Source organism: Comamonas aquatilis (genome assembly GCF_965139575.1).
GTDB lineage: Bacteria > Pseudomonadota > Gammaproteobacteria > Burkholderiales > Burkholderiaceae_C > Comamonas > Comamonas aquatilis.
The window spans coordinates 1-57,082 of record NZ_CBCSIW010000023.1; the positions used below are offsets into that span (position 1 = coordinate 1).

The following is a 57,082-nucleotide window of genomic DNA, read 5'->3' on the forward strand; positions in this document are numbered from 1 at the left end:
ATGCCGCCAGCGTTCAATCTGAGCCAGGATCAAACTCTATAGTTCGATCTTGAATTTAAAGTCTTGCGACTCACTCATAAAAACGGAATTGAAGTGAACTTCACTTCTATTTCCATGAGCGTTTGATTTAGTTCTAAAGAACTTGGCTGCTTGCCATCAAACGCCCACGCTTATCGGCTGTATCTTGTTAAGGATCCGAGAACAAAAACCAATCTAAACCGGCTTTCATTTCTTTGCTTGCTGTGATCAGCGAAGCCTTGCATTGTAGCACCATTTTCGCCAACAAGAGGAAGACTTCTCAATCTCTTGGGGACTAGCGAATCTTGCGTTTCGCTCAGTGCAGCCTTGCATTCTACACAGATTCTTCACCATCTGACAACTCGTGAATGAACCAGCACGAGAAAAGCCAAAGCAAGAGAGGGCAGGCTTGCCTGCCCTCTCTTGCTTTCTATAAGACTATGCCTTGGCAGCCTGCTCCAGAGCATCCACAAACAGAGCCGCCACATCGCAGCCCGTCTGATCAAAGATCTCCTGGAAGCACGTGGGACTGGTCACATTGATCTCCGTGACATTGTGACCAATGATGTCCAGACCGATGAGCAGCAGTCCTCGCTTGACCAACAGCTCACCAATATGTTCGGCAATCGCCTTGTCCTGCTCGCCAAGTGCTTGAGCCACGCCTTTGCCGCCTGCTGCCAGATTGCCGCGCACCTCATTGCCTTGAGGGATACGGGCTAGGCAATAGGGAACAGGCTTGCCGCCGATGATGAGCACACGCTTGTCGCCATGCACGATGTCGGGCAGGAATTTCTGCACCATGACACTGGTGGCGCCGCCATGGTTCAGGGTTTCGATGATGCTACCCAGGTTGCGACCATCTTCACCCACGCGGAAGATACCCATGCCACCCATGCCATCCAGAGGCTTGAGAATGACATCCTTGTGCTCCGCATGAAAGGCACGGATGTCCTGGGCATTGCGAGTCACCAGAGTTGGCGAAATGAACTGCGCAAACTCCATGATGGCCAGCTTTTCCGGATGTTCACGCAAGGCGCTGGGTTTGTTGAAAACCTTGGCACCCTCCCGCTCGGCTTGGCCCAGCATATGGGTTGCATAGAAAAACTCCGAATCAAACGGAGGATCCTTGCGCATGATGACGGCATCCAGATCCGCCAGAGCCTTGATCTCGGTCGCCGTCTCCTCGAACCAATGGTTTTTGTCACCTGTGAGCGTGATGAAGCGCATTTTGGCTTGCACCTTGCCGCCGCTTTGCCATGAAATGTCTTCGGGATGGCAGGCCACGATCTGGTGACCGCGTCGCTGCGCTTCGCGCATCATGGCGAAAGTGGAGTCCTTGTAGATCACAAAGGATTCCAGGGGATCGGCGACAAACAGTATTTGCATGGTGATGACTCAATCTGAACAAGAGGCTTGCCAAGCATGATGCCCGGCTTGGCATAACAGCACAAAGCGACGGAAATCAGCTTGCGACACGGCGGCGCGCATGCTGAATGCACAAGGCCACGCTACCGGCGACCACGCCCCAGAAGGCAGAGCCAATGCCCGCAACGACGACACCGCTGAGCGTCACCAAAAAGGTGATGAGAGCCGCCTCGCGGTGTTGTTCTTCCTTGAAAGCCGTGGCCATTCCACCGCCGATGGAGCCCAGCAGGGCCAGGCCGGCAATACAGGCCACCAATTCCTTGGGGAAGGCCGTCAGCAAGCCCGTCACCACGGCTCCAAAAATACCCAACACGATATAGAGCAGGCCGCAGACCGCCGCAGCGGTATAGCGCTTGGATTTGTCCTCATGCGCCTCGGGCCCCATGCAGATGGCCGCCGTGATAGCACTCAGATTGAGAGCGTAGGCACCAAACGGCGCCAGCACCAGGGTGGCAAAACCCGTCATGCTGATGATGCGCGAGACCGGAATGGGGTAACCCGTGGCACGGATCACCGCCACACCCGGCAGATTTTGCGAAGCCATGGTGACCACGAACAGCGGCAGAGCCAGACTGACAAAGGCCGCCAGCGAGAAATGCGGAGCGGTATAGACCGGAACGGCAAAACCTGCGTGCACGGCAGACCATTGCATTTGCCCGCGCAGTGCCGCCCACGCCATACCGGCTGCCAAAGTGATGATGACCGCATAGCGAGGCGCCAGCCTGCGCGAGAACAGATAGGACAACAGCATGACCAGCACCAACGGGAGGTTGGTCTCGGCCGCGGAAAAAGCCTGCATGCCGAATTTGGCGAGCACACCGGCCAACAGGGCAGCTGCGATCTCCATGGGGATACGGTTCATGATGCGCTCGAACCAGCCCGTGAGCCCGGCCAGCATGATCAGCGCTGCGCAGGCGATAAAGGCCCCTACCGCCTCGTGCATGGAAAAACCGCCGGCCAGCCCTGCAGTGGCCAACACAGCGGCTCCGGGCGTGGACCACGCCACCATCACCGGCATGCGCAAAACAAGCGAGGGCACAAGCGAGCACAGCCCCATGCCCAGACCCAGGGCCCAGATCCACGAAGTGATTTGCTCGGGCGTGGCATGGAAAGCCTGAGCCGCCTGAAACACCAGGGCCACCGAGCTGGTAAAGCCCACCAGCACCGCCACAAAGCCCGCAGCCAATGCGGCAGGGCTCAAGTCTTTGAAAAAGCGCATCTGCGCATTCTGGCATCTGACTCGCCAGAAGCTCTACCGCCTGAGCGACCTGGAATCACGAAGACCGCCATTACTCCTGAATCAATAGCTTTTCACACTTGATAAATAAGCCAAAGAGCATGATTTGACTTGAATTTCTAGAGTTCGATCTTGGAACCCAGCTCCACCACGGCATTGCTGGGAAGGTGCAGAAAATCAGAAACCCGACTGGCATTCTTGTGCATCTGGGCAAAAAGCTTCTCGCGCCAGTGCGCCATGGAGTTGTTCATGCGCGGAATGATCAGATCGCGCGAGAGGAAGTAGCTAGTCTCCATGGTCTCGAACTTGCAACCCCGGGTACGCAACAAGGCCAGGGCCGCCGGCACATCAGGCTCATTCTTGAAACCATAGTGAATAATGACCTCCCAACAATCGCCGCCCAGCGCCTCCGCCTCCACCCGCTTGTCCAAACCGACCCAGGGCACTTCGTGGTTGCGCACCGTCACAAAGATGTTTCTCTCATGCAACACCTTGTTGTGCTTGAGGTTGTGCAGCAAGGCATTGGGCACGGTACCCGGCTCTCCAGACAGAAAGACGGCAGTGCCCGGCACGCGTGTGGGCGGATGACGCCAGGCGGACTCCAGGAAATCACGCAGATTCAAGGCATCGGCTTGCAATTTTTTGTGCAGTGCCTCGCGACCACGGCGCCAGGTCATCATCAGGGTGAAGATGGTACCGCCTATGAGCAGCGGGAACCAGCCGCCCTCGAACAGCTTGAGCAGATTGGAAGCAAAGAAAGCCAGGTCCACCACAAAGAAGAAGCCCGTGGCCAACAGACACAGGGCCAGCGGGTACTTCCAGCGGTAACGGATCACGAAGAAGGTCAGCATGGTGGTGATCAGCATGTCCAACGTGACCGCGATACCGTAGGCTGCTGCCAGATTGCCGCTGCTGCGAAACAGCACCACGGCCAGCGCGATCGCCACAAACAGGCCCCAGTTGACCAGTGGCATATAGATCTGCCCGGTCTCCTTGACACTGGTGTGCCGCACCTCAAAACGGGGGAAGTAGCCCAGTTGGATGACTTGGCGCGTCACACTGAAGGCGCCCGTGATCAGCGCCTGCGAAGCGATCACGGTGGCCATGGTGGCCATGATGACCAGCGGCAGCAGCGCCCAGCCCGGTGCCATCATGAAAAACGGGTTCTTGACCGCATCCGGATTGGCCAGCAGCAGCGCGCCCTGACCAAAGTAGTTCAAGGTCAGCGCCGGCATGGCCACGCTGAACCAGGCCAGACGAATCGGCTTTTTGCCAAAGTGCCCCAGGTCGGCATACAGCGCCTCGGCACCTGTCACGCACAACACCACCGAACCCAAAATGATGAAACTGGTGCCTGGGTTGTTCCAGATAAAGGCAACCGCGTAATACGGACTGAGCGCCGCCAGAATTTCGGGGTGACCGACGATCTGATGCACACCCAGCGATGCGATGCAGAAAAACCAGATCAACGTAATCGGGCCAAAGAACTTGCCAATGCCTGCGGTTCCGCGCTTTTGCACCACAAACAGCAGAAACAAAATCACCAGAGTCAGCGGAATCACGGCCTTGGTGAAGTGCGGAGAGATGACCTCCAAACCCTCCACGGCCGAGAGCACGGAGATGGCCGGGGTGATGACGCCATCACCATAAAACAGCGAGGTGCCGAACATGCCCACCAGAAACAAGGCGCTACTCAGGCGCGGCTTGTCTTTCACGGTTTGCGAGGCCAGGGCCAGCATGGCCACCAGTCCGCCTTCGCCGTTGTTGTCGGCCCGCAGCACCAGCGTCACATATTTGAGCGAAACGATGACGGTCAGCGTCCAGAACAGCACCGACAGCACGCCATAGACGTTGGCCGGCGTGAAGGGCACATAGCCCGAGCCGAACACCTCCTTGACCGAGTACAAAACACTGGTGCCTATGTCTCCATAGACAACGCCAATTGCGCCCAGGGTAAGGGCGGGCAGTGAGGATTTCGAATTTTGCACAGGTCAGGGAGCGACTCGTAAGGCAGTCACCAGTTTCAGCGTTTCAGAATTGTGCGCTTGTGGGCGCAAAGCTTCATCAGTCGTAAATTTCGGCGTCAGGATTGGTCGCTTCCAGCTCGTAACTGGCCGCCAGCATGGCCAGACGCGCCACCACGCCATACATGTAAAAGCGATTGGGGGCGCTGGCACCCGGGCGCACACCGGCCTGAGGCAGGTGGTTGCTCTGCTGGAAGGCCAGCGGCACATAACCGGCGCCAGGCGCGTTGAGGTTCTCATCCACATCCCGCTCGGGGTGCATGCGGTAGAAGCCGCCCACCACATAGCGATCCATCATGTAGACCACGGGCTCGGCCACGGCGTTGTGCATGCGCTCCTGGGTCAGCACACCTTCTTGCACGATGACATCGTGCACGGTCTGCCCGTCCTTGATGAGCCCCATCTTGTTGCGGCTTTTGCGCGGCAAATCCGCCAGTTCCTTGGCATCGCGCACCGTCATCACGCCCATGCCATAGGTGCCGTTGTCGGCCTTGACCACGGCAAACGGTTTTTCCTTGATGCCGTATTCCTTGTACTTGCGGCGCACCTTGGAAAGAACGACATCCACCTGCTCTGCCAGGGCATCCATGCCTACGCCGTCGGCAAAGTCGATGTTGTTCACATGACCGAACAAGGGGTTGATCAGCCAAGGGTCGATGCCCAGCAGCTTGCCAAAGCGCTTGCCCACTTCTTCGTAGCTCTGGAAGTGACGGCTCTTGCGACGCACATTCCAGCCCGCGTGCAGGGGCGGCAGCAGGTATTGCTCGTACAACTCCTCGATGATGCCGGGCACGCCGGTGGAAAGGTCGTTGTTGAGCAAGATGGTACAGGGGTCGAAATCCTTGAGACCCAGGCGGCGCTTGCTGCGGATCACCGGCTCCAGCTTGATCTCGTCGCCATGCGGCAGCGTGATGGACAAGGTCTTCTTGATTTCGGGGCTGATGGAGCCAATCCGGACATTCAGGCCCGCCATCGAGAAAATGCGCTTGAGCTGTAGCACGCTGGCCAGATAGTGGGTGTTGCGTGTGTGGTTCTCGGGGATGATGAGCAGATTGCGTGCTTCAGGGCATATCTTTTCGATAGCAGCCATCGCAGCCTGTACGGCCAGCGGCAGCATTTCATCCGTCAGGTTGTTCCAGCCTCCGGGAAAGAGGTTGGTGTCTACCGGCGCCAGCTTGAAACCCGCATTGCGAATATCCACCGAGCAATAGAAGGGCGGCGTGTGCTCCATCCACTCCAGGCGGAACCAGCGCTCAATCGCAGGCATGGAGTCGAGAATGCGCTGCTCAAGCTCATTAATGGGGCCGGTCAGAGCCGTGACAAGATGTGGAACCATAAAGACCCTTAGGAGACGATGGTGGGTGGCTGGTGGGTGGCAATTGTAGGGTTTTGCGCGAGAAGATGGTGTTTACCCTAGGTTTCACGCTAACGACGCCAGAACGCAGGGGACAGCAAAGCCATGAAACTCAATATCTCTAGGCGTCCCAACAACATGCCCAGAGTACATACCCACATCTGAAAATCCGTCAACACCGTGTAGTTGGACACCGGGCCGATCGCACCCAGCCCCGGCCCCAGGCAATGCACACTGGCCAGCGCCGCCGAAAAGGCGGTAACGGGGTCCAGATCGGTCAGCAACAAGATCATGCTCAATACGATGACCGTGCCACCGTAGACCAGCATATAGGCCAGCACCGAGAAAATCATGTGGTTGTCGACGACCGCACTGCCCAGGCGCACAGGCTGCACCGCGCGCGGATGAACTAGGCGGGTCATCTCGCGTCGGGCCTGTTTGACAAGTATCAGCATGCGAACCATTTTGATACCGCCACCGGTGGAACCGGCACTGGTGGCAACCCCCGACAGCAGCAGCAGCAGCACCGGCAGGAACACCGGCCATGCCAGATAGTCGGTAGTGGAATAGCCCGTGGTGGAAGCGACCGACACGGTATGGAACATGCCGTAGCGCAAGGCATCCAGCGGCCCGTAAACGCCTTTGATCCACAACAGCGCGGCAGCGAACAAACCGGCGCCCACCAGCACATAGATGGTGGCCTTGGCCTCGGGGTCGCGCCAGAAGGCATCGAACCGCCCTTTACGCAAGGCCACAAAGTACAGGGCAAAGTTGCAACTGGCCAGCAGCATGAAGATGAGGGCAATGAACTCCAGCAGCGGCGAGTCGAAATAGGCAAAGCTCGCATCATGCGAAGACAGTCCGCCCAGGCTCACCGTGGAGAACATGTGCATCAACGCATCCAGCGGCGTCATGCCTGCAGCCCAGAACGCCAGGGCACAGGCAATGGAGAAGCTGGCATACACGCCCCACAAGCCCTTGGCCGTTTCCGTGATGCGCGGCGTCAGCTTCGTGTCTTTGACGGGGCCGGCAGCTTCAGCCCTGAACAGCTGCGCCCCCCCTACACCCAGCAGCGGCAAAATGGCCACGGCCAGAATCAGAATGCCCATGCCGCCCACCCATTGCAAAAAGGTGCGCCAGATATTGATGGACACCGGTAGCTGGTCCAGGCCGGTCAGAATCGTCGCCCCCGCCGTGGTCAGGCCCGATACCGCTTCGAAATACGCATGGGTAAAGCTGATCTGGATGCCGATATGCATCAGGCCCAGCATCAGCGGCAGCATGGCGCACAGCGGCAAGACCACCCACACCAGGGTGACCAGGATCACACCATGGCGCGGCTGCAAGTCCTGTTTGTGGCGATGCAGACCGCCCCACAGCAGCAGCCCCGCCGCCATGGTGATACCCATGGCCCAGGGGTAGATGCGCCAGATGCCATCCTGGGTGAACCAGGACACGCCAAACGGCAGCAGCATGGACAGGGCGAACATCACCATCAGCATGCCCAGCACGCGCAGAACGGGAAGCAAATCTCGCATCTGGGCAGCCTAGAAGAAAGTTGCGCTCACGCGGAACAGATTTTCCACATTGCGCACCAGCCGCTTGTTGGGCAGGAAAAACACCACGTGATCCCCGCTTTCGATCACGGTATGACTGCGCGGAATGATGACCTCGGTCGTTACTTCACTCTGCTTTTCATCGGAGGACTTGCCTGCAGGAATGCCGCGCACGATGAGGCCTATATGCACATCCTCGGGCAGGCTCAGGTCTTCCACCTTGCGACCTACGACGCGCGAGCTTTTCCGGTCGCCGCGCGCCACGATCTCCAGCGCTTCGGCCACGCCGCGGCGCAAGCTGTGTACGGCCTGTACATCGCCACGGCGCACATAGGCCAGCAACTCGCCCAGCATGGCCTGCGCAGGCGACAGCGCAATATCGATCTGCGTGCCGTGCATCAGATCGGCATAGGCGCGGCGGTTGATGAGCGAGAGCACTCGGCGCGCACCCATGCGCTTGGCCAGCAGGCTGGACATGATGTTGTCCTCATCGTCATCGGTGAGCGCCAGAAACAGATCCACCTCCTCGATGCCCTCTTCTTCCAGCACATCCTCGTCCGTGGCATCGCCTTCCAGCACCAGCACCTCGGCGGGCAGCACCGAAGCCAGAGACATGCATTGCCTCTCGCTGTTTTCCACAATCTTGACGTGAAAGCGCCCCGGAATTTGCGACAGTTTCTGGGCCAGCCGCAAGCTGACCTGACCGCCGCCCGCCATCATGATGCGGTATACGGGGCGCGCCTCACGGCCTTGCGGGCTGTGAATGGCACGCAGCGCCTGCGGCACATGTTCGGTAGCTGCCAGGATAAAGACCTCGTCGCCGGGCTCGATACGCGTGGAGCCGTCGCAGCGCACAAAACGGTCGGGCTCATCCATGAAGCGCCGGTAAATGGCCACGATGCGCATGGCCAGATCCGGCATGCGCTCCCGTACCTGGCCGATCTGCAGACCCACCGCAGGCGCACCGGCGCGGGCACGCACGGAAGCCAGGGCCGCGAGGCCGCCGGCAAAAGCACGCACCTGCATGGCCTCGGGATACTCGATGAGCTTGCGTATGTAGTTGGTGACCGACTCTTCGGGGCAGATGATGCGATCCACGGCAAAGCCGTCCTTGCCCAGCACCGGATCATGCGAGACAAAGCCCGAAGAGCGCACGCGCGCAATCCGGGTGGGAATCTCGAACACGGCCTGGGCGATCTTGCAGCAGACCAGATTGGTCTCGTCCATGGAAGCGCAGGCAATCAGCAGATCGGTGTCCTTGGCCCCGGCCTCGGCCAGCACCCGGGGGTCTATGCCGTTGCCCACCACGCCACGCAAGTCATAACGGGCTTCCAGCTCACGCACGGCACGGGCATCGGTATCGATGACGGTGATGCCGTTTTGCTCGGAAACCAAGCTCTCGGCCACGCTCTGGCCCACACGCCCGGCACCCAAAATAATGATTTTCATGATGTTGTTTTGTTGGATCCAAGCAGTGGCGATCATGTCTGCGACCTGCCGCACAGCCATCGCCTGGCCTGCGCGGCAGCCCGAGGCTAGTTGCGCACCTCGCCGTCGCCCAGCACCACGTATTTGAGCGAGGTCAGCCCCTCGATGCCCACCGGACCGCGCGCATGGAACTTGTCGGTGCTGATGCCGATCTCGGCCCCTAGCCCGTACTCGAAGCCGTCGGCAAAGCGCGTGCTGGCATTGACCATGACGCTGGCCGAGTCCACCTCGCGCAGAAACTTCTGCGCATGCTGGTGATCGGTGGTCAAAATCGCCTCGGTGTGGTGGCTGGAATATTTGTTGATGTGGGCAATCGCCTCATCCACGCCATCGACCAGCTTGATGCTGATGATGGGTGCCAGATATTCCTCGTACCAGTCCTGCTCTACCGCCTCAGCGAGTTTGGCATCCTTGACGCTTTGGAGAATCGCCAGCGCCTGGGGGTCGCAGCGCATTTCCACGCCCTTGGCCGCATAGACGGCACCAATCAGGGGCAGGAATTCAGCCGCCACGCCACGCGCAACCAGCAGGCTCTCGCTGGCATTGCAGGGGCTGTATTTGTGGGTCTTGGCGTTGTCCGCCACCTTCACGGCCATGGCGATGTCGCAAGGCTGGTCCACATAGGTGTGGCAGTTGCCGTCCAGGTGCTTGATGACGGGCACCTTGGCTTCGCGGCTGATGCGCTCGATCAGGCCTTTGCCGCCTCGGGGAATGATCACATCCACATAGTCGGGCATGGCGATCAGCTGGCCCACGGCATCGCGGTCCGTGGTTTCCACCAGTTGCACACCCTGCTCGGGCAGGCCGGCCTCAGCCATGGCCTGGACTACCAGCTTGGCCAGCGCCTTGTTGGAGTCAATGGCTTCGGAGCCGCCGCGCAAGATGCAGGCATTGCCGCTCTTGATGGACAGGCTGGCCGCTTCAATCGTCACATTGGGGCGGCTCTCGTAAATCATGCCGAACACACCCAGAGGTACACGCATCTGGCCCACACGGATACCGGTGGGCTGCTGCTTGAGGCCGACGATCTCGCCAATCACCTCGGGCATGGCCGCCAGTTGCTCGCAACCCAGGGCGCAGGTTTCCAGCACCTTGGGCGTCAGGCGCAGTCTATCCACCATGGGATCCGACAAACCATTGGCCACGGCACGCTCCAGATCCTTGGCGTTATCGATCTGCAGCGGCTCCATGTGCTCGCGCAGCAGACGGGCCAGGGCCTTGAGTGCTTTGTTTTTAGTAGCTGCAGACGCACGAGCCATCAACGCAGAGGCCTGCTTTGCCTGTGCGCCAAGGTGATGCATGTATTCGACGGTGTTGAGCGCGTTCATGGTGCAATTTTCGCCTAGATGGACGGCTTTGCCCAGATAAACCCTGAACAGCCGCTTTTTGCAGCAGAAATCGGACTGGCGGCGGATGCCGGGCTTCTACACTTCAGCCAACTTCGGAGACCTCCATGAACACCATGCAAGCCACCCAGCAGCTGCAGCAACTGCGCTCTGGTTTTGAGCAACTGGCCCTGCAGCAAATGAGCCCGGCCGCCCTGGGCCAGCAGGCCCGCGCCGCGACGGCACTGCTGCAAGCACTGCCCGACCGCTATGCCCAAGTGCTGCTCAACCTGCTGGACAGGCTGGAATCCAGTGCCTTGTTCACCGAAGAAAGCTGCTCCTTCAGCCAGAAGGACTTGCTGGACAACCTCACGCTCTGGGGCGAAAAAGCGCAGGCCCAGCTGGATCGACCGGCGGCCTGAACTCAGGCGGCACGCCCGGCGCTTGCCAGCTGCATGGCCAGTTGCCGCAGGGCCTGCCAGCCATCGCGCGGCCAGTCCTTGCTGGGCAGGCCTTTGACAATGCCGTCCACGATATGCGCCGATTGCAGCAAATGGGCGGCCTGGGCCTCCGAGATTCGCGGCAGCAGGCGCTCGAACAAGCGCTCCTTGGGGCCCCAGATACGGTTTTCGCGCAGCGCCATGGGCAGGGGCTTGCCGGCAGCCATGGCGTCCTTGACGCGCTTGATATTGCGAATATCCTCGGCCAGCGACCAGTGCACCAGCACCTCGGCCTCGCCTTCCGCCTGCAGGCCGTCCAGCATGCGCATGCTGCGCGCCACCTGGCCCGAGAGCACGGCTTCCGACAGCTTGAACACGTCATAGCGTGCCACATTGAGCACGGCTTGCTCGACCGGCTCAAAGCCCAGCTCGTCCTGGGGATGCAACAGCGCCAGCTTCTGGATTTCCTGGTGCGCGGCCAGCAGATTGCCTTCCACCCGGTCGGCAAAGAACTGCAGCGTGCGCTGGCCTTCCTCGCCGGCGGCCACACGCTGGCCCTGGGCAGCCAGACGCTGCGCAATCCAGTTGGGTAGCATGGCCCGCTCTATGGGCTCCACCTGAATGGAGACACCCACGCCATCAAGCGCAGCAAACCAAGCCCCCGTTTTGGTGGCCTTGTCCAGACGCGGCAAGGTGATGAGGGTCAGCGTGCTGTCATTACCCTGGGCACTGCTGGCCAGCTGCTGCAAGGCCGTGCTGCCGTCCTTGCCCGGCTTGCCGCTGGGAATGCGCACTTCCAGAATCTGCTTGTCGGCAAACAGCGACAGCGAACCGCCCGCCGCCAGCACCGCACTCCAGTCAAAGTGGGCGCCGGCCACGGTGTAGCTGCTGCGCTCGGTAAACCCTTGGGCACGCGCCGCAGCGCGAATCGCGTCTGCGGCTTCCTGCTGCTGCAACGGCTCATCCCCATGCAAGACATAGAGCGAACGCAGGCCCTTGGCCAAATGGGCTTGGAGCTGGTTCAAGGCAAGTTGCATGGGTGAATTTCTAGTCAAAAAAGCTATCAGAGACCGCCAATCAAGCGTCTCTAGCTATCAAATCAGATGGGTTCAGGCTTTTAACGGCCGAGAGACGGCGAATCAGCTGCTGCACGATGTCCTTGCGCATATCGTTGGTCAGCATCACTTCTTCCGCCGCCTTGGACGATGCATTGGTCTCGTTATAGGTTACGTCGCGCTGTTGGCGAATCTGGGTGGGCGGGATCAGCTCGTCGCCGCCTGGCGTGCGCAACGAGAAGGTGACGATCAGGCGCAGCTGCACTTCACGCACCTGGCCGGCCACGTTCGAGCCCACGATCACACGCTCTTGCAGCTCGCTGATGATCTGGCAGATCACATCGGCCTGGTCGGGCGAGGCCGGGTCCTTGAGCACGGTGAGTTTGTCGCTGGACGACTCCAGATTGCGCATCAGATCGCGGCCCACGGGCGCACCGCGCCCGGCCTGGATGTAGATCGAGCTGAACACGAAATTGGGCACACCCCGCAGGCGAAAGCCGCAAGCTCCCAGCAGGGGAGACAAGGCCATGGCGGCCAGCAGCGTACGTTTTTGCATCAACTGTCCTTGCTATCAAAATGCCCTGCCGCACCACAGTGTGCCGGCAGGGCATGGCCTCATCAGATCACCACATTCACCAGACGGCCGGGAACGATGATGACCTTCTTGGGTGTGGCACCGTTGACGAACTTCAGATAGTCCTCATTGGCCAGCGCGGCAGCTTCGATGGCGGCCTTGTCGGCGGCGGCAGGCACCAGGATGGCTCCGCGCAGCTTGCCGTTGACCTGCAGCATGAGCTGAATCTCGTCCTGCACCAGTGCCTTGGCATCCACCTCGGGCCAGGCGGCATCCAGCAGCTCGCCCAGCTTGCCGGCATAACCGAGCTCGCTCCACAGCACATGGGACAGGTGGGGGGTGGCGGGGTAGAGCACGCGCAGCAAGATGCCAAAGCCTTCGATCAGCGCCACCTTGGCACCGGCATCGTCCAGGGCTTTGAAGTCTTCCAGCGCATTGATCATCTTCATGGCGCCGGAGACCACGGTGTTGTACTGCATGCGCGAGTAGTCGTACTCGACCTGCTTGAGCACGGTATGGATTTCCAGGCGCAAGGCCTTGGCCGCCTTGCCGAACTCCACATCGTCCAGCGACTTGGCACCGGCTGCGCTGGAGATGGCAGCCGCCATGTCCATGGCCGACAGCTTGGCGCCGAAGTTGTAGACGCGGCGCAGGAAACGGTAGCTGCCTTCCACGGCGGCATCGTTCCACTCCAGCGTCAGCTCGGGCGGCGCGGTGAACATGGTGTACAGGCGGGCGGTATCGGCGCCGTACTTCTCGATCAGCTCCTGCGGATCGATACCGTTGTTCTTGGACTTGGACATGGTGCCCACGCCCTCGTAGTCGATGGTGGTTCCCACGGGCAGCAGGCCGTCGGCACTGTCCACTTCCACCTTGAGCTTGGCAGCAATGATCTTGCCGGTGTCGTCGAACACATGCTCCACATCCTTGGGCCAGAAGTACTCCTTGGCACCCTTGGCCGTGCGACGGCTGTAGATGTGGTTGAGCACCATGCCCTGAGTCAGCAGCTTGGTGAAAGGCTCGTCGATCTTGAGCAGGCCCAGATCGCGCATCACCTTGGTCCAGAAGCGTGCGTACAGCAAGTGCAGGATGGCATGTTCCACGCCGCCGATGTATTGATCCATCGGCATCCAGTAGTCGGCGCCGTCACCCACCATTTGCTCGCTGTTCTTGGCGTCGCAATAGCGCATGAAGTACCAGGAGCTGTCCACGAAGGTGTCCATGGTGTCGGTCTCGCGGCGGGCGCTCTTGCCGCAGCAGGGGCAGACCACGCCGGCGTGGAAGGCTTCGCTCTTGATCAGCGGATTGCCGGAGCCGTCCGGCACCAGATCCTGCGGCAGCACGACCGGCAGATCCTTCTCGGGCACGGGCTGGGCACCGCAGTCTTCGCAGTGGATGATAGGGATGGGCGTGCCCCAGTAGCGCTGACGGCTCACGCCCCAGTCGCGCAGGCGCCAGGTGGTCTTGAGCTCGCCCAGACCCTTGTCGCCCAGAATTTGGGCCACGGCCTGCACGGCATCCTGATAGCTCAGACCGTTGAGCTCGCCGGAGTTGATCAGTACACCGCGTTCCTTGTCGCCATACCAGTCGCTCCACTGCTTGTCGTCATAAGCGGTCTGGCCTTCGACAGCCACCACTTGCTTGATGGGCAGGCTGTACTTGTTGGCAAAGGCAAAGTCGCGTTCGTCGTGGGCGGGCACGCCCATCACGGCGCCATCGCCATAGCTCATCAGCACATAGTTGCCGATCCACACCTCGACTTGCGCGCCGGTGATGGGGTGCGTGACGAACAGGCCCGTGGGCTTGCCTTCCTTTTCCTTGACGGCCAGTTCAGCCTCGGTCGTGCCGCCCTTTTTGCATTCTTCGATGAAGGCAGCCAGCTCGGGCTTGCCTGCCGCAGCGTGCTGGGCCAGCGGATGCTCGGGCGCCACGGCGCAGAAGGTCACGCCCATGATGGTGTCGGCACGGGTGGTGAAGACATACATCTTGCCGTCTTGAATCAAGTTGCCGTCAGCACCCTTGATGTCGTGCGTGAACGCAAAGCGCACGCCGGCGCTCTTGCCGATCCAGTTTTCCTGCATCAGGCGCACCTTGTCGGGCCAGCCGGTCAGCGTGGCCTTGTCGTTGCCCATCTGCACATGGTCGAGCAGCTCTTGCGCATAGTTGGTGATCGCCAGGTAGTAGCCGGGGATCTCGCGCTTTTCCACCAGCGCGCCGGTGCGCCAGCCACGGCCGTCAATCACCTGCTCGTTGGCCAGCACGGTCTGGTCCACCGGGTCCCAGTTCACCACCTGGGTCTTGCGGTAGGCAATGCCCTTGTCCAGCATCTTCAGGAACAGCCACTGGTTCCACTTGTAGTACTCGGGGTCGCAGGTGGCGACTTCGCGGCTCCAGTCGATGGCCAGGCCCATGGCCTGCATCTGCTTTTTCATGTACGCGATGTTGTCGTACGTCCACTGGGCGGGCGGCACCTTGTTCTTGAGCGCCGCGTTTTCAGCGGGCAGGCCGAAGGCATCCCAGCCCATGGGCATCAAGACGTTGAAGCCCTTCATGCGCAACTGGCGCGCGAGCATGTCGTTGATGGTGTAGTTGCGCACATGGCCCATGTGCAGCTTGCCGCTGGGGTAGGGCAGCATGGAGCAGGCGTAGTACTTGGGCTTGCTGTTGTCTTCGGTGACGCGGTAGGCGTCGTTGGCGATCCAGTGGCCCTGCGCTGCGCGCTCGACCTCAATGTGGTTGTACTTTTCTTGCATGGTGCTTAGCGGTGGCCGGTGGCCCCATGGGCACCGACAAGGTGGAAATCCGGAATTAACCGAGGATTTTAGGCCCCCCGCCCGCTTGTGCAGCTTTAGCCCTTCATGACCGCAAAACCCGGTGCGCCTTAGCGCCGGCGTTTAGAACGTGTTTAGTGAGGCAAATCACTGAGAAAAGCGCTCTTGCGTATGCTTTGGACTGAACTTCCCTGCGGGCTCAGGCTCCAACACGGACTCTCGGTTCGCCGCCAGGTCTTTGGCCCGCGACTCCTTCTCCCCTACCCCCTCTCTCTACCCCCAAGGAGCTTTGGTTGCTTTCCTCATGGTTTTCGCTTTCCGATTGGGACCCCGCCATGCAAACCGCCGCCGGCCTGTGCCTGCTGGCCCTGGCGGCCCTGATTGCAGGCTGGCTGTCCCAGTGGCTGGTGCCGCGTGCGTTTCACCATATGCGCGAGACGCTCAACACCGACTGGGCCCAGGTCTTTTTGCACGACAAGGTGCTGCGCCGCCTGGCCAAGGTGATTCCCTCGCTGATCGTGCAGTTCGGCATCCACGGCGTGCCTTTTATGCAGGCCAGCTGGACGAATGTCATCACCAATCTGGCCGGTAGCTTCACCATTTATCACCTGGCCCGGGCGCTGTGCAATCTGCTCAATGCCATGAACGAGGCCCATGACCGCAAGGAGGCCCGTAAGGCCACCTCCACCCACTCCATCAAAAGCTATGTGCAACTGGGCAAGCTGCTGATCTGCAGTTTTGCCGGCGTGCTCATCGTCGCCACCCTGCTCAACCGCTCGCCGCTGCTGCTGCTCTCAGGCCTGGGCGCCATGTCGGCGGTGCTGATGCTGGTATTCAAGGACACCATCCTGTCCTTTGTCGCCGGCGTGCAACTGGGCAGTAACGACATGCTGCGCGTGGGCGACTGGATAGAAATGCCCCAGGTGGGCGCCGATGGCTTTGTGACCGATATCGCGCTCAACACGGTCAAGGTGCAAAACTTCGACAAGACCATCACCACCATTCCCACCTGGCGGCTGATGACGGACAGCTTCAAGAACTGGCGCGGCATGTTCGAGTCGGGCGGGCGCCGTATTCAGCGCTCGCTGTCCATAGACGCCCACAGCATTCATCTGCTCTCTAAAGAGGAGCAACATACGCTCTCCGGCATTGCGCTACTGCGTGATTATTGGAGTGAAAAAGCCGGCTTGCGCGCCGTGGACGATGCCCAGCCCGGCACCATCACGGCCCAAAGCGGCCATTTGATCGCCCCCGACCAGGTCAGCAATCTGGCCGCTTTCAAGGCCTATGCCTACGCCTATCTGCTGGCCCACCCGCGCATTCACCAGGGGCCGGGCATGTTTTTGCTGGCCCGCACGCTGGAGCCATCGCCCCAGGGCGTGCCGCTGCAGCTGTATTGCTATACCAACACCACCATCTGGGTGGAGTACGAAGCCGTGCAAGGCGAAATTTTCGACCACCTGATCGCCATGCTGCCGCAGTTCGGCCTCAAGCTCTACCAACGCTCGTCGGACTACGGCATGCACTATTCCATGCCCACCCCCTGAGGCGCTTCGCGCCTTCCCCCTTTCTCGCTTTGCGGGAGGGGGACGGCAGCCACGCTGCGGGGCGGCCCTTGCTTGCTGCCCCCCGCGCCTCCTCACTGGTGACTTGGCAATGTAGTAGCCCATTAACACCTGCTACGACCCTTGCCTGCCCACAATGGCCAGACCACCTACAAAGGAGACAGACCATGGCAGGTAAGAAGATTTTGATGATTTGCGGCGACTACTGCGAGGACTACGAGACCATGGTGCCGTTCCAGGCCCTGCTGGCCGTGGGCCACACGGTGCACGCCGTCTGCCCCGACAAAAAAGCCGGCGACCAGATCAAGACCGCGATTCACGACTTTGAAGGCGCCCAGACCTATAGCGAAAAGCCCGGCCATAACTTCACGCTCAACGCCACGTTTGCCGAGGTGAAAGTTGCCGATTACGACGCGCTGGTGATTCCCGGCGGCCGCGGCCCCGAATATCTGCGCGGCTATGAAAGCGTGCGTGCTGCCGTGCGCCATTTCTTCGACACCAACAAGCCCGTGGCCGCCGTCTGCCATGGCGCGCAACTGCTGGCCGGCGCCGGCGTGCTCAAGGGCCGCACCTGCTCCGCCTACCCGGCCTGCCGCGCCGAGGTGGAACTGGCCGGCGGAACCTATGCCGACATCCCCGTCGATCAGGCCCATACCGAAGGCAATCTGGTCAGCGCCCCCGCCTGGCCGGCACACCCGGCATGGATTGCGCAGTTCCTGGCCTTGCTGGGAACCAAAATCACCCCCTGAGGCGCTTTGCGCCTTCCCCCTCTCTCGCTACGCGGGAGGGGCACGATGCCCTAAGCGTAAGGGGCGGCCCTTGCTCGGCATCCCTGGCTTGGCGCATGCTTCACGGGAGATAATTTTCTCTTCAAAAAGGCCTTAGTCGCCTACCCATCAAGCACAAGCAACTATCAATTCAAGAGTCTGCCTCTTGACTGCATGCAAACCGGGCCACACCATGGCTCGGTTTTGTTTTGGAGAGCCGCGCCATGTGCCAGGTCTTTATCAGCGCCGACCCACAACTCTGGAGCCACCGGGCCCGCTCCATCCGCCTGCACGGGGTGGCGACCAGCATCCGGCTGGAAAACCTGTTCTGGCAGGTGCTGGAGGAAATCGCCACCCGCGATGGATTCAGCGTGCCGCAGCTATGCACCAGACTCTATGACGAACTGATCGCCGAGCGGGGCGCGGTGGATAACTTCAGCTCTTTTTTGCGCGTGTGCTGCACCCGCTATCTAGCGATGCAGCTGTCGGGGGAGATTCCGCAGGACATGGGCATACCGGTGCGCTCGCTGACCAGCGCCCCCGGACGCGGGGCTACATCCCTTGCACACTGACGCTACACCGCCTCAAAGCGCAGCAGCGCCTGAGCATCGGCATCGGTCAGCACCAGCTGACCCTGCACCGCAAAGCTGCTGACCTTCGCCAGCGTACTGAGAAATGCCTGCTCCCTAAGTCGCCCCTGCACACAGGCCATGCAGGTCGCGCCCATCAAGGCTATAGCGGCCCCGCAGCCGGTTGCATGATGGCGGCCTTGGCTGCCAGTCGGTTCATTGCATTGTCTCCCTATCGTTATGAAAACAGCCTCGTAAGAAGCTTTTTGCTGATTGGTGACATACCCCGTTGGCCCCGGCCAATTTCTGCCGGAATGCACCCAGGCCAAACAGGGGTGGTGCAATGTGGGGCGGCTATGGGCGCGGCTTCTGCGGCTCCAGGGCGTTTTCTGCAGCCCGCTGCACTTGCTCCTGCGCATTTTCTGCCGTCTCTACGGCCGTCTCGGTCTGCTCTTCAGCGGCGCGCTCGCTGGGGCTGATGGCATCAGCCCCGGTTTTCCTGCTCCAGATGGAGCCACTGGGCAAAGGCTCTATGAGCTTGCCCTCGGCATCGGCCAGCCCCACCAGCAAAGCGCGACCGTCGGGCAGCACGCGAAAGTCACCGTATTTGCCGCTTTCAAAATGCGTGCCCTGCCCTTCGGGGAAGAAGTAGGCATCGGTCACCAGCACCCACTGCCCTTTGAGCCGCTTGAGCGGCAAGATCACCTCGCCCGCGCCAGCCTGCTTGCGGTCGGCCACCAGAGCCTTTACCGTGACAATGCCCTGAGCATCGACAGCAGCACGCACATAGGCTGTGGGTGCGACGATATCTTCCAGCCCTTCGTGGACCACGGGCGGCAGATCAAAGCGCAGCGCCATATAGTCGCCCTGCATCAGAGAGCGCGGGTCCACGGGGACTAGCGGCACCAGAATGCGCTGGCCGTGGGCAATGACTTGCTCTTTTCCGCGCACATCCCAATTGACCGCGCCAAACACCAGCACCGCGCCCGCCAGCATCCAGGCCAGCTGCACCTTGTTGCTGCGCGCTTGTAACAGGGGCTGTGGCTGCCCGGCTTGCGCCAGCGCATCGGCGGCAGTGCGCTGGCGCAGCACCAACACGCCTGCCAGAAGCACCGCACCCAGTACGGCCACGCCAACGCCTTTGATGACCAGCGACCAGTGCGACTCGTAATAAAACTGACTCAGCACCACCAGGCCCAGCAGCGCGCACAACAAAGCAATGCGCCAGCGCCCAGCCAGCAGGGCGGCGGCGGCAATCAGGGCAATGACTCCCAGGTCCGCACGAAACCATGCGCACACAGCCAGCAAAGTCCCCACCAGCACCAACAATGCCGACATGCGGGCTTGCAGCAGGCCCCGGCCGCGCCAGATGCGAACCAACAGCGCCGTAGCCAGTAGTACCTCTGCCGCAGACAGCCAGCGCGCGGCAACAAAAGCCCAGCTCCAGATTTTTTCCCAGCCATCGTTCCAGCGTATCTGCGCCTGCACATCCAGCCAGTCATTGCCGTAGCTGCCCTTGGCGATGAACAGCAGCACCCCGACGATTGCGGCATCGGCAAACACCGCCCAGCGAGTCTGTGCCCAGCCTTGCCGAGGCTGGGCCAGTCGGGCGGGTTCGGCCCACAGCCACAGCCCCCACAGTGCCACCAGCAGCAGGCTATCGAGCTGCAGCGGCAACAGCCACGGCAACCAGCTTTGCAGCACCATGAAGAAAACCAGGGTGGCTACCGCCCAGCCCACGCCCATGATGGTCTGAATCCAGCGCGCGGGGGACAGCCAGGCCCCCAGCATCTGCAGGGCAGCCGCCAACACACAAGCCATCAGCAGGTAGGAGCGGGACTCCGGGTGATCGATACCCAGATTGATCAGCAACAGCGCTTCGCCCAGCAGCCATAGCACCAGCCCCGCGCAGCCCGCAAAAGCCTGTGGCCCGCTGCGCAGCAAGGCACCGCCACCGGCCAATGCCAGCAGGCCCAGAACCATGCCGCCATTACCTAAAAATATCTCTTCGCCCAACCCCAAAAACGCAAAGGCAAGCAGTGGGACCATGCAGACCAGCACGCCCAACATGGCCATGACAATGACCAGTACCGAGGGCTCATGGGCATCAGCGGGCGCAGCTTCCCCCTGCACCAACCCTTGCTGCTGCGCGGCAGGCCACCAGTGAGGCTGAGATGAAAAATGCTTCATACCTGCTCCTCCCGCATACGCTGCTGCACGCTCATCAGCCAGCGCACCGAGCCGCCCAGACAAGCCAGCCCCACCAAACCAAAAATCAGCAGCCCCTCAATATCCGCACGAACCAGAACCCGGGCCGCCGCCGACAGCAGCAGCACATTGACTGCCAGCGTGGCCAGGCAGAGCGAGACATAGTCCTGAAAACGCCCGCGCAGCGACAGCACCAGACTGACGACCACCAGGGCCAGCGTGCAGGCCAGCACAGCCTTTGTGCCACGCGCCTCAAAATCAAAAATCTGCGCCACAAACATGCTGCTCCACACAGCCAGCGCACAGGCCAGTGCCGCGCGGTGCGACCACCAGCCCATGCCGCCCTGCACACGCAGCCAAGGCAGCAGCGACACCAGTGTGGGCACGCAAAGCAGCGCCAGCCACAGGCCGATGTTCAGCCAGCTGACAAATTGCGAGCCATTGCCGAGGAACAGCACGTCCCACCAGTCCAGCCGCCCCATCCACATGACAATGCCCAGCGCCACAATCAGCACCCACAGCAGCCACAGCCAGTCGCTGCGCAACATGCCAACCCAGACCAGCGACAGCGCGGCCCACACGGCAAACAGCTGCCAGGCATCGGCCCCGGTCTGATAGGTCTGCCCCACAAAAGCCAGCAAACCGCCCAGCACCAGCGTGGCGCAGAACAGCGCCGCCACCCGCATGCGTGGCCACAGGCAGGCGGTCAGCACAGATGCCGCCAGCGCAGCTTCAATCAGGCTCAGTTTGAACAGGCGGGACTGTTCCTGCCAGTTGGCCGCAATCCAGAAGATCAGACCACAGCCCAGCAGCAGGGCCGCCACCAGCAGCAGGCCGGTACGCACACGCGCTTCCATGGTTTGCAGGTTGCGCGGAGACACCGCCAGTTGATAGAGCCGCGCCACGCGCTCTTGGTTGGGCACCAGTGGCTGGGAGGCTTGGTACAGATTGGGGTCCATCACATGCTTTCTGTTCAATCAGCCCATCATGCATGGCAAGCGCGGACTCTGACAAATCAGTCTTGTGACGTTTCCTCTTGCACAAAGCTGCAAGCTGCCGTATTGGTGCAGCGCCAGACGCCCTGCCCGGCCAGCGGGCCGCGCTGCATCACCAGCTTGCGCAGCGGCCAGGTGCACTGCGGGCATTCGCGCACCTCATTCACACGCTGGACAGCTGCAGGAAGGCGGGCAGATGCTGGTGCGGGTCGCTCGGGCTGGACATTTACCGGCAACGCCACAATCGCAGCAGCCACCGACTCCCGCAAGATATCGACCACATCGGGCGGCGACGGCTTTACGGGCTCTGCCACAGGTTCAGGCTTGGGCCGCGCAGCCGTCTTGGTCTGCACCTTTGACTTGGGTTGCGACTTGGCGGCCTGTAACGCCTTCATATGCGTCACATGCTGCTTATCCGTGGCGCGACCGGATTGCAGACGAATGGCTTCGAGCTTGTCCAGCAGATCCTGCATTTGCTCAGGGCTCCACACCGTCTGAGTAAAGCTCTGGATATGGCTGACAAAGCCGTCGCCACGCGTGACACGGGGCGGCATCACGGTCTTGAACTCGCAGTCGCCCACAAAGGCGATGACCGAATGCACCTGCTCGGCACAAATGCCCAGCAGCTCTTGCAAGGCCTTGGTGTGCTTGTAGTTCTGGCGCAGCGGGTTTTGGAATTTGCTGCGTTTTCTGTAGATCTGCTGTGTCCACAGCGCCTGGTGCTCGCCGCCAAAAATCCAGCCCTGGTAGTTCTTGGTCTCCAGCACAAAGAGGCCGTAAGGCGAAAAAATCAGATGGTCTATCTGCGTGCTGCCATCCGCGGTGGGCAAGGTGATGTTGTGCAAATCCACATAGACCTGCGGATCGAGCTTTTTCCGAATCATGCTCTGCGCTGCCCGTTCGCCCCGCCAGCCCTTGAAGCGCGGCGAGCGCAGCACGCCGGCCAACACCATGAATGCCAGCGCCAGCCCCAGATACAAAAACAGGCCGTTAAAGGCCGTGGAAAGAATCTGATTCATTGATCCCTGCATGTCAAAAACTGGCGCATACAAAAGTCAGGGACGCCGAGCAAGAGCCGCATCGAGGCGAGGCCGCCCAGGCGGAGGCATCCTCCCCCCCGCGTTGAGAGAGGGGGAAGGCGCAAAGCGCCTCAGGGGGAGCCTCAGTTCAAAGCCATGCTCAGGCGGCGGCGGTAGCTGTTGACCATGGCCGTGGCCTCGTCCTGCTCGGCGCTGTTCTTGCCCACCAGCTCGATGCCGCCAGCCGTCTTGCCGGGCACGGCATCCTGCTTTTTGGGCTTGGGCGGCGTCAGCAGCTCGAGAATGGCCACAAACAGCTTGCGAGCGGCCTGACCGTTCCACTCCTTGTCGCGCATGATGATTTCAAGCAGCTCGTCCATGGCCTGCGTCCACTGGCTGTGCGCCAGCAGGCCGCGAGCGCGGTCGAAGCGGGCGTCGAAGTCGCGCTTGTTGGCGGCAATCGCCGCGTCATAGCGGGCGATGTCGGCGTTGTCGCCGGTCATGGCAAATTCCAGCGCCTGCAGCCACTGGTTGAGGGCTTCAAAGCGCAACGGCTGAGGAATGCGCTTGATGGGCTCGGCCAGCAGAGCGCGGGCTTCTTCAAAACCGCCGGTGGCAATCAGCAGGCGTACATAGTCAAAACGGGCATCGTCGTTACCGGGGTCGCTGGCCAGGGCATCGGCCAGCTTTTGCAGTGCGGCAGCGGTGTCGCCAGACTCCAGCAGGGCATGGGCTTCGTCGGTTTCGGCCTCGGCCGCCAGCTCGCCAGCCGAGGGCAGGTGCTTGTCCAGAAACGCGCGCAGCTGGCCTTCGGTCTGGGCACCCATGAAGCCGTCCACGGGCTTGCCGTCGATCATCAGCACGCAGGTGGGAATGGAACGGATGCCGAACATGCCGGCCAGTTGCTGCTCCTGGTCGGAGTCGATCTTGGCCAGCGTGAAGCGGCCTTCGTAATCCGTCTCCAGCTTCTCCAGCACCGGGCCCAGCGTCTTGCAAGGGCCGCACCAGGGCGCCCAGAAGTCCACCAGCACCGGCACTTGCGTGGAGGCGGCAACAACTTCGGCTTCAAAATTCTCTATGGTGACGTCAATCATGTGATTCCCAAGCGATGGCTTGACGTGCAGACGCCGTGGCGGGCTGCACGCCGTGATGATTCTCAAAACCCGGTTCCTAGCCCTGCAGCAAGGCCTTGGAGGCGATGCGCAATTCTCCACGCAAATCCGCAGCCCCAGAGCTTAGGCTGACAGGCTTCAGGTCTTTGCTCTTGAAATGGAAGCTTCCTGCGCAGGATTCAAGAGCAAGTCAGGCTGTTTTCTTTGGAAATCAAGACAGAACAAGCGCTGAAAGCTCATTTTTTGAGAGCTTGAATAGCGCGGCCCGCGCAGGCGCTCCGCTATATTGGCGCTTCATGCATCCCGCCGCCCAAGGAGCACCGTCTTGATTGAAGTGTCACAACTGGTGTTTGAGTACCCGGGCCATCGCGCGCTCGACGGGGTCAGCCTGAAGATAGACGCCGGCAGCGTGACAGCGCTGGTCGGCCCCAATGGCGCGGGCAAATCCACGCTGATGCGCTGCATTGCAGGGCTGGATCAGCCGCTGTCGGGCCAGATCCGGGTCAAAGGCCTGTCGGTGCAGGAGCAGCCGCGCGAGGTGCACCGGCACCTGGGCTATCTGTCCGATTTCTACGGCCTGTACGACCGCCTCAGCGTGACCCGCTGCCTGCAGTACTCGGCCCTGTCCATGGGCGTGGCCGAAAGCCAGGTCGCCGCCCGCGTGCAACAGGTGGCGGCCCAGCTGGGGCTGGCGGACTTGCTGCAGCGCTACCCCACCGAACTTTCGCGCGGGCAGCGCCAGCGGGTGGCGATTGCCCAGGCCATCGTGCACCAGCCCAGCGTGCTGCTGCTGGACGAACCGGCCAGCGGCCTGGACCCGGATGCCCGCGGCCAGCTCTCGCAGCTGTTTCGTCATTTGCAGGCCCAGGGCATGACGCTGGTGGTCTCCAGCCACATACTCAGCGAACTCGATGAGTACTGCAGCCACATCCTGAGCATTCGCAGCGGTCGCATTGAAAGCCATGAGGCACTGCAGGCCGGCCCCACCCTTTCCGCGACGGCGCAAGCGGCAGAACCTTCCGTGCTGTATGCGCTGGAGATTGCCGCGCCGCTTCAGACCGCCGGGTTCGAAGCCTTGCTGCGCCAGGCCCTGCAAGGCGTGACGCTGCAGGATTTCGACGCCAGCGGCAGCCGCCCGATTCAGCTGTGGCTGCCCGCCGCGCGCGCCGCACGCGCCGACTGGCTGGCCGGACTGGTTCAGGCCGGCATTCCCGTCGCCGCCCTGGCCCCGGTGCGCGAGCGCCTGCAGGACCGCTATGCCCGCAACGCCCAAGCGGCACAGAACCAGGAGCAGCCATGATGCGCAACCCCGAATTTCAGCGCCAGCTCTGGCTCAACTGGCGCCCCTCGCTGCTGGCCTGGAGCCTGGGCTTTACTGCTTTGATCCTGCTACTGCCGCTGACGCTGGCCTCAGCCCAGAATCGTGGGGGCGCGCTGGGCACGACCGCCCTGGTCGGCCTGTGGGCCGCGGCAGCGCTGTACGGCAGCGTGCTGGCCGGGCGCAGCCTGAGCGAGGAAGCCAACCAAAACACCTGGGACTGGCAGCGCCTGTCGGCTCTCTCGCCCTGGCAGATGGCCTGGGGCAAGCTGCTGGGCGCGGCCCTGCCCGCCTGGCTGTATACGCTGTGGTTTGCACTGGCCCTGCTGTTCGTCTCCGCCACCTGGGTGCCGGCCCAGTACGCGGGTTGGCACACCGTTGGACTGGCCGTGCTCTGGGGTCTGGCGCTGCAAAGCTGGGCCATGAACTCGGTGCTGATGAGCTGGGGCCAGCACGACATCCCCGTCAACCGCCGCCGGGCGGCGCTGCTGCCCTTGCTGCTGCTGTTTTTCCTGCCCGGACCGTTTCTGGGCCGCTTCTACCAGCAGCTGTTCGACGACAGCGGCGGGCCCGTGCTCTGGTGGGGCCTCAATGTGGGCAGCCTGGGCATGGCCTATCTGTTTGGCGCCCAGGTGCTGGGTCTGGGCCTGCTGGCGCTGTGGCGCCAGCTGTGCACGCGACTGGACATGCGCACCCTGCCCTGGGCCTGGCCTCTGGGCTTGGCCGTGAGCGGCTGGTTTGCCGGCGGCACCTTCAACCTGGGTGTTACGGCCTTCTGGAGCAGCACGGCCTGGCTGGCCATTCTGGGCACGGTCTATATCGCCCTGCAACATATGAACCAGCAACTGCGCGCCTGGCGCCAGGTGCAATGGTCGGCCAGCCGGGGCCGCTGGCGCGAAATGTTCGAAGCCCTGCCGCTGTGGCCCGTCAGCCTGGCCCTGGGCTTTGCGGCTTCCGCGCTGCTGCTGTTCACGCCCGCCCCGCCGGAATTCGCCAAGGACGGCATCCCGGCCGGCTTCACCTTGTTTTTCTGTCTGCAACTGCTGCGCGACTGCCTGCTGCTTACCGGCTTTGCCCTGCTGGCGGGCAAGCTCAAATCCCCCATGGCAGCCTTTGTCATCGCCTGGCTGATCATCAGCATCGCCGCGCCCCTGCTGGCTTACGGCGTGGCCGGCCATGCCGGCGCCATGCTGGTGCAGCCCGTCCTCGCCATGCTCTACGCCAGCACGGACTCCCGCCACCTCGGCGACGGGCTCGGCTGGCTGCCCTGGCTGTCTTTGGGACTGCAGACGCTGCTGGCGCTGGGCTGGGTGATCTATGTCTTCCGCGACCGGGTGCTGGGCTTTGCGCGCGAGAACCGGGCCCACGGAGTCTGAGCACAGCCCCCCAAGCGGCCCTTGGCGGCCGCGCAACTAACCCGCTGCTGCCGCTGCCAATGCTAAAACCGTAAAATCGGGGGTTCCACTAGGCCGGGCGGCAGCGCCCTGAAGAACATGAACCCCATCCAAGTTGGCGTGGTCATGGGTTCCAGCAGCGACTGGGACACCATGCAGCACGCAGTTGCCATCCTCCAGCAATTCGGTATCGCCTTCGAGGCCAAGGTCGTGTCGGCCCACCGCATGCCGGACGACATGTTCCGCTTTGCCGAAGCTGCTGCCGATCGCGGCATCAAGGCCATCATCGCCGGTGCCGGCGGCGCCGCCCACCTGCCCGGCATGATTGCCGCCAAGACCACCGTGCCCGTGCTGGGCGTGCCCGTGGCCAGCCGCCACCTTCAAGGCGTGGATTCGCTGCACTCCATCGTGCAAATGCCCAAGGGCGTGCCCGTGGCCACGTTTGCCATCGGCAATGCCGGTGCCGCCAACGCCGCCCTGTTTGCCGTGGCCCTGCTGGCCAATGAAGACCCGGCCCTGCGCGCCAAGCTCGATGCCTTCCGCGTCGAGCAGACCGAAGCCGCCCGCAATATGACGCTGCCGGTGAACGAATGAACGACAAGCAAGTCATTCTCCCTGGCGCCACGCTGGGCGTGCTGGGCGGCGGCCAGCTGGGTCGCATGTTTGCCCATGCCGCCCAGTCCATGGGCTATTTCACCGCCGTGCTGGACCAGGATGCCACCAGCCCCGCAGGTCTGGTAAGCCACCAGCACATACGCACCGGCTATGAGGACCCGCAAGGCCTGACCGAACTGGCCAGTGTCTGCGCTGCCGTGACCACCGAATTCGAGAACGTGCCTGCCGCAGCGCTCAACCAGCTCGCGGCCAGCCTGCCCGTCTCGCCTGCCGGCTCCGCCGTGGCGATTGCCCAGGACCGCGCAGCCGAAAAAGCCCATTTCGTGAAGTGCGGCGTGCCCTGCGCGCCTTACGCCGTGATCGAGACCCCCGAGCAGCTGGCCGCCGTCAATGACGCGCTGCTGCCCGGCATCCTGAAAACCTCCCGCATGGGCTATGACGGCAAGGGCCAGATCCGCGTCAAGACCCGCGCCGAGCTGATTGCCGGCTGGGACGAGCTGGGCCGCGTGGCCTGCGTGCTGGAGAAGATGCTGCCGCTGGCCCACGAATGTTCGGTCATCGTGGCCCGTGGCCGTGACGGCACCATCGTCAACCTGCCTGTGCAGCGCAATCTGCACCGCGACGGCATTCTGGCCGTGACCGAGGTTTACGCGGGAAATCTGCCTGCAACGCAAGTGGAACAAGCGATTACAGCTGCAAAATCCGTAGCAATCGGCCTGGACTATGTCGGCGTGCTGTGCGTGGAATTCTTTGTGCTGGACAACGAGCAGCTGGTGGTCAACGAAATTGCCCCACGCCCGCACAACAGCGGCCACTACAGCCAGAACGCGCTGGACGTGTCGCAGTTTGAGCTGCAAGTGCGCTGCATGACCAATCTGCCCCTGGTGCAACCGCGCCAGCACAGCGCCACCATCATGCTCAACCTGCTGGGCGACCTGTGGTTCAAGGACGGCGGCGACACGCCCGTGGCTCCGGCCTGGGATCAGATCCTGGCCCTGCCCGGCTGCCATCTGCATCTGTACGGCAAGGTCGATGCCAAGCGTGCCCGCAAGATGGGGCACCTGAACATCACCGCCGCCACACCCGAGCAGGTGCGCGCCACGGCGCTGAAGGCCGCCGAAATCCTCGGCATCCCTGCGTTTTAAGAGGACGACACGTGATTCTGGATGGAAAGCTGGACGCATCGGTACAAGCCGCCGCCGCCGCCCTGCAAAACGGGCAACTGCTGGGCTTGCCCACCGAGACGGTTTACGGTCTGGCCGCCGACAGCGACAACGATGCTGCCGTGGCGCAAATCTTTGCCGCCAAGGGCCGGCCAGCCAACCATCCGCTGATCGTGCATGTGGCCGACGCCGGCGCCATCACCCGCTATGCCAAGCAGGTACCGGTCTTTGCCCAGCAACTGATCGACGCGTTCTGGCCGGGGCCACTTACCTTGATCCTGCCGCGCCTGCCCCAGGCCGCCAAGGCGTCGACCGGCGGTCAGGACAGCGTGGGCCTGCGCTGCCCGTCCCACCCCGTGGCGCACGCCGTGCTCAAAGCCTGCCAGCAGCTCCAGCCCCCGGTCTGGGGTGTCTCCGCCCCCAGCGCCAACAAGTTCGGTCGCGTCAGCCCCACCACGGCCCAACACGTAGCCACCGAGTTTGGCGACGAGTTGCTGGTGCTGGACGGCGGCGCCTGCGAAGTCGGCATTGAATCAACAATAGTGGACTGCACGCGCGGCGTGCCCGTGCTGCTGCGCCCAGGCTCCATCACGCGCGACGACATCCAACGGGCTTGCGGCTTGCGGCCGCTCTCGAAAGATGAGCTTCCAACGCATACTCCACGTGCGTCAGGCACGCTTTTGGCGCATTACGCACCGAATGCCAAAGTGCGGCTCATGGACGCCAAGCAACTGCAATCGGCGCTGGACATTCTGGGCCGCGAAGGCAAGCACATCGCGGTCTATCACCGCAGCCCGCTGAAGTGCGCATCCCCGGCCATCACGCTACGCGCCATGCCCCAGCAGGCCTTGGAAGCGGCCCGCGAGCTGTTCGGCATGTTGCGTGACTTTGACGAAATCGGCGCCCAGCTGATCTGGATCGAAACCCCACCCGACACGCCAGCCTGGGAAGGCGTGCGCGACCGCCTGCAGCGCGCCGCCGCAGCGGGTTGAACCGCCAAAAGCCGGCTCTTTAGCTAAATTCAAAGTAAAGATACAAATTTTTATTCGTTTTCTTTATTAGCAGCTTTCTCTAACCTTTGATGCATCAACTGCAACATCAAAGGTCAGAACCATGGGTACCCGCCGCGACGCGATTGGCAAGCTTCTCTTCATCAGCTCGGCTTCTCTGGGCCTCGCGGCCTGCTCCCGCTCGGACAACTCGGCAAGCAGCTCGCCCTCGGGCAAGCTGGCCCAGAACGGCAGCAAGGTCGTGCCGTTCAACTACCCGGACAACCCGTCTTTCGATCTGATCTATCTGGCCGACCGCCTGGGTTATTTCGAGGGCAGCTCCACCCGTCCCAACTACATAGGCAAGGTCGCCGCGCCGCAGATCATTCCCCTGGTGGGCACGGGCGACATCCACTTTGGCGCCCGCATGGTGCCCCTGGTGATTTCGGCGATTGCCGCCGGCGCCGATATGAAAGTGATTGCCGCCGGCAGCAAGACGCTGCAGGAAGCGCCGCACATGAAGTACTTTGTGCGCAAGGATTCCGCCATCCGCACGCCCAAGGATCTGGAAGGCAAGACCATTGGCTTCAACAGCTTTGGCGCTTGCGCGGAGTTCGTCTCCAAGACCTATTTCCGCGAGCATGGCGCGGATGTGAACAAGATCAATTTTCTGGTCGTTCCCGACAACCAGAACGAGCAGGCCGTGCTCAGCAAGAACGTGGATCTGGCCATCATCCACCCGCCACACTCTGGCGGTGCCGAGGCCAACCCCGAGCTGCTGCGCCTGTGGAGCGATTACGACCTGGACCGGGGCCTTGGCGGCATGTCGCCCTATAGCGTCAACGGCAAGTTCGCCCGCGAGAATCCGCAGGCGGTGCGCGATGTGGTCACGGCCATCGCCAAGGCCGGCAACTGGGTCAACGCCCATACCGACGAAGCGCGCCAGTACACAGCCGAGCGCCTGGGCATGGAGCTCAGGCATGTGGAGCGCTATGCCTATGTGGACGACCAGATCATCACCGAACCGCCCATCCAGTACTACATCGACGTGCTGGAGCGCGAAGGCAAGCTGCAGCCGGGCAAGGTCTCGGTCAAGGACGTGTACACCAACGAATTCAACCCCTTTGCCAAGGGAACGACGGCATGAGCGGGAGCCCTGCCATCAAGATCCAGGCACGCGATGTGCGCATGGACTTCTCCATTGCCGATGATCGAGGGCGCAAGCAGCAGATCTCGGCGCTGCAGGACTTCAATCTCGACATTCGAGAAGGCGAGTTCTTCACCATCCTGGGCCCTTCGGGCTGCGGCAAATCCACGTTTTTGAATGTACTGGCCGGCCTGGCCCGCAAGACGGGCGGCAGCATAGACATAGACGGGCAGGCAGCCAGCGGCATCAACCGCCAGCAAGGCGTGGTGTTTCAGGGCTATGCGCTGTTTCCCTGGCGCAACGTGCTGCAGAACATAGAGATGGGGCTGGAGATTCGCCAGGTGCCGCGACGCGAGCGCCGGCAGACGTCCGAGCATTTTTTGCACCTGGTGGGACTGGACGGTTTTGGCCACCGCTATCCGCATGAGCTGTCCGGCGGCATGCGCCAGCGTGTGGCGATTGCGCGTGCGCTGGCCTACTCGCCCAGCCTGCTGCTGATGGACGAGCCTTTCGCCGCGCTGGATGCACAAACCCGTGAAATTCTGCAATCCGAGCTGCTGCGCATCTGGGAGCAGCACAAGACCACCATCGTCTTCATCACCCACAGCCTGGATGAAGCGATTTACCTGTCGGACCGCATGGCGGTGATGACGCACCGCCCCGGCCGCATCAAGTCCATTCTGGAAGTGCCGCTGGCCCGCCCCCGGCCTGCGGAAATCCGCCACTCGCCGGCTTTTGTGCAACTGCGCGAGCAGGCTTGGGACATTCTGCGCGACGAGGTCGCCTTCGCCAGCGGCCACCGCCAGCAACCTCTGGCACCCATCACGCCCAGCGCCCCCGACTATTCCCTGGCCTTGCGAGGATTTGCCGTATGACCGAGTCGACCGCCCCGGCAAGCCCCCGCGCCGCCCTCACCTTCCGCTCGGGCCTGGATTTGTGGAAATTGAGCGCAAAGTGGTTGGAGCGCCTGACTTGCCTGCTCTTGTTTTTTGCAGTCTGGGAGTTTCTGCCGCGTGCCGACATCGTCAGCTCGGCCTTTCTGAGCCCGCCTTCTGCCGTGTTGGCCGCCATCGCCCAGCTGATAGAAACCGGACAGCTGAACAAGCACATCTTCGCCAGTCTGCAGCGTTCGCTGGCGGGCCTGTCCCTGGCCATTCTGGCCGGCGTGAGTCTGGGCCTGCTGATGGGTGTGATACGCCGCTTTGAAGCCTTCGTCGATCCTCTTCTGCAGCTGTTTCGACAGGTCTCGGCTCTGGCTTTGTTTCCGGTATTTCTGCTGTTCTTCGGCATTGGCGAAGCCTCCAAGATCGCCATCATTTTCTGGGCGGCTTTCTGGCCCGTACTGCTCAATACCATCAGCGGCGTCAAGCAGGTGGAAAAGCTGCTGATTCACTCGGCGCTGTCCATGGGTGCCACACGCGGCTTCATCTTCTTCAAGGTCATCTTGCCGGCCGCTGCGCCTTCCATCTTCACTGGCATTCGCTTGGCCGGGGCCTACTCCATCACCGCCTTGGTGGCGGCTGAGATGATAGGTTCGCATGCGGGTCTGGGCTTTCTGACGCTGAACTCGCAGGAGATCTTCCAGATTCCCAGCATGTATGCCGGCATCGTACTGCTAGCCTTGCTGGGTCTGGCGCTCAACTATGTGCTGGCCTTGCTGGAAAAGCGGCTGACGCGCTGGCGCAACGGGCTGGAGTTTCATGAGTAAGCGCAGCCCCGTCAGCACGGCGGCTGCGGCGCTCTCCTGCACTGCGGCGGTGACGGCCGTGGCTCTGGCTTGTTTCTGGCCCTCGCTGCCCGCACACTCCAGCGCCAGACCCGGTCCGATACTGGCGCAGGCACAGCAGCAAGGCGTGCTCAAGCTGACTTTGCGCAGCTATTCGCGCCCCTCGCTGCCCCATGATCCGCTGCCGCCGGAGCCGGATGTGCTCGATCAGGCCCTGGCCCAGTGGCTGGGCCGGCAGCTGGGCGTGCGCGTACAGCTGACATCCGTGCAACAGGCAGATATCGCGCTGCAAGGCATGCGTTTTGAAAACGCCGCCCCGCAGACCGCAAACAGCTATGCCGAGCCCGGTCTGCAACTGGTGTCGCTCAAGCAGCAAGCGGCGCGCTGGCGCAGCTTTGCACCCGGCTACTGGCAGTTGTTCGAGCCAGCGGCGCGCAAGACCACGGCCGGCCCCAGCGTATGTCTGGGCCAGGGCCTGGCTTCGGCCCAGTCCCTGCTGGCCCGTGGCTTGCAGCCGCAGATAGCACCGTCGTCCATTCACGCCATCAGCGACTTTCTGGTCGGCCGGTGCGATTTGCTGGCCGATACGCCGGCCGTCATCACCCGTTTGTTGACGCAGCCATCCTGGCGCTTTTATGCCCGGCTGGGCCAGCACTTTGCACCCGATACGCAGGCCGACATCACGCTGCGCAGCAAAGATGAGCAGTCGGCCCAATGGCTACAGCAAAGCCTGCGGCAATGGCGCGCCAGCGGCCAGCAGCAGCAGGCGTTCAACAACCGTGTGAGCACGATTGCGCTGGAAGCGTCGTTGCTGGAAGACGGCGCCATCTGCCACTGATGGCAGACCTGGCTTCTTCAGATTCTTGATTGTTTCCCCATGTTCTCTTGCGCCTTCAAAGACGTTCTCTCCACCGTCGAAAAAACCGCGATTGCCCGCGACCGCCAGGGCGGCCACGCAGCACATGAAAAAGCGCTGCTGCGCGATGCCGGCCTGCTGCGTCTGGCCGTGCCGCTTCAGCATGGCGGCGACGAGCGCAGCTGGCCCGATATTTACCACCACATCCGCGCCCTGGCAGCGGTAGACAGTGCGCTGGCCCATGTGCTGGCCTTCCACCAGCTACAGGTCGCCACGGTGCTGATCTATGGGTCGCCACAGCAGCAGCACGGCTGGCTGAGACGCACCACGGATGAAAACGGCTGGTGGGGCAATGCGCTCAATCCGCGCGACACACGGCTGCAAGCTCAACCTCTGGTCCACACGGCCGCAGCGCCAGGCTATGAACTCAATGGCACCAAGGGCTTTTGCTCGGGCACGCGCGGCTCCCACTACCTGACCGTATCGGCCCGTGTAGAAGGTCATTCCCAGCCGGTGCTGGGCTTGCTCGAAACCGCCGCCCCCGGCATTGCCGTCAAGGACGACTGGAACCCCATGGGCCAGCGCCAGACCGATAGCGGCTCCGTGCAGTTCACCCAGGTGTATTTGCCCACCAGCGCCGTAATGCGCGATGAAGCGGCCAGCACCAGCGCGTTCCACACCTTGCGCAACTGCCTGGCCCAGCTGGTGCTGGTCAATCTGTTTGTGGGCGTGGCCCAGGGCGCGCGCCAACAGGCCCGTGACTATGCGCTGCAGCATGCCAAGCCCTGGATGGGATCCACCGTGGAGCGCGCCACGGACGACCCCTATCTGCTGCGCCGCATGGGCGAGATGCAGGCCCAGATCTCGGCCGCCGCGCTGATGGCCGATCACGCGGCCGCACTGCTGCAAAAAGCCTGGCTTCAAGGTGACAGCCTCGGCAGCCAGGAGCAGGCAGCAGTGGCGATTGCCGTGTTTGAAGCCAAGGTCATGGCGCACCGCAGCACGCTGTTCGCCACACAGGAAATGTTTGATGTGGTGGGCTCGCGCGGCACGCATGCCGATCTGGGCTTTGACCGCTTCTGGCGCAATGTGCGCACCCATACCCTGCACGACCCGCTGGACTACAAGCTGCAGGCCCTGGGCCGCTGGGCCGTGTATGGCGAAGAGCCTTCGGCGCTGAATTACAACTGAGCAACCCATCACGCAAAAATCCGGGCACAGCCCGGATTTTTCTGCTTGCTGCCAAGGCGTTTAGAAGCGGTAGCCCACGCCCAACGAAAACACATTCGGGTTGAGCTTGACACTGATGCTTTGACCCGAGGACAGATGGATCCTGGTCTTCAGAAAGCTCTTGGAATAGGAGGCATCCACAAACCAGCGCTCGTTGAAGTTGTAGACAAAGCCCAGCTGCGCCAGCACGCCGAATTTGTCGTCCACCTTGGCCGTGGTCGGGTTGGCCTGGGTGCCGCCGGTCAGGCCGTTGAGCGTGGCCGTGGTCTTTTCACCAAAGAAGTGGGCATAGGTCACGCCCGCTGCCACATAGGGCCTAAAGCTGGCATTGGCCGCGTTGAAGCGGTACTGCAACAACAGCGTGGCAGGAATCGCCTTGGTGCTGCCTAGCTTGCCCACACCGGCAATCGCGCCATCGCCCACCAGATCATGCTTGAAAGGCGTTGCCAGCGGCACATCCAGGGCCAGGTTGTCGGTCAACATATAGGTGATGCCGCCTGACAGCTGGGTGCTGCTCTTGGCATCGACCTTGGTGTTGGGAAACGACGGGGCCGACAGATTGCCGCTGTCCACATCGGGGGCCAGATGGGTGACGCCCACCCGCCCCAGCCAGGAGCCTGCCGTCTGGGCATTGGCCAGGCCACAGGCTGCCAGTGCCGCCACGGCCGTCGCGATCCGCATGGTGTTTTTCATAGATGTCTCTCCTTGTTGTTATTGCGGATCGTGATTACAGCCAGCCCTTTTGGGACAGCGAACGCGCAACCAGCTGGCTTAGCTGCTGGTGGCCGTAAGGCGTGGGGTGGAAGCTGTCGGCAAACACATGGTGCTGCCACCAGTCGGGGCTGGGCTTGCCGGGCGTCGCACTCAGAGCGGCGGCCGTGCAGGTGGGGAAGGTATAGGTGGGCAGACCGCTACCGTCCACGCCGGTGACAGGGCAAACCGGGTCCTTCACATTGTCGAAGTCGTACTGGGCAGGGTTGCTGATCTGGCTCTTGAACTCGGTGTAGAAATCGACCAGGGCCACCTGGGATTGACCGGACAGGCTGGCCGCCAGCTGGGTGTTGAACACCTGCACCAGGGAGTCGAAAGCGGCTTCCTGCTTGGCGGCGGCGGCAGCGCCCGTCTCACCGCCACCGGCGGCCTGGGCAATGCTGGCCAAGACCATCTGAAAGCGTGGCGTCTTGGTGATGGCAGGAACGTTCAACACCGCCACCCGTGTGGCGCCCTTGGCGATCACATTCTGCGCAATGGATCCGGCCAGGGTCTTGGCCAGGGTCTGGAGATAGGCTCCAGCGGCAAGGCCGGCAAACTTGGATGCATCGCCCCCGGCCTGCGTCATCAGCGCCGTGGACGTGCCCGGCGCCTTGGAGTCCAGCCAGGCCACCATGGCATTGAGCGGCTGCGAATTGCCCCTGGCGGCAGCAATCAGTGCGCCGATCACATCCGCAGCATCATTGGCACCGCCATCGATGATGACCAGATCATCGGCGCCGAATCCCGCCTTGGATGCCGCCTGAATCTGCACCAGCACCGACTTCGGCGATGTCGGTGCATCCAGCGGATTCACACGGCCGCCGCCCACCGCATAGTTGGTGCAGCTGGCGACCTCCTGGTATGTCGTCAGATTCTCGTCGCCCGCGCGATAGTGGGCACACAAGCTCTGGCTGAACTGGTCGGCAATGCGCTCGGGCCAGATAGGAGTGGAACCGGCACCGGTGGGAGCCGAGCCCTGCACCGTGAACTTGAAGCCGAAGGTGCCGCTGTCCGCAAGGCTGTCACCCATGACCTTGACCGAAGTCACCTTGGCCTTGGGGGTGGTATCTGCACCGCCACCGCCGCCACAGGCTGCCAGCAGGCCGGCGGTTGCCAGTGCGGCAACCAGGAGTTTGAGTTTGCTTGCCAAGATGAGGTCCTCCATCGTGTTGTTAATAGCACGGTCGTGCTTTTTCGATGTGACGCCATCCTAGCGACTCTCAATGCCAAACACACGTCGGGCAAACACTGAGAGCTGCTTGACGATTTCCCGCGCGGAACCGCAGGAAAAATACAGGGTTGCGCAGGCACCCAAGCCCGGCGCCTGGCAGTCTGATTACTGCGCGGCCGTCCAGTCGATCAGCGCATCCCAGGCCGCTCGCGCGGCGCCGGCATTGGCGTGGTTGGCCATGGCCACCAGCACATAGCGGCGGCCGTTGGCACCATCCACATAGCCAGCCAGTGCGGTGGAGTCGCGCAGCGTGCCGGTCTTGAGGTGGGCCGCGCCGGCGTATTTGCTGTTGCTGCGACGCAAAGTGCCATCGACGCCGACGATGGGCATGGAGGCCATGAATTCCGGCATCACGGGCGAGGCCCAGGCGCTTTGCAGCATCAGACCCAGGCCGTTGGCGGTAATCGCGGCGTTGCGGCTCAGGCCGGCGCCGTTGTCCACGGCAGGCAGATCGGTAGCGCCCCAGCGCGCTTGCCACCACTGGGCCAGGGCCTGGCGCGAAGCCTCGAAGCTGGCCACGCCGGTGCGCTGCATGCCCAGGGTTAGAAACACATGCTGGGCCATGATGTTGTTGCTGTATTTGTTGATGTCGCGCACCACTTCGGACAGCGAGGGCGATTCGCTCTGGAACGCCGGCTGCAGCCCGGCCGGCACCCGGCCGTCGCGCACGCTGCCGGTGAGCTTGCCGCCCAGATCGCGCCACATGCCTTCAATCGCCTTGGCCGCAAAGCGCTCGGGCTGGGCCGGGGCAATCGACCAGCTTTTGTCGCCGCACTGCGCCGGGTAGGCTCCCAGGAAGGCAATGCGCTGCGGATCGTTCATGTCCAGCTGCATCTTGCTGCGCCAATCGCCACAATCAGAATTGGGAGCAGCCAGCGGCACTGTTTCCTGATTGTTCATGCCGAACATGGGTGGGTCGTATTGGATACGGGCAACACCAGCTCCCGAATCAGGAGCAATACTCAAAGCCAAAGCCTTGTAATTGACCAGCAGTGCATCGGGCGAGGCGTTGTAAGGCCGCCAGGGTTCGTTGTCGAAAGTGGCGGCATTGTGGGCATCCAGCTGAAAAGCGCTGCGGTCCAGAATGATGTCGCCCACGATGACCTTCACGCCCAGGCCTTGCAGGCGGCGCAGCATCAGCCACAGACGCTCCAGCACCAGCTTGGGATCGCCCTGGCCCTGAATGTAGAGATTGCCGCGCAGCGCGCCGTTGTCCACAGCACCGCCCAGAAACACCGGCGTGCGCCACACATAGGCCGGGCCCAGCTGATCCAGCGCCGCATAGGTGGTGACCAGCTTCATGACGGAAGCCGGGTTCATGGACTGGTGCGTGCGCCATGCCAGGCGGGGCGCGGATTTGCCGTCCACATCCATGACCAGCAGCGACACGGCATCGCGCGGAATCTTGGCGCGGGCCAGTGCCGCATCCACCGCCGCCGGAATGCGGGTCTCGGGCGTCTGCGCATTCGTCTGCGCATGGGCCAACGGCATCTGCGCAAAAAGCGACAACAGGGGCAGGCTCAGCGCGGCCAGGGTGTGGCGAAGAAGGGACTTGTGGTTCAGCATGGGCCGCAAGTCTACGCCGGGCCTCGACAGGTCGGGCCGCGTCAGGCCGGGCATTGCCCGCGCCCCTGGCAGGCCGGGGGCTGGCATCCGATAATGTCGGGCTAAGCCTGTCTGCACCTGTGCACATGCATTGCGCGATCATTCCGCGCACCGAACCAGCGGCCTCGCCATGAATTTTCTTGCCCTAGACACCAGTACCGATACCCTTTTTGTTGCCGTCCAGCGTGGCGACGCCATCTGGCAGTACAGCGGTCCTGGGGCGCAGCAATCCTCATCCCAGCTGCTGCCCGCGATTCGCCAGCTGATGAGCGAAGCAAGTCTGGCCTTCAAGGAGCTGGATGCCATCGCCTTTGGCCGCGGCCCGGGCTCCTTCACCGGCCTGCGCACGGCCTGCGCCATCACCCAGGGCCTGGCTTTTGCCGCCAAAGTACCGGTGCTGCCCATAGATACGCTGCTGGCCGTGGCCGAGGAAGCGCGCCAGCTGCACGGCTGCAACCAGGTCATGGCGGTGCTCGATGCCCGCATGCACGAGGTCTACCATGCCCCGTTTAGCTATGAAAACGGCGACTGGATCGTCCCCGAAGACTTTGGCCTGTGCGCCCCCGAGGCGCTGCAGGTGCCCGCAGGGCTGACGGTGGCCGGCAATGCCCAGCCTGTCTACCCCGAGCAACTGGCACCGCAGGCTGCGCATGTATACGCCGCTCCCACGGCTACCGCCTTGCTGCGCCTGGCCCCGGCCCTGTTGGCAAAAGGCTGCGCCGTACCGGCCGAGCAGGCCCTGCCCCGCTATATCCGCGATAAAGTGGCCAAAACCACGGCAGAACGCGAAGCGGAAAAACGGGCCGCCCAGCTGGCCGATACACCCGCCACTCCCACACCATGAGCCAAGCCCCCAGTCACATCGATCACGCAGCGCTGCAAGACCAGGCGGCGTCTCTGGTGCATTTCGAGCCGTTGTCGGCGCTATGGCTTGATGTGCTGCTTCCAATCGAGGCGCAAGCCTACTCCCATCCCTGGACACGCGGCAACTTTCAGGATGCCATGGTGGCCGGCTACGAAACCCAGTTGCTGGTGGACGAAAACCACCAGCTGCTGGGCTATTTTGTGGCCATGACGGTGCTCGATGAGGTGCATTTGCTCAACATCACCGTCAACCCGCTCTACCAACGCCAGGGCTGGGCCCGAGTCATGCTCGATGCCTTGTCGCTGTGGGCACGCCAGCAGAATGCGCAGTGGCTGTGGCTGGAAGTGCGGGCCAGCAATACCCGCGCCCGCGCGATTTACGCCTTGCATGGCTTTGCCGAAGTCGGCCAGCGCAAGAACTACTACCCCACCCCCGAGGGCCCGCGCGAACACGCGGTGCTGATGAGTCTGAAGTTATGGCCATGAACCTGGACGCCCGCCAGCGGGCCATGCTGGAAGCCATGGGCATTACCGTCTGGCTGCCCGAGCAGGCGCTGGAAGTCACGGCTGTGGCTGCCCCGGCAGCTGCTGCCTTTGAAAGCCCGGCTGCCGCTTCGGCAGTGGCCGCAGTTGCTCCTGTAGCCCCGCGTACCGAGCCAGCAGCACCAGTCCACAGCCCGGTGCCGCCCATGGCAGAGCAGGCCATGCCTGCTCCGGCCGCAGCGCCGGTGGCCAGACCGGCACCCGCTGCCACCCGCCCCGGCACGCCGATTCAGGGCAGCAGCACGCGTGCGCCGCAACGCTATGTGCAGCAGCCGGCCGCTGGCCCGGCGGGCGAGCCCGGCCTGGGCTGGAAGCTGGGCCAGGCTCAGCTGGTCTACCCCGATGCAGCACAGCCGGCCGCGCAAGGCGGCTGGCTGATCTTGCTGGAGCCGCCTGCCAATCCGTTGCCGCTGACCCCTGATCAAAAGCCCGGCCCCGGCAGTGCGCAGACCGCGCTGCAGGGCGATGCCGCCAAGCTGCTGGACAATATGTTGCGGGCTCTGAATCTGCAGCAGCACCCGCGCGTCTACAGCGCGGCACTGCTCCGCGCCGCGCCCGATGCCGATCTGAGCCAAGCCGAACCCGTGCAACCGGCGCTGCAAGCGCTGCTGCAGCAACTGCGCCCAGACTGCGTGCTGGTGCTGGGTCTGGCCGGCGCCCGTGCCGTGCTGGGCCGCCATGATGCGCTGGGCCGCCTGAGGGCCGAACCCCATCGCATTGCTGGCGTGCCCACCGTCGTCACCTACGACCCCAATTACCTGTTGCGCGCCCCCCAGGCCAAGGCCGGTGCCTGGGCCGATCTGTGTGCAGCCCAGGCTTTGGCGACAAAATGATGACAAAGCCGCTTGGCCTGCATACCCGCTATGCCATGCATGGCAGCAAAGCATGCTGCAGTGCAACGTAGCATAATCAGCCACTTCTGATTGACGAAAGATCTCCGTGGAAGCCTACCCCAGTTGGTAGCTTTCAACTCCCGGTCGGACTGAGGGGTTGAAAGCGCCCCCCAATCCCTGCAAAAACCGCAAACCACACCGGGAGTGAGCTGATGCTCAACATCTTTACGCTGGCCAATGGCCGTCTGGTTCAGGAAGAAATCGAATCCCTGGCCGATCTTGAGCGCTTTCAGCCCATCTGGGTCGACCTGGAATCGCCCACCCTCGAAGAAAAGCGCTGGATCAAGCAGCACTACGAACTGTCCATCCCCGAAGACGCGATGGATGACGACATCGAGGAGTCGGCGCGCTTTTACGAAGAAGACAACGGCGACCTGCACATCCGCAGCGACTTCTTGATCGACGATATCGAAGACCCGCGCTCGGTTCGCGTGGCCTTCATCATCAATCAGCACAACAAAAACCTGCGCAGCTGCGGCGTGCTGTTCTCGATTCACGATGAAGACGTGCCCGTGTTCCGCCTGCTGCGCATGCGGGCACGCCGCGCGCCGGGCCTGATCGACGAGGCCAAGGATGTGCTGCTCAAGCTGTTCGACGCCGATGCCGAATACTCGGCCGATACGCTGGAGCGCATTTACGACGATCTGGAAAAAGCCAGCCAGCAGGTGCTTTCCGGCGATGTGACCGACGATGCCGCCAAGGACGTGCTGGGCGCCATCGCCCGCCAGGAAGACTTGAACGGCCGCATCCGCCGCAATGTGATGGATACGCGCCGCGCCGTGAGCTTCATGATGCGCTCCAAGATGCTCAACGCCGAGCAGTTCGAGGAAGCGCGCCAGATTCTGCGCGACATCGAGTCGCTGGACAGCCACACGGCCTTTCTCTTCGACAAGATCAACTTCTTGATGGATGCCACCGTCGGCTTCATCAACATCAACCAGAACAAGATCATCAAGATCTTCTCCGTGGCCAGCGTGGCCCTGCTGCCGCCCACGCTGATCGCCAGCGTCTACGGCATGAACTTCCAGTTCATGCCGGAGCTGAACTGGGAGTACGGCTACCCATATGTGGTCGCCCTCATGGTGGCCAGCGCCCTGGGGCCCATGCTCTACTTCCGCAAGCGCGGCTGGCTGAAATAAGCCTGCATTCGCATCTACGTCGCTATCAAAGAGCAAGCATCAGGCGCTTGCTCTTTTTTATTTTCAGATCGAATTTCATCTGAAATGCTTTGAACGCGAACGCCATCAGCTTCTCATTCCATAGCAATCAAAGCAGCTCGCACAGCCGGGGAAGAATGCTGCAAGCGTAGTTTCGGGCAATTTTCTGCACAAAGGCCGGGAAGTCCACATGGGCCGTGTCGTCGGCCTTGTCCGAGATGCTGCGCATGGCGGCAAAAGCCAGGCCGTAATCGGCGCAGACCTGGGCGATGGCCGCACCCTCCATCTCCACGGCCAGCGCCCCATGGCCTGCTCCCTGCAGGCTGGCGCGCAGCGCAGCCGACTCTGCTGCCCCGCTGACAAAGCGGTCGCCACTGGCCACCAGCCCCTGGTGCAGCTGCGGCGCTTGCAGCCCCATGGATGCTGCCCAGCCCGCCGCCGGCCCGGCCAGACATTCGGCCGTGGCCTGCGCCAGCAGCTGGCTCAGCGGCGCATCGCAGGCCAGCACCGAGCGGCCGTAGCCTGGCAGCTCAAAGCGCGGAAACAGCGGTGAGGCATCCATATCGTGCTGCACATAGTGACTGGCCACCACCACATCGCCCACCTTCACCGGCTGCGCCAGCGCGCCGGCCACGCCGGTAAACACAATGGCCTGCGCGCCAAAGCGCTCTATCAATGCCGTGGCCGTGGTGGCTGCGGCCACCTTGCCTATGCCGGACAGGGCGCAAACCACGGACTGACCATGCAGTGTTCCGCGCCAGAACACCCGACCGGCATGCGCAATGCGCTCCTGATCTTGGAGCATGTGCACCAGGCCCTCTTGTTCTTCGGGCAGGGCGCTGAGGATGGCCAGAGTGGTTGTCATGGGCGTGAGTTCAAGCCAGCAAAAACGGCCCTATCGGCCGCTTGCTCATGGAAAAAAAAGGAAGCCGCCATTGTGCCTTTAGAACGTGTTTACGATCTCCTCGGCGCCGCGCCAGTACCTTTGCGGGATGGGATGCTAGGCGCGATACCGCAGAGCGCCCGCAAAGGCACTGGCCCAAAGGGTTGAGGCGAAATCGTAAACACGTTCTTAGCCACGCATAAAAAAAGGGCACCGAAGTGCCCTGTGAATAAGCCTTGGAAGACCTAGATGAAAACGGGGAGTTCAGGCGTCGCGCAGCTCTCTGCGCAAAATCTTGCCCACGGGTGTCTTGGGCAGCTCGCTGCGGAACACGATGTGGCGCGGGCGCTTGTAGCCCGTGAGATTGGCCTGGCAGAAATCGCGCACCGCCTGCTCGGTCAGCGATTCGTCTTTCTTGACAATGACCAGCTTGATGGCCTCGCCCGATTTCTCGTCGGGCACGCCGACCACGGCGCATTCCAGCACGCCGGGGCAGTTGGAGACCACGTCTTCCACCTCGTTGGGATAGACGTTGAAGCCGCTGACTATGACCATGTCTTTCTTGCGGTCCACGATCTTCACGTAGCCGCGCGCATCCATGGTGCCTATGTCGCCGGTGAGAAAATAGCCGTCGGCCGTCATGCTCTTGGCGGTTTCATCGGGGCGCTGCCAGTAGCCTGCCATGACTTGCGGGCCCCGCACGCCGATCTCGCCGGGCTGACCGGGCTCGCTCACCTCCTGGCCGTCGCCGCCGAACAGCTTCACATACGTGCTGGGCAGGGGCAGACCTATGGTGCCGGAGAAGGCCTTGGCGTTGACCGGATTGCAGGTCACCGAAGGGCTGGTTTCCGACAGGCCGTAGCCTTCACAGATGGGACAACCGGTTTTCTTGAGCCACAGCTCGGCCACCGCGCTTTGCACCGCCATGCCGCCGCCCACCGAGACCTTGAGATGGCTCCAGTCCACGGTACCGAAATCCGGGTGATTGGCCAGACCGTTGAACAGCGTGTTCACCGCCGGCAGGCTGTGAAAGCGGTGCTTTGACAGCTCCTTGAGCGTGGCCTTGAGATCGCGCGGATTGGGGATCAGCACCGTCTTGCCGCCGGTGCGCATGGACAGCATCATGTTCACCGTGAAAGCGAAGATGTGATAAAGCGGCAGGGCACAGATACTGGTGGGCTGCTCGCCGGCCGGCACCTGTTTCATCACCGGATCATTCCAGGCTTCGGACTGCAGCACGTTGGCAATGATGTTGCTGTGCAGCAGCATCGCGCCCTTGGCCACGCCCGTGGTGCCGCCCGTGTATTGCAGCAGCGCCATATCGCCCGGCTGGATGGAGGGCGCAACGAATGCCGCGCCGCGCCCTTGGGACAAGGCCGTGTTGAAACGCACGGCACCGGGCAGGCTAAAGGCGGGCACCATCTTCTTGACCGAGCGCACCACATAGTTGACCAGGGCGCCCTTGACCAGTCCCAGCTCGTCGCCCATGGCGCAGAGCACGATGTGCTTGATGGCGCTGCCATGCATGCCGTCCTGCAGCGTCTTGGCAAAGTTCTCGATGATGACGATGGCCTTGGCGCCCGAGTCCTTCAGCTGATGCTCCAGCTCGCGCGCCGTGTACAGCGGGTTGACATTGACCACCACAAAGCCGGCCCGCAGCACCGCCGCCACCGCCACCGGGTACTGCGGCATATTGGGCATCATCAGCGCCACGCGATCGCCTTTTTCCAGGCCCAGGCTTTGCAGATAGGCCGCAAAAGCGCGGCTTTGCGCATCGACCTGAGCAAAAGTCAGCTCCTTGCCCATGAAGGAATACGCCACCTTGCCCGCGTGCTTGGCAAAAGCCTCCTCCATCAAGGTCACCAGCGAAGGGTAGTGCGAGGCATCGATGTCTGCAGGAACTCCCTCTGGGTAGGCGGCTAGCCAAGAACGCTCACTCATGCTGCTTGTCTCCTGAATTTTTATGGCTCGATCAAGGCATTCTCATAAAAAGCACGGTCGTTCGATACTGTAGTAACCCTAGGGCAAGTCTCTAGCCCAGGCAACAAAAAACCCGCAGGACATACCTTGCGGGTTTTGAGTGTTTCGAGGCTGCAGCGCCTGATAATCAAGCGCCAGCAGCTATCAAAAACGTAGTCTTACTTGACCAGCTGAGCCAGTTCGCCAGCGGCGTACTTCTTGGCCATCTGCTCCAGGCTGTAACCCTTGATCTTGCCGCCCTGGCCTTCGCAACCGAATTCCATGTAACGGGCCTTGCACACCAGCTTGGCGGCTTCGCGGGCCGGCTTGAGCCATTCGCGGGCGTCGAACTTGTCGGGGTTTTCAAACAGGAACTTGCGCACGGCGCCGGTCATGGCCAGACGGATGTCGGTATCGATGTTGATCTTGCGCACGCCGAACTTGATGGCTTCCTGGATTTCTTCCACGGGCACGCCGTAGGTTTCCTTCATCTTGCCGCCGTACTGGTTGATGATGGCCAGCAGCTCCTGGGGCACGGAGGAGGAGCCGTGCATCACCAGATGGGTGTTGGGGATTCGGGCGTGAATTTCCTTGACGCGGGAAATCGCCAGGATGTCGCCTGTGGGCTTGCGGCTGAACTTGTAGGCGCCGTGGCTGGTGCCGATGGCGATCGCCAGAGCGTCCAGCTGGGTGGCCTTGACGAACACGGCCGCTTCTTCGGGGTCGGTCAGCATCTGGCTGTGGTCCAGCTTGCCTTCGGCGCCCACGCCGTCTTCTTCGCCAGCTTCACCGGTTTCCAGGTTGCCCAGGCAGCCCAGTTCGCCTTCGACGGTGGCGCCGATCTTGTGCGCCATGGCCACGACCTGCTGGGTCACGTCCACGTTGTAGTCGAAGGACGAAGGCGTCTTGCCGTCACCCATCAGCGAGCCGTCCATCATCACCGAGCCGAAGCCCAGGTTCAGCGCGCCCTGGCAGATGTCGGGGGTGGTGCCGTGATCCTGGTGCATCACCAGAGGGATGTGGGGATACATCTCGGCAGCGGCAGAGATCAGGTGCTTGATGAAGGGCTCGCCGGCGTACTTGCGGGCACCGGCGCTGGCTTGCAGGATCACGGGCGCGCCGACTTCGTCAGCCGCCGACATCACGGCCTGGACTTGTTCCAGGTTGTTCACGTTGAAGGCGGGAATGCCATAGCCGTTTTCAGCAGCATGGTCCAGCATTTCGCGCATCGAGATCAAAGGCATGGTGGGTTCCGTTCAAAGTTTTGAGAGGCAACGCCCCTGCCGATGCATGTCTGGCGCCTAGCTGGCACCTGAAGGTGCAAACCTGCGCAGCCGCTGCGGCCTGGGGGGAAAATCGACGGCTACCTTTAGGTAACCGCTTAGTAACCGGCGATTTTAACCGGCTGCCGGAATTTCCATGCGATAGCAGGTGGTGAAGCCGTAAGGAGCCGCAGCCGGCCGCATCGTCCCCCCGTGGGCCTGCATGACACGGGTCACGATTTCATGGCCCAGATGCAGGCTGTCCACGGGCGCTGGCGCGGCCAGGACTCCGGCACGACGGCCGTCGTCGCAGACCTGCAGCCAAACCGTGCCGGTATCTGCATCCACACCGCCCTGGATTTCGATGCGCGTGCCCTCGGGCGTGTGCTTGATGGCGTTTTCCACCAGATTGCGCAATGCCAGCTCCAGCAGCACGGCATTGCCCATGACAGTCAAGGCCTCCGGCGCCTCTATGGCCAGCGTGTCCTGGCGGCTCCAGGCACTCTGGGCCTGGCCGGCCGCCACGTCGCGGGCCACGGCCAGCCAGTCCACGGCCTGGGCCGGTACGTCCTGCATGGTTCGGCCGGCGCGGGCCAGCGCCAGCAGCTGATCGAGCACATGGCCGGCATGCAAAGCGTCCTGGCCTATGCGCTGCAAGGCATTGCGCACGGCCACATCATCCACCGCGCCCTGGGCCGCAGAGCGCAGAGACTGGGCCTGCAGCACGATGGAAGCCAGCGGGGTCCGCAGCTCGTGGGCCACTTCATTGGCCAGATTGCGCTCGCGCTCCAGCGCCGCCTGCTGCCGGTCCAGCAAGGTGTTGATGGAGCTGACCATGGGTGCCAGTTCGCGCAGCACATGGGTATCGGAGATGCGCTGGTCCTGGCTCAGATCCAGCTGCGCCACCTCGTGCGAGAGCGCATTCAGGGGCCGCAAGCCCCGGCGCAAAGCCATTCCCAGCACCAGCACCACCACCGGCAGCAGCCAAATGCCGGGCTCCACCATCTGCATGGCGATGTCGTCGGCCAGAGCGTCGCGCTCGGGCAGGGCAATCATCACCGCGACCTTGGCTTTGCGGTCTGCACTCCACTGGGTGAAGCTGCGCCAGGCCGTATGTCCATCGAGCTTGAGCGTGGCAAAGCCCTCTTCGATATCAAACTCCGGCAACGGTGCCGCGCCGGTGCGCGAAATCAGCAGGCCTTGGGCATTCCACAAGGCCACACTCAGCGACTCCTGATAGTCGTGCGCCTTCAGGCCCGGCGGCAGTTGCACCACCGTGGCCTCACCCGGCGACACATCGCCGTTCACATGCCAGTTCAGCGTCAATGTCGCCACGCTGGCCAGATGGCCGTCGGTCAGCTCATCGGCCTCCTGCACCCCCGTCAGATAGCCCCAGCCCACAAAACTGCCCCAGACCAGGGCCAGCGCGCCCAGCATCCAGGCCAGCAGATGCAGCTGCAGCGAAGGCAGGCGCCTGGCCGGCGGCAGCGGGCGGTTCATGCCGGCTCCTGCGGCAGAAAATAGCCCACGCCGCGCATGGTGACGATGAGCTTGGCCCCCAGCTTTTTGCGCACATGGTGCACATAGACCTCCACGGCATTGCTCTCCACCGCATCGCCCCAGCTGTAGAGATGCTCTTCGATCTGCTGGCGCGACAGCACCCTCCCGCGCGCCTGCAGCAGCGCCCAGAGCACGGCAAATTCGCGCGGGGAAACCTCTACCAGCTGACCTTGCTGACGTATGGTGCGCTGGGCGGGATCTATCTCCAGATCGCCATGGCGGATCACCGGCGAGGCCTGACCCACCACCCGGCGCAGCATGGCGCGCAAACGCGCTTCCAGCTCGTCCATGTCGAAGGGCTTGACCAGATAATCGTCCGCCCCCAGGTTCAGCCCAGCCACACGCTCATGCACCTGATCGCGGGCCGTCAGAATCAGCACCGGCGTTGCCGCATCTGGCAGGGCCGGTGCGCCGGGCCTGGCGGTCTGCGCACGCAGGCGGCTGACAATGGCGCTGCCGTCCCCATCGGGCAGGCCCAGATCCAGCAGCACCGCATCAAAGCGCTCCGTACTCAGCGCATGCCAGGCATCGGCCACGCAGGTACAGACGTCCACGGCATAGCCGCGCTGGCGCAGGTTCAGCTGCAAGCCCGACGCAATGCCTTCGTTGTCTTCGACCACCAGTATTCGCATGCCGGCATTGTCCATGACCGCCACGGCTGCACGCCACTTCAAGACCAGCCGCTCGCTTTCAAACACACTTTGACGGCAGTGTGGATATGAAAAGCTATAGCATGCAGCCCAGTTCCTCTTTTGGCTTCTGGCCGGTGCATGCCCCATGTTCTCCTTTGATCCCGCTCTGTATGCACTGGTCAACGCCAATGCTCAGACCCCGCTGCTGAGCATCGAAGCCGCTCGTTTCATCTCCGGCTGGGTCCCCAATCTCAGTCTCATCGTGGTGGCCCTGGGCTTTGTGCGCGGCTCGCCGGCCTTGCGCCGCAGCCTGGTACTGCTGCTGATGTCCATGGCCATTGCCTGGTGTATTGCCAGGCTGATCCGCTGGGGCTTTCCCACGCCCCGCCCCGCCCAGCTGAACATGGGCACGCAATGGCTGCAGCACGGCGGCCGGGCCAGCTTTCCCAGCATGCATGCCAGCGGCGCTTTTGCACTGGCCATGGCCGTGAGCCTGGGCAGCATGCGCCACCGCACCACTCTGGTCGCCTTTGCCTGGATGGCTGCCCTGGCCATGGCCTGGAGCCGCGTGCATCTGGGCGTGCATTTCCCCTCGGACGTCATGGGCGGTGCACTGGTGGGCATTTGCGGCGCCTATCTGGCCTGGCGGCTGCTGCTTGGCATACGCAGGCAGCGCGGCCTGCGCTGGAGCCGTCTGCGCCTGCAATTTGGCCTGCAGCCGCGCTGACTCCAGTGCCCATCTGCCTCGCTTAAGACGGAGTTAAGCCGGGCTTTCTAAGGTGCGCAGCATGACGCCTGCGCTACCCTCTCCTGTTTCGCCTTCCTCCACCCATTTCTTCTCCTCGCTGCGCTGGACACTGCTGGCCCTGGCCTGTGTGATGGCCTGGGATGCCAGCGGCCTCGATATGCCTGTGGCCCGCTGGTTTGGCAGCAGCCAGGGCTTTGCTCTCCAGTCGAACTGGTTCATGCTCCACATCGCGCATGAAGGTGCCCGCATGCTGGCCTGGGTGTTGGTGCTGGGGCTGGCCCTGTGCATCTGGTGGCCCGTGGGACTGATGCGCCATCTGCCCTATCCGCGCCGGGTACAGCTGGTGGTGTCGATCCTGGTGTCTCTGGTGGTGATGGCGCTGATGAAGCGCTTGAGCGCCACCAGCTGCCCCTGGGATCTGGCCGATTTCGGCGGCGTGGGCCACTATGTCTCGCACTGGGCCTGGGGTACCCACGATGGCGGCGGCGGGCACTGCTTTCCTGCAGGCCATGCCTCGGCTGGCTTTGGCTTCCTGAGCGGGTATTTCGTGCTGCGCCACCATCAGCCACGCGCCGCACGTATCTGGCTGCTGGCGGCACTGGTTGCCGGTTTTTCCCTCGGTTGGGCGCAGCAGATGCGTGGTGCGCACTTCATGAGCCATACCTTGTGGACGGCTTGGCTGTGCTGGACTTCAGCCTGGATCTGCGATCTGGCGAGCACCACAGTCATCAACCGTCGCCAGCATGCCAGCGCAAGCTGGCAACAAGCCGAAATTTGAATAAAACAGGTGCCAGCGCTTATCCATCATGCTCTTTATGCTATGCATCTGGAAGCGCCAAGCACCGACTCTCAGCCTTGGCTGCGCTGGCAGCGAGTCGGCATCACGGCCGCCACATTGACCCCCTGCTGGGCTAGCGTGGGATGCAGCGGTTCGCCCAGCAGCAGGTTGCGGGCCAGCAAGCTGTAGCCTGCGGCGCTTTGAATGCCATAGCCGCCCTGTGCGGCAACCCAGAAAAAGCCGGCCACCGGCGTGGGCGAATCATCCCAGCCGATCACCAGCTCGCCATCGTTCACAAAAGAGCGCAGACCCGCCCAGGTGTGCGTGGGGCGGCGAATCTGCAGCGTGGTGCATTCCTCTATGCGGTAAATGCCGGTGGCAATGTCCAGCTCTTCGGGCACCACGTCGTGGGGCTCCACCGGGTCGGCATTGGCCGGCGAGCCCAGCAGTTGGCCGGCATCGGGCTTGATGTACCAGGCCTCGTCGGCGCTGATGATGGCCGGCCAGTGCGTGGCGTCCATGCCTTCGGGAGCCGCAAAGGTAAAAGCGCTGCGGCGCTTGGGCGTCAGGCCTATGGCTGCGGCACCGGCCATCCGGGCCAGCATGTCGGCCCAGGCGCCCGCAGCATTGATCACCACCTTGGCCTGGACCTGCCGGCCGTCTGCCAGGAACACTTGCCAGTGCTCATCAACCCGTGCCAGACGCTGCACCTCGGCACTGCACCACAGCTGGCCGCCATGCTGGCGCAGGCCGCGCAGAAAGCCTTGATGCAGGCCGTGCACATCGATATCGCGCGCACCCTGGTCCAGAAAGCCATCGACCAGCACCTCCGTATTGAGACAGGGCACCATGGCCTTGAGCTGCCCGGCATCGAGACGTTGGGTAGCCGGCGAATGGACGACGGCCTCGGCATAGGCACTGTCGATCAGCGCTTTTTGCTCGGCCGTGCCCACATAGAGCACGCCGCGCGGCGTAAGTATGGGAGTCTGGGCAAAGCCTGCCGGCGGAGCATCGTAGAAAGCGCGGCTGGCGCGCGTCAGCGCCTGCACCTGGGCAGGACCGTAATGCTCTTCATAGAGAGCGGCGGAGCGGCCCGTCGTGTGATAGCCGGGCTGGGACTCGCGCTCCAGCACCAGCACCTTGGGGCTGGCAGCATCGCCCGCTTGCACCAGTTGCCAGGCCACCGAGCTGCCGGCCATGCCGGCACCGACCACGACAAAATCCCAAATATCCTGCTCCATCTCAGCTCTCCAGTGCCCAAAGCTTTGCATCACATAACTGTTTGCGCCTAGCCGTCAAGACCGGCTCACGCAATTCGCTATGACTATGAATTCCAGAGCAGCAATTATGCTTGGCGTCCCACACGCCAAGGGTTTGGAGACTGCGGCAGTGAGAACGTGTTTACGATTTCAGACAACAAAAAGGGCCCCTAGGGGCCCTTGGATGCATTCAGCGCATCAGCCAGGTCATTGACCAAACCTGCGCTTGGCATCTGTAGTACAGGCGTCCTTGGCATCGCCGTTCAGCGCATCGCAGCGCTCCTTGACGGCCTTGTAATCGGCTTCACGTGTCTTGTCGCTGGCGTCCTTGCGCGCATTTGCCATATCGGATGGTTTGGCGGCCGGATCATTGCGTACCTCGGCCATCTTGGCCACTTCCAGCGCCTTCACATGAGCGGCCTGGGCATCCTTTTTGCACACATCCTTGTCATTGCCTGTGCGGTCATCGCACTGCTCCTTGGCGATATCGTAGGCAGTGTCGGCTTGGGTCTTGGCCAGTTTGTGGCGATTGCTCTCGTTGGCTTCGGCCTTGTAATCGAGCTGCGCCAGTGCCACTTTCTCATGCCCCTTGGCCTGCAGCTCGCATACGTCCTGGGCATTGCCCTTCAAGGCTTTGCATTGTTCCTTGGCCGACTTGTATTCAGCGCTGATGCGCTCTTTTTCGACCTTTTTCTCGGTAGGCGTCAACGCAAAAGCGGACGAGACCATCATGGCTGCAGCACAAACCGCAAAAATCTTGGAATTCAATGGCATGGAACCTCCTTCTTCGTGTTCTTGATCTTGGCGTGATTGATCATCTGCGGTGCTGGTTGCACCGCCTCTGCGGGATCAATCATCGAAACGGAAATCGGGATTGCGCCTTTGCCAATCGCTCAGCTGCTTCTCGGCTTCTTCCTTGAGCAGTCCCTGGCGCTCCTGAATGCGCCCGACAAACTGTTCGCGCTTGCCCGCGCTGACGTCAAGATCGTCGTCCGTCAGCTTGCCCCATTGCTCGCGAATCTTGCCCTTGAACTGCTTCCAGTTACCTGCAATTCGATCTTCATTCATAGAACCTCCAATCAGTTTTATGGCTCAACAGCCAGGCTGGCTATTGAATGAAAGCCCCTCTAACAAGCGGGATGAGCTTTCACTTTAATAACTTGAATTAGGTAGGTTTGTCGGGCATGCAGTCCGGCCCCAGTGGGGGTAGGACTACACAGTTACAGGGCCCTCAATGAGAAACGTAACAACGCACAGCGAACAGCCGACATGTTCTTACGGTTGGATGCAAACGCTAGCAACCTCGTTCCGCCGCCCTGGTTTGGCACGGTTTCCTGAGGCGATAGCGATGGCGATGAACGGGCCGAGTGCAGCAGAGCCCAGCCGAGGGTCGCTGCAGGCGCGCTGAAGCCGGCAGGAGCTAGAGCATTCAGAACGCCTGCTCTAGACAGTGCCAGACATTCATCGGCCTGGGCTCAACTCAAGCGGCCGTCATCCTCTGCTCTGGTTTTGTGCAGCAGTCGAGTCAGCGGCTCAAGGAAGTCTTGGTCGCTTTTTCTCTGCTTTTAGCCGCAGGCTTGGCCGCTTTTGCTGCCGCTGCCATCTGCGCTGCTTTTTCCAGATAAGAGCGCAGGTAGCGCCCGGTAAAGCTGGCGGGATTGGCCGCCACGTCCTCGGGCGTGCCTACCGCCACCACCTGGCCGCCGCCGGAGCCGCCTTCGGGCCCCATGTCGATCAGCCAGTCGGCAGTCTTGATCACATCGAGGTTGTGCTCAATCACCACAATGGTGTTGCCCGCATCGCGCAACTGGTGCAGCACCTTGAGCAGCAAGTCGATATCGGCAAAGTGCAGGCCGGTGGTGGGCTCGTCCAGGATGTAGAGCGTGCGGCCCGTGTCGCGCTTGGAAAGCTCCTGCGCCAGCTTGACGCGCTGCGCCTCGCCGCCCGACAAGGTGGTGGCGCTCTGACCCAGGCGAATATAGGACAGGCCCACATCCAGCAGCGTCTGCAGCTTGCGCGCAATGGAAGGCACGTCCTTGAAAAAGGCGTGGGCGTCTTCCACCGTCATCTCCAGAATATGGGAGATGTTCCGCCCCTTCCACAGCACTTCCAGCGTTTCGCGGTTGTAGCGCTGGCCGTGGCAGATATCGCAAGGCACGTAGACGTCGGGCAGAAAGTGCATTTCCACCTTCACCACACCGTCGCCCTGGCAGGCCTCGCAACGGCCGCCGGCCACGTTGAAGCTGAAACGCCCCGGGCCGTAGCCACGCTCCTTGGCGGTATTGGTCTCGGCCATCAGCTCGCGTATCGGCGTGAACAGGCCGGTATAGGTGGCCGGATTGCTGCGCGGCGTGCGGCCGATCGGGGATTGATCGACATTGATGACCTTGTCGAAATAGGTCATGCCGATGATGTCGTCATGCGCCGCAGGCTCGTCGCTGGCGCGGTAGAGCTGGCGCGCCACTTCGGCATACAGCGTGTCGTTGACCAGCGTGGATTTGCCCGAACCGGAAACCCCGGTCACGCAGGTGAACAGGCCCACGGGAAATTCCACCGTCACATTCTGGAGGTTGTGGCCACGGGCACCTACCACGCGCAGGGCTTGCAGATCGGAATGCGCCTGGTCTTCGGCCGCACGCTTTTGCGCGGCACTGACCGGAAACAGCGAAGCCTTGCCCTTGCCAGGCGCGGGCTCCGCGCTTTTGCGCACCACCGGTTGCCAGGGCGTGCGGCGCTGGGGCACGGGAATGCTCTGGACCCCGGAGAGATAGCGGCCCGTAGGCGAATCGGGGTTGGCCTTGACCTCCTCATACGTGCCCTGGGCCATGATGCGGCCGCCGTGCACGCCGGCACCCGGGCCCATGTCGATGACCTGATCGGCCGCGCGCATCATGTCCTCGTCGTGCTCGACCACGATCACGCTGTTGCCGATATTGCGCAGATGCTCCAGCGTGGCAATCAGCTTGTCGTTGTCGCGCTGGTGCAGACCGATGGAGGGTTCATCGAGCACATACATCACGCCCGTCAGGCCCGAGCCGATTTGCGATGCCAGACGAATGCGCTGGGCTTCGCCGCCCGAAAGAGTATCGGCACTGCGCCCCAGACTCAGATACGACAGGCCCACATCGTTGAGGAACAGCAGGCGCGAGGCAATCTCGCGCACCACCTTGCTGGCGATCTCTGCCTTGGCACCGCTCAGGTTCAAGGTCTTGCACCAGTCCAGCGCCTCGCTCAGCGTGGCATGGCTGATTTCATAGATCGCCCGGGCTTGGTCGCCCTCGCCCACGCGCACAAAGCGGGCCTCGCGGCGCAGCCGCGTGCCTTCGCATTCGGGGCATTTGCGGATGGTGCGCAGCTTGGCCAGATCGTCACGCACGACGCTGGATTCGGTTTCGCGAAAGCGGCGCTTGATATTGGGGATGATGCCTTCGAACGGATGGCTCTTGATAAAGGCTTCGCCCTTGCGTTGGCCGCTCTCAAAAACATAGTTGAAGGCCATGGCCTCCTCGCCCGAGCCCCATAGGATGATGTGGCGCACGTTATCGGGCAGCTCGTCAAACGGGGTTTCGGTGCTCACGCCGTAGTGCTTGGCCACGCTTTCCAGCATGGAGAAGTAGTAGTTGTTGCGCTTGTCCCAGCCTTTGATGGCACCGCTGGCCAGGCTCAGCGTAGGGAAGGGCACGACGCGGTCTGGGTCAAAGTCTTCGCTGTTGCCCAGACCATCGCAGGCTTGGCAGGCGCCCATGGGCGAGTTGAATGAGAAGATGCGCGGCTCCAGCTCGGGCAGGGAGTAGTCGCACAGGGGGCAGGCGAACTTGGCGCTGAACAAATGCTCTTTGCCGCTGTCCATCTCCAGCGCAATCACCCGGCCGCCGGCGTCATTGCCGCCCGCGCGCAAAGCGGCCTCGAAGCTTTCGGCCAGGCGTTGCTTGACGTCTTCGCGCACCTTGAGGCGGTCAATCACCACATCGATGTTATGGCGCTCGTTCTTTTCCAGCTTGGGCAGAGACTGGGCGTCGTAAATCTGCCCATCCACCCGAAAGCGCACATAGCCCTGGGCCTGCAGCTGCACGAAGAGTTCGGCGAATTCGCCTTTTTTCTCGCGCGCCAGCGGGCCCAGCACCATGAGTTTGGTGTCCTCGGGCAGCGCGAGCACGCTGTCGACCATCTGGCTGATGGTCTGCGATTGCAGCGGCAGATTGTGGTCGGGGCAAAACGGCGTACCGGCGCGGGCGTAGAGCAGGCGCAGATAGTCGTTGATCTCGGTCACCGTGCCCACGGTAGAGCGCGGATTGTGGCTGGTGGCTTTTTGCTCGATGGAAATGGCCGGCGACAGGCCTTCGATCAGATCGACGTCGGGCTTGTCCAGTCGCCCCAGAAACTGGCGCGCATAGGCCGACAGACTTTCCACATAACGCCGCTGACCTTCTGCATACAAGGTGTCAAAAGCCAGGCTGGACTTGCCCGAACCGGACAGACCCGTGATCACCACCAGCTGATTGCGGGGGATATCCAGGTCGATGTTCTTGAGGTTGTGTGTGCGCGCACCTCGGATGGCAATGCGCGTTTGCGCCAATGAGCGGCCCAGATAGAGGCTGTCATCTTGGTCTACAGGGTGCGAATCAGGCTTCACGGACACAGGCGCTCCAGGCGGCAGAAAACTCTCCATGATAGTCAGACAGGGCTTTGTCTGGCGAGCTTTCCCAGGTTCACGGACAATCTGCGGTTCTATTTGCCCCCACCCAACCCATGACCGTGCCACGGTGTTTGAGTTAATGTGGGCGCAAGAAATTGACTCTTGACAAAATTTGAGCGTGAAAAGAATCCAAACCTCCCCGAATGCGGGCACGCAGGGCGTAGACAAATCCTCCTCCACCATGACGCAACAAGAGCGCCGCGCCAGCGGTGCCCTGGCGCTGATTTTTGCGCTGCGCATGCTGGGTCTGTTCCTGGTCCTGCCTGTTTTTGCGCTGGAAGCGCGCAAATATCCTGGGGGTGACGACCCCGCCATGGTCGGCCTGGCCATGGGCCTGTACGGCCTGACCCAGGCGGTGTTTCAGCTGCCGCTGGGGCTTGCCTCCGACCGTTTCGGCCGCAAGCGCGTCATCGTGGCCGGACTGTTCGTCTTCGCTGCGGGCAGCCTGCTGGCCGCCATGGCCGACTCCTTGACCGGTCTGATGCTGGGCCGCGGCCTGCAGGGCGCGGGCGCAGTCTCTGCCGCCGTCACCGCCTTGCTGGCCGATCTGACCCGTGATGGCGTACGCACCAAGGCCATGGCCCTGGTGGGCGGCAGCATCGGCCTGATGTTTGCGCTGGCTCTGGTGCTGGCACCGTTGCTGAGCGCCTGGGTCGGCCTGTCCGGCATTTTCGGCCTGACCTGCGCTCTGGCTCTGGCCGGCGTGGCCGTGGTGCTCTGGGTGGTTCCGCCCGAGCCCAAGCAGCATGCCAATGCGCCCAAGGGCAAATTCAGCGACCTGCTGCGCCATACGGACTTGCTGCGCCTGAACTTTGGCGTGTTCATTCTGCACACCGTGCAGATGTCCATGTGGGTGGCCGTGCCCGCCATGCTGGTCCAGGCCGGCGTGGTCAAACAGGCACACTGGCATATCTACCTGCCCGCCGTGGTGCTGTCGTTCTTCGCCATGGGCGCGCTGTTTTCCATGGAGCGCAAAGGCAAGCTGCGCACGGCCCTGCTCGCCGCCATTGCGCTGGTGCTGATGGTGCAGATAGGCCTGGGCATGCTGGCGGCCAGCGGCACCATCCCCACCGTCTGGTGCATGGCGCTGCTGATGTTTCTGTTCTTTTGCGGCTTCAACGCGCTGGAAGCCACCCAACCCAGTCTGGTCTCGCGCATGGCTCCCGCTCCGCTGCGCGGAGCCGCCCTCGGCGCTTACAACACGCTGCAGTCTCTGGGTCTGTTTGCCGGCGGCGCCATTGGCGGTGCCGTCGCCAAATGGGCCGGAGCGCCAGGCCTGTTTGCCCTGACCTCGGTACTGGTGCTGCTGTGGCTGATCGTGAGCTGGCCGCTTCGCCCTGTAGGACGCCATGGCTGAGAGCATGTTTGCGCTCTCTACCCCTGCAGCCACCTAGGGAAATCTCGTATTCGAGCGCCACCGCTTGGGGCAAAATAACGCTCTTCATTGGCTCGGGACCACCTCGTAACCGCCCGAGCCACAATTTGTAAAGGCAATATCTATGGCATCCGTCAACAAAGTCATCATCGTCGGCAATCTGGGTAAAGACCCCGAAATGCGCACCTTCCCCAGCGGCGACCAGGTGGCCAATGTGACCATCGCCACGACCGACCGCTGGCGCGACAAGAACACCGGCGAGAACCGTGAAGTTACGGAATGGCACCGCGTGACCTTCAACGGCCGCCTGGCCGAAATCGCAGGCCAGTACCTGCGCAAGGGCAGCCAGGTCTATGTGGAAGGCAGCCTGCGCACCCGCAAGTGGACCGACCAGGCCACCGGCCAGGAACGCTACGCTACCGAAATCCGCGCCGACACCATGCAGATGCTGGGCAGCCGTCAAGGCGGTGGCCAGCCACAAGGTGGCGGCTATGGTGACGAAGGCTACGGCGAAAGCAGCTATGAAGCGCCCCGCCGTGCACCTGCTCCCGCCGCCGCACCTCGTCAAGCTCCTCCTGCCGCACGCCCCGCTCCTGCCCCCATGGCTCCTCCGCCACAGCGCGCAGCCTCGGGCTTTGACGATATGGACGACGATATTCCGTTCTAAAGCGGATATCGGGCGACAAATCTCTGTCTCCTCCCCCAAAAGCGAAGCCCAGGCTTCGCTTTTTTGTTTCCGGCATGCTCCAGAGTCAGGCCTCGACAAAGAACAGACAACTTCGGTCGAAAACTGTAACAATTCACCAAGGCAGTGAGACCCGCACGTTCGAGTAGCCGCCCGAACTGGCAAGCTCCGCGCGCTCCCAGGGTTGCGGCCGTAAATTACCAGTTTTCAGTGATGGGCAAGCCGCGCGATGTCGGGAATAGTCCAGCATCACGCCCTC

At 62.4% G+C, this 57,082-nt stretch carries 49 protein-coding genes; 22 read left to right on the top strand and 27 right to left on the bottom strand.

The window, feature by feature from the left end:
- Positions 1-456: 456 nt before the first annotated feature.
- From gshB to ACNAZA_RS19360, 7 genes are all read right to left on the bottom strand, one after another.
- Positions 457-1,404 (bottom strand): glutathione synthase, encoded by a 948-nt coding sequence (gshB, locus tag ACNAZA_RS19330; RefSeq protein WP_415798138.1) that lies wholly within the window; start codon positions 1,402-1,404, stop codon positions 457-459.
- Between the two features lie 76 nt (positions 1,405-1,480).
- Complete coding sequence (locus tag ACNAZA_RS19335; RefSeq protein ID WP_415798139.1) at positions 1,481-2,662, bottom strand: benzoate/H(+) symporter BenE family transporter; 1,182 nt, start codon at positions 2,660-2,662, stop codon at positions 1,481-1,483.
- A gap of 137 nt (positions 2,663-2,799) precedes the next feature.
- On the bottom strand, positions 2,800-4,668 hold the full coding sequence (locus ACNAZA_RS19340) for a potassium transporter Kup (RefSeq protein ID WP_415798140.1): 1,869 nt from the start codon (positions 4,666-4,668) through the stop codon (positions 2,800-2,802).
- A gap of 76 nt (positions 4,669-4,744) precedes the next feature.
- Positions 4,745-6,040, bottom strand: a complete 1,296-nt coding sequence (gene gshA / locus ACNAZA_RS19345; protein ID WP_415798141.1) for a glutamate--cysteine ligase — start codon at positions 6,038-6,040, stop codon at positions 4,745-4,747.
- Between the two features lie 89 nt (positions 6,041-6,129).
- On the bottom strand, positions 6,130-7,596 hold the full coding sequence (locus ACNAZA_RS19350) for a TrkH family potassium uptake protein (protein WP_415798142.1): 1,467 nt from the start codon (positions 7,594-7,596) through the stop codon (positions 6,130-6,132).
- A 9-nt stretch (positions 7,597-7,605) separates the two neighbouring features.
- Complete coding sequence (gene trkA / locus ACNAZA_RS19355) at positions 7,606-9,063, bottom strand: Trk system potassium transporter TrkA (RefSeq protein ID WP_415798143.1); 1,458 nt, start codon at positions 9,061-9,063, stop codon at positions 7,606-7,608.
- A gap of 86 nt (positions 9,064-9,149) precedes the next feature.
- On the bottom strand, positions 9,150-10,430 hold the full coding sequence (locus ACNAZA_RS19360; RefSeq protein ID WP_415798144.1) for a glutamate-5-semialdehyde dehydrogenase: 1,281 nt from the start codon (positions 10,428-10,430) through the stop codon (positions 9,150-9,152).
- A 125-nt stretch (positions 10,431-10,555) separates the two neighbouring features.
- Between ACNAZA_RS19360 and ACNAZA_RS19365 the strand changes: the two genes are divergently transcribed.
- Entirely contained in the window at positions 10,556-10,849 is a 294-nt protein-coding gene (locus ACNAZA_RS19365; RefSeq protein ID WP_415798145.1) for a hypothetical protein, read from the top strand.
- Between the two features lie 2 nt (positions 10,850-10,851).
- Here ACNAZA_RS19365 and holA read toward each other — a convergent pair whose 3' ends face one another.
- The 3 genes from holA to leuS form a co-directional block, all read right to left on the bottom strand.
- Positions 10,852-11,904, bottom strand: a complete 1,053-nt coding sequence (gene holA, locus ACNAZA_RS19370; protein WP_415798146.1) for a DNA polymerase III subunit delta — start codon at positions 11,902-11,904, stop codon at positions 10,852-10,854.
- A gap of 40 nt (positions 11,905-11,944) precedes the next feature.
- Positions 11,945-12,478, bottom strand: coding sequence for an LPS-assembly lipoprotein LptE (locus tag ACNAZA_RS19375; RefSeq protein ID WP_415798147.1), 534 nt, complete (start codon positions 12,476-12,478; stop codon positions 11,945-11,947).
- A gap of 62 nt (positions 12,479-12,540) precedes the next feature.
- Positions 12,541-15,249 carry a leucine--tRNA ligase gene (leuS, locus tag ACNAZA_RS19380; protein WP_415798148.1) on the bottom strand — a complete coding sequence of 903 codons (2,709 nt, stop codon included), beginning with the start codon at positions 15,247-15,249 and terminating at the stop codon, positions 12,541-12,543.
- Between the two features lie 353 nt (positions 15,250-15,602).
- Here leuS and ACNAZA_RS19385 point away from each other — a divergent pair, with 353 nt between their 5' ends.
- The 3 genes from ACNAZA_RS19385 to ACNAZA_RS19395 all read left to right on the top strand — a co-directional run bounded on the left by ACNAZA_RS19385 (position 15,603) and on the right by ACNAZA_RS19395 (position 18,171).
- The gene (locus ACNAZA_RS19385; protein WP_415798149.1) at positions 15,603-16,814 is read left to right on the top strand and encodes a mechanosensitive ion channel family protein; all 1,212 of its coding nucleotides are present in this window, start codon (positions 15,603-15,605) and stop codon (positions 16,812-16,814) included.
- A 185-nt stretch (positions 16,815-16,999) separates the two neighbouring features.
- On the top strand, positions 17,000-17,581 hold the full coding sequence (locus tag ACNAZA_RS19390) for a DJ-1/PfpI family protein (protein WP_415798150.1): 582 nt from the start codon (positions 17,000-17,002) through the stop codon (positions 17,579-17,581).
- Between the two features lie 242 nt (positions 17,582-17,823).
- On the top strand, positions 17,824-18,171 hold the full coding sequence (locus tag ACNAZA_RS19395) for a ribbon-helix-helix domain-containing protein (RefSeq protein WP_415798151.1): 348 nt from the start codon (positions 17,824-17,826) through the stop codon (positions 18,169-18,171).
- A gap of 2 nt (positions 18,172-18,173) precedes the next feature.
- Here the strand turns inward: ACNAZA_RS19395 and ACNAZA_RS19400 are convergent, their stop codons facing one another.
- The 5 genes from ACNAZA_RS19400 to trxA form a co-directional block, all read right to left on the bottom strand.
- Positions 18,174-18,587 (bottom strand): META domain-containing protein, encoded by a 414-nt coding sequence (locus ACNAZA_RS19400; protein ID WP_415798152.1) that lies wholly within the window; start codon positions 18,585-18,587, stop codon positions 18,174-18,176.
- Positions 18,523-20,358: a GDYXXLXY domain-containing protein gene (locus ACNAZA_RS19405; RefSeq protein WP_415798153.1), complete on the bottom strand. Its 1,836-nt coding sequence runs from the start codon at positions 20,356-20,358 to the stop codon at positions 18,523-18,525. Before ACNAZA_RS19405 ends, ACNAZA_RS19400 begins: the two co-directional genes overlap by 65 nt.
- The gene (locus tag ACNAZA_RS19410; protein ID WP_415798154.1) at positions 20,355-21,353 is read right to left on the bottom strand and encodes a DUF2157 domain-containing protein; all 999 of its coding nucleotides are present in this window, start codon (positions 21,351-21,353) and stop codon (positions 20,355-20,357) included. The genes ACNAZA_RS19405 and ACNAZA_RS19410 overlap by 4 nt, the downstream gene beginning before the upstream one ends.
- A gap of 38 nt (positions 21,354-21,391) precedes the next feature.
- The gene (locus ACNAZA_RS19415) at positions 21,392-22,390 is read right to left on the bottom strand and encodes a nuclease-related domain-containing protein (RefSeq protein WP_415798155.1); all 999 of its coding nucleotides are present in this window, start codon (positions 22,388-22,390) and stop codon (positions 21,392-21,394) included.
- A gap of 143 nt (positions 22,391-22,533) precedes the next feature.
- Positions 22,534-23,484, bottom strand: a complete 951-nt coding sequence (gene trxA, locus ACNAZA_RS19420; protein ID WP_415798156.1) for a thioredoxin — start codon at positions 23,482-23,484, stop codon at positions 22,534-22,536.
- A 352-nt stretch (positions 23,485-23,836) separates the two neighbouring features.
- Here trxA and ACNAZA_RS19425 point away from each other — a divergent pair, with 352 nt between their 5' ends.
- From ACNAZA_RS19425 to ACNAZA_RS19470, 10 genes are all read left to right on the top strand, one after another.
- Positions 23,837-24,802: an ABC transporter ATP-binding protein gene (locus tag ACNAZA_RS19425; RefSeq protein WP_415798193.1), complete on the top strand. Its 966-nt coding sequence runs from the start codon at positions 23,837-23,839 to the stop codon at positions 24,800-24,802.
- On the top strand, positions 24,799-26,196 hold the full coding sequence (locus tag ACNAZA_RS19430; protein WP_415798157.1) for a hypothetical protein: 1,398 nt from the start codon (positions 24,799-24,801) through the stop codon (positions 26,194-26,196). Before ACNAZA_RS19425 ends, ACNAZA_RS19430 begins: the two co-directional genes overlap by 4 nt.
- A 117-nt stretch (positions 26,197-26,313) precedes the next feature.
- Positions 26,314-26,808, top strand: coding sequence for a 5-(carboxyamino)imidazole ribonucleotide mutase (purE, locus tag ACNAZA_RS19435; protein ID WP_415798158.1), 495 nt, complete (start codon positions 26,314-26,316; stop codon positions 26,806-26,808).
- Positions 26,805-27,974 (top strand): 5-(carboxyamino)imidazole ribonucleotide synthase, encoded by a 1,170-nt coding sequence (locus ACNAZA_RS19440; RefSeq protein WP_415798159.1) that lies wholly within the window; start codon positions 26,805-26,807, stop codon positions 27,972-27,974. Before purE ends, ACNAZA_RS19440 begins: the two co-directional genes overlap by 4 nt.
- An 11-nt stretch (positions 27,975-27,985) precedes the next feature.
- Positions 27,986-28,984, top strand: coding sequence for an L-threonylcarbamoyladenylate synthase (locus tag ACNAZA_RS19445; RefSeq protein WP_415798160.1), 999 nt, complete (start codon positions 27,986-27,988; stop codon positions 28,982-28,984).
- A gap of 121 nt (positions 28,985-29,105) precedes the next feature.
- A complete protein-coding gene (locus ACNAZA_RS19450) occupies positions 29,106-30,128 on the top strand; it encodes an ABC transporter substrate-binding protein (protein WP_415798161.1) in 1,023 nt (340 codons plus the stop codon).
- Positions 30,125-31,003 carry an ABC transporter ATP-binding protein gene (locus ACNAZA_RS19455; protein ID WP_415798162.1) on the top strand — a complete coding sequence of 293 codons (879 nt, stop codon included), beginning with the start codon at positions 30,125-30,127 and terminating at the stop codon, positions 31,001-31,003. The genes ACNAZA_RS19450 and ACNAZA_RS19455 overlap by 4 nt, the downstream gene beginning before the upstream one ends.
- The gene (locus ACNAZA_RS19460) at positions 31,000-31,836 is read left to right on the top strand and encodes an ABC transporter permease (protein ID WP_415798163.1); all 837 of its coding nucleotides are present in this window, start codon (positions 31,000-31,002) and stop codon (positions 31,834-31,836) included. The genes ACNAZA_RS19455 and ACNAZA_RS19460 overlap by 4 nt, the downstream gene beginning before the upstream one ends.
- Complete coding sequence (locus ACNAZA_RS19465; protein WP_415798164.1) at positions 31,829-32,692, top strand: hypothetical protein; 864 nt, start codon at positions 31,829-31,831, stop codon at positions 32,690-32,692. The genes ACNAZA_RS19460 and ACNAZA_RS19465 overlap by 8 nt, the downstream gene beginning before the upstream one ends.
- A gap of 39 nt (positions 32,693-32,731) precedes the next feature.
- Complete coding sequence (locus ACNAZA_RS19470; RefSeq protein ID WP_415798165.1) at positions 32,732-33,901, top strand: acyl-CoA dehydrogenase family protein; 1,170 nt, start codon at positions 32,732-32,734, stop codon at positions 33,899-33,901.
- A gap of 60 nt (positions 33,902-33,961) precedes the next feature.
- Here the strand turns inward: ACNAZA_RS19470 and ACNAZA_RS19475 are convergent, their stop codons facing one another.
- From ACNAZA_RS19475 to dacB, 3 genes are all read right to left on the bottom strand, one after another.
- Entirely contained in the window at positions 33,962-34,633 is a 672-nt protein-coding gene (locus ACNAZA_RS19475; RefSeq protein ID WP_415798166.1) for an OmpW/AlkL family protein, read from the bottom strand.
- A gap of 34 nt (positions 34,634-34,667) precedes the next feature.
- A complete protein-coding gene (locus ACNAZA_RS19480; RefSeq protein ID WP_415798167.1) occupies positions 34,668-35,843 on the bottom strand; it encodes an SGNH/GDSL hydrolase family protein in 1,176 nt (391 codons plus the stop codon).
- A 186-nt stretch (positions 35,844-36,029) separates the two neighbouring features.
- Entirely contained in the window at positions 36,030-37,490 is a 1,461-nt protein-coding gene (gene dacB, locus ACNAZA_RS19485; RefSeq protein ID WP_415798168.1) for a D-alanyl-D-alanine carboxypeptidase/D-alanyl-D-alanine endopeptidase, read from the bottom strand.
- A 169-nt stretch (positions 37,491-37,659) separates the two neighbouring features.
- Between dacB and tsaB the strand changes: the two genes are divergently transcribed.
- The 4 genes from tsaB to corA all read left to right on the top strand — a co-directional run bounded on the left by tsaB (position 37,660) and on the right by corA (position 40,968).
- The gene (gene tsaB / locus ACNAZA_RS19490; RefSeq protein ID WP_415798169.1) at positions 37,660-38,373 is read left to right on the top strand and encodes a tRNA (adenosine(37)-N6)-threonylcarbamoyltransferase complex dimerization subunit type 1 TsaB; all 714 of its coding nucleotides are present in this window, start codon (positions 37,660-37,662) and stop codon (positions 38,371-38,373) included.
- On the top strand, positions 38,370-38,879 hold the full coding sequence (rimI, locus tag ACNAZA_RS19495; RefSeq protein ID WP_415798171.1) for a ribosomal protein S18-alanine N-acetyltransferase: 510 nt from the start codon (positions 38,370-38,372) through the stop codon (positions 38,877-38,879). The genes tsaB and rimI overlap by 4 nt, the downstream gene beginning before the upstream one ends.
- Positions 38,870-39,769 carry a uracil-DNA glycosylase family protein gene (locus ACNAZA_RS19500; protein WP_415798172.1) on the top strand — a complete coding sequence of 300 codons (900 nt, stop codon included), beginning with the start codon at positions 38,870-38,872 and terminating at the stop codon, positions 39,767-39,769. Before rimI ends, ACNAZA_RS19500 begins: the two co-directional genes overlap by 10 nt.
- Positions 39,770-39,981: 212 nt before the next feature.
- Positions 39,982-40,968 (top strand): magnesium/cobalt transporter CorA, encoded by a 987-nt coding sequence (corA, locus tag ACNAZA_RS19505; RefSeq protein WP_415798173.1) that lies wholly within the window; start codon positions 39,982-39,984, stop codon positions 40,966-40,968.
- Positions 40,969-41,095: 127 nt separating this feature from the next.
- On the opposite strand, the gene ACNAZA_RS19510 is transcribed toward corA, so the two are convergent.
- From ACNAZA_RS19510 to ACNAZA_RS19530, 5 genes are all read right to left on the bottom strand, one after another.
- On the bottom strand, positions 41,096-41,851 hold the full coding sequence (locus ACNAZA_RS19510) for a 5'-methylthioadenosine/adenosylhomocysteine nucleosidase (RefSeq protein WP_415798174.1): 756 nt from the start codon (positions 41,849-41,851) through the stop codon (positions 41,096-41,098).
- 282 nt (positions 41,852-42,133) lie between these two features.
- Complete coding sequence (locus ACNAZA_RS19515) at positions 42,134-43,810, bottom strand: long-chain-fatty-acid--CoA ligase (protein WP_415798175.1); 1,677 nt, start codon at positions 43,808-43,810, stop codon at positions 42,134-42,136.
- 197 nt (positions 43,811-44,007) lie between these two features.
- Positions 44,008-45,072, bottom strand: coding sequence for a class II fructose-bisphosphate aldolase (gene fba, locus ACNAZA_RS19520; protein WP_415798176.1), 1,065 nt, complete (start codon positions 45,070-45,072; stop codon positions 44,008-44,010).
- Between the two features lie 153 nt (positions 45,073-45,225).
- Positions 45,226-46,590, bottom strand: coding sequence for a histidine kinase dimerization/phospho-acceptor domain-containing protein (locus ACNAZA_RS19525; protein WP_415798177.1), 1,365 nt, complete (start codon positions 46,588-46,590; stop codon positions 45,226-45,228).
- Positions 46,587-47,282, bottom strand: coding sequence for a response regulator transcription factor (locus tag ACNAZA_RS19530; protein ID WP_415798194.1), 696 nt, complete (start codon positions 47,280-47,282; stop codon positions 46,587-46,589). Before ACNAZA_RS19530 ends, ACNAZA_RS19525 begins: the two co-directional genes overlap by 4 nt.
- 145 nt (positions 47,283-47,427) lie before the next feature.
- Between ACNAZA_RS19530 and ACNAZA_RS19535 the strand changes: the two genes are divergently transcribed.
- Both ACNAZA_RS19535 and ACNAZA_RS19540 read left to right on the top strand, forming a co-directional pair.
- Positions 47,428-48,009 (top strand): phosphatase PAP2 family protein, encoded by a 582-nt coding sequence (locus ACNAZA_RS19535; RefSeq protein WP_415798178.1) that lies wholly within the window; start codon positions 47,428-47,430, stop codon positions 48,007-48,009.
- Between the two features lie 61 nt (positions 48,010-48,070).
- Positions 48,071-48,808, top strand: coding sequence for a phosphatase PAP2 family protein (locus ACNAZA_RS19540; RefSeq protein ID WP_415798179.1), 738 nt, complete (start codon positions 48,071-48,073; stop codon positions 48,806-48,808).
- Positions 48,809-48,879: 71 nt separating this feature from the next.
- Here ACNAZA_RS19540 and ACNAZA_RS19545 read toward each other — a convergent pair whose 3' ends face one another.
- From ACNAZA_RS19545 to uvrA, 4 genes are all read right to left on the bottom strand, one after another.
- Positions 48,880-50,049, bottom strand: a complete 1,170-nt coding sequence (locus ACNAZA_RS19545; protein WP_415798180.1) for an NAD(P)/FAD-dependent oxidoreductase — start codon at positions 50,047-50,049, stop codon at positions 48,880-48,882.
- 225 nt (positions 50,050-50,274) lie between these two features.
- The gene (locus tag ACNAZA_RS19550; protein WP_415798181.1) at positions 50,275-50,841 is read right to left on the bottom strand and encodes a hypothetical protein; all 567 of its coding nucleotides are present in this window, start codon (positions 50,839-50,841) and stop codon (positions 50,275-50,277) included.
- A gap of 75 nt (positions 50,842-50,916) precedes the next feature.
- Complete coding sequence (locus ACNAZA_RS19555; protein ID WP_415798182.1) at positions 50,917-51,135, bottom strand: CsbD family protein; 219 nt, start codon at positions 51,133-51,135, stop codon at positions 50,917-50,919.
- A gap of 457 nt (positions 51,136-51,592) precedes the next feature.
- Complete coding sequence (uvrA, locus tag ACNAZA_RS19560; protein WP_415798184.1) at positions 51,593-54,706, bottom strand: excinuclease ABC subunit UvrA; 3,114 nt, start codon at positions 54,704-54,706, stop codon at positions 51,593-51,595.
- Positions 54,707-54,944: 238 nt separating this feature from the next.
- Between uvrA and ACNAZA_RS19565 the strand changes: the two genes are divergently transcribed.
- Together ACNAZA_RS19565 and ssb are read left to right on the top strand one after the other, a co-directional pair.
- A complete protein-coding gene (locus ACNAZA_RS19565; protein ID WP_415798195.1) occupies positions 54,945-56,120 on the top strand; it encodes an MFS transporter in 1,176 nt (391 codons plus the stop codon).
- Between the two features lie 142 nt (positions 56,121-56,262).
- A complete protein-coding gene (ssb, locus tag ACNAZA_RS19570; protein WP_120965073.1) occupies positions 56,263-56,805 on the top strand; it encodes a single-stranded DNA-binding protein in 543 nt (180 codons plus the stop codon).
- Positions 56,806-57,082 lie beyond the last annotated feature (277 nt).

Excerpts from the sequence above, each read along its gene's own strand:
- ACNAZA_RS19530 (WP_415798194.1), bottom strand. The coding sequence starts at position 47,282 with ATGCGAATACTGGTGGTCGAAGACAACGAAGGCATTGCGTCGGGCTTG.
- ACNAZA_RS19405 (WP_415798153.1), bottom strand. The coding sequence starts at position 20,358 with ATGAAGCATTTTTCATCTCAGCCTCACTGGTGGCCTGCCGCGCAGCAG.
- trkA (WP_415798143.1), bottom strand. The coding sequence starts at position 9,063 with ATGAAAATCATTATTTTGGGTGCCGGGCGTGTGGGCCAGAGCGTGGCC.
- rimI (WP_415798171.1), top strand. The coding sequence starts at position 38,370 with ATGAGCCAAGCCCCCAGTCACATCGATCACGCAGCGCTGCAAGACCAG.
- ACNAZA_RS19545 (WP_415798180.1), bottom strand. The coding sequence starts at position 50,049 with ATGGAGCAGGATATTTGGGATTTTGTCGTGGTCGGTGCCGGCATGGCC.
- purE (WP_415798158.1), top strand. The coding sequence starts at position 26,314 with ATGAACCCCATCCAAGTTGGCGTGGTCATGGGTTCCAGCAGCGACTGG.
- gshA (WP_415798141.1), bottom strand. The coding sequence starts at position 6,040 with ATGGTTCCACATCTTGTCACGGCTCTGACCGGCCCCATTAATGAGCTT.
- ACNAZA_RS19450 (WP_415798161.1), top strand. The coding sequence starts at position 29,106 with ATGGGTACCCGCCGCGACGCGATTGGCAAGCTTCTCTTCATCAGCTCG.
- ACNAZA_RS19375 (WP_415798147.1), bottom strand. The coding sequence starts at position 12,478 with ATGCAAAAACGTACGCTGCTGGCCGCCATGGCCTTGTCTCCCCTGCTG.
- ACNAZA_RS19555 (WP_415798182.1), bottom strand. The coding sequence starts at position 51,135 with ATGAATGAAGATCGAATTGCAGGTAACTGGAAGCAGTTCAAGGGCAAG.
- dacB (WP_415798168.1), bottom strand. The coding sequence starts at position 37,490 with ATGCTGAACCACAAGTCCCTTCTTCGCCACACCCTGGCCGCGCTGAGC.
- ACNAZA_RS19415 (WP_415798155.1), bottom strand. The coding sequence starts at position 22,390 with ATGAATCAGATTCTTTCCACGGCCTTTAACGGCCTGTTTTTGTATCTG.
- tsaB (WP_415798169.1), top strand. The coding sequence starts at position 37,660 with ATGAATTTTCTTGCCCTAGACACCAGTACCGATACCCTTTTTGTTGCC.
- ACNAZA_RS19465 (WP_415798164.1), top strand. The coding sequence starts at position 31,829 with ATGAGTAAGCGCAGCCCCGTCAGCACGGCGGCTGCGGCGCTCTCCTGC.
- ACNAZA_RS19525 (WP_415798177.1), bottom strand. The coding sequence starts at position 46,590 with ATGAACCGCCCGCTGCCGCCGGCCAGGCGCCTGCCTTCGCTGCAGCTG.
- ACNAZA_RS19510 (WP_415798174.1), bottom strand. The coding sequence starts at position 41,851 with ATGACAACCACTCTGGCCATCCTCAGCGCCCTGCCCGAAGAACAAGAG.
- fba (WP_415798176.1), bottom strand. The coding sequence starts at position 45,072 with ATGCCTTTGATCTCGATGCGCGAAATGCTGGACCATGCTGCTGAAAAC.
- ACNAZA_RS19350 (WP_415798142.1), bottom strand. The coding sequence starts at position 7,596 with ATGCGAGATTTGCTTCCCGTTCTGCGCGTGCTGGGCATGCTGATGGTG.
- ACNAZA_RS19385 (WP_415798149.1), top strand. The coding sequence starts at position 15,603 with ATGCAAACCGCCGCCGGCCTGTGCCTGCTGGCCCTGGCGGCCCTGATT.
- leuS (WP_415798148.1), bottom strand. The coding sequence starts at position 15,249 with ATGCAAGAAAAGTACAACCACATTGAGGTCGAGCGCGCAGCGCAGGGC.
- corA (WP_415798173.1), top strand. The coding sequence starts at position 39,982 with ATGCTCAACATCTTTACGCTGGCCAATGGCCGTCTGGTTCAGGAAGAA.
- holA (WP_415798146.1), bottom strand. The coding sequence starts at position 11,904 with ATGCAACTTGCCTTGAACCAGCTCCAAGCCCATTTGGCCAAGGGCCTG.
- ACNAZA_RS19400 (WP_415798152.1), bottom strand. The coding sequence starts at position 18,587 with ATGCGCAGGAGCAAGTGCAGCGGGCTGCAGAAAACGCCCTGGAGCCGC.
- ACNAZA_RS19440 (WP_415798159.1), top strand. The coding sequence starts at position 26,805 with ATGAACGACAAGCAAGTCATTCTCCCTGGCGCCACGCTGGGCGTGCTG.
- trxA (WP_415798156.1), bottom strand. The coding sequence starts at position 23,484 with ATGATTGACGTCACCATAGAGAATTTTGAAGCCGAAGTTGTTGCCGCC.
- ACNAZA_RS19365 (WP_415798145.1), top strand. The coding sequence starts at position 10,556 with ATGAACACCATGCAAGCCACCCAGCAGCTGCAGCAACTGCGCTCTGGT.
- ACNAZA_RS19460 (WP_415798163.1), top strand. The coding sequence starts at position 31,000 with ATGACCGAGTCGACCGCCCCGGCAAGCCCCCGCGCCGCCCTCACCTTC.
- ACNAZA_RS19395 (WP_415798151.1), top strand. The coding sequence starts at position 17,824 with ATGTGCCAGGTCTTTATCAGCGCCGACCCACAACTCTGGAGCCACCGG.
- ACNAZA_RS19475 (WP_415798166.1), bottom strand. The coding sequence starts at position 34,633 with ATGAAAAACACCATGCGGATCGCGACGGCCGTGGCGGCACTGGCAGCC.
- gshB (WP_415798138.1), bottom strand. The coding sequence starts at position 1,404 with ATGCAAATACTGTTTGTCGCCGATCCCCTGGAATCCTTTGTGATCTAC.
- ACNAZA_RS19430 (WP_415798157.1), top strand. The coding sequence starts at position 24,799 with ATGATGCGCAACCCCGAATTTCAGCGCCAGCTCTGGCTCAACTGGCGC.
- ACNAZA_RS19500 (WP_415798172.1), top strand. The coding sequence starts at position 38,870 with ATGGCCATGAACCTGGACGCCCGCCAGCGGGCCATGCTGGAAGCCATG.
- ACNAZA_RS19360 (WP_415798144.1), bottom strand. The coding sequence starts at position 10,430 with ATGAACGCGCTCAACACCGTCGAATACATGCATCACCTTGGCGCACAG.
- ACNAZA_RS19535 (WP_415798178.1), top strand. The coding sequence starts at position 47,428 with ATGTTCTCCTTTGATCCCGCTCTGTATGCACTGGTCAACGCCAATGCT.
- ssb (WP_120965073.1), top strand. The coding sequence starts at position 56,263 with ATGGCATCCGTCAACAAAGTCATCATCGTCGGCAATCTGGGTAAAGAC.
- ACNAZA_RS19515 (WP_415798175.1), bottom strand. The coding sequence starts at position 43,810 with ATGAGTGAGCGTTCTTGGCTAGCCGCCTACCCAGAGGGAGTTCCTGCA.
- ACNAZA_RS19335 (WP_415798139.1), bottom strand. The coding sequence starts at position 2,662 with ATGCGCTTTTTCAAAGACTTGAGCCCTGCCGCATTGGCTGCGGGCTTT.
- ACNAZA_RS19540 (WP_415798179.1), top strand. The coding sequence starts at position 48,071 with ATGACGCCTGCGCTACCCTCTCCTGTTTCGCCTTCCTCCACCCATTTC.
- ACNAZA_RS19550 (WP_415798181.1), bottom strand. The coding sequence starts at position 50,841 with ATGCCATTGAATTCCAAGATTTTTGCGGTTTGTGCTGCAGCCATGATG.
- ACNAZA_RS19470 (WP_415798165.1), top strand. The coding sequence starts at position 32,732 with ATGTTCTCTTGCGCCTTCAAAGACGTTCTCTCCACCGTCGAAAAAACC.
- ACNAZA_RS19455 (WP_415798162.1), top strand. The coding sequence starts at position 30,125 with ATGAGCGGGAGCCCTGCCATCAAGATCCAGGCACGCGATGTGCGCATG.
- ACNAZA_RS19565 (WP_415798195.1), top strand. The coding sequence starts at position 54,945 with ATGACGCAACAAGAGCGCCGCGCCAGCGGTGCCCTGGCGCTGATTTTT.
- ACNAZA_RS19390 (WP_415798150.1), top strand. The coding sequence starts at position 17,000 with ATGGCAGGTAAGAAGATTTTGATGATTTGCGGCGACTACTGCGAGGAC.